The sequence below is a fragment of the Sulfitobacter aestuariivivens genome, from assembly GCF_014763045.1.
GTDB lineage: Bacteria > Pseudomonadota > Alphaproteobacteria > Rhodobacterales > Rhodobacteraceae > Sulfitobacter > Sulfitobacter aestuariivivens.
Genome location: NZ_JACTAG010000006.1, coordinates 1 through 56,475, shown reverse-complemented (window position 1 = coordinate 56,475; position 56,475 = coordinate 1). Strand labels below are relative to the sequence as shown.

Below are 56,475 nucleotides of genomic sequence, written 5' to 3'. Positions count from 1 at the left end.
CGCTCAACAACCTGCGCTACAGCGTCCTGCTTAAACTCATCCGTAAACCGTATTCCCTTGTTCATATCCGTCTCTCCTTGGTCCCAAAATTACCAAGCAAAGCGTCTACAAATCTAGGGGCACCTCAAAGCTCTCCATCGCAGCATTGTCCCAGACCTGCTCATTGAACAGGTGATGCCGTGATCGGCCATCAGTCGCTGGAACGGCTCACTGGTATATTGGCTGCCCTGATCGGAATGGTGCAGCAACTCGTCGGGCCGTCCTCTGCGCCAGATTGCCATGATCAAGGCGTCCGTGACCATCTGAGCCGTCATCTGTTCGCTCATTGACCAGCCGACGACACGCCGCGAGAACAGATTGATAACGGCCGCAACGTAAAGCCACCCTTCCGCTGTCCAGATGTAGGTGAAGTCCGCCACCCATTTCTGGTTCGGACCATCCGCTTCAAACTCTCGTTCAAGCACGTTGGCAGCTATGATCGACCTCGTGCCCTCGTCTTTCGGCGGCTTTCGACGCTTGGGACGGGCTTTAAAGGCTGCTTGTCGCATCAATCGCTCAACGCAATGCAAGCCGCAGGAATAACCTTGTTCGAGAAGATCATGCCAGACACGTCGGTCACCATAGGTTCGGTCCGATCGCAGAAAGCTTGCACGGATCGCCGCTAACAGCTCTTCGTCACGGATCGGCCTGTCGCTGCTCGGGCGCGTCAGCCAGGCATGGAAGCCGCTTCGTGACACACCGAGCGCGTCACACATCCAACTCACCATTGCCCGGCAGGCGATTTGGCAAAGCCAAATCTGCCGAGAGGGGGCCAAATCCCTCGGTGCTTCATCTCTTTCGGCAGATTTGCGATGCAAATCGCCTGCCGGGCAATGCACAAACCCAAACATCACAGCTGGTCCTTGGCGAAGTAGGCGGCGAAGTGGGCGGCCGCCTTTTTTAAGATATCGCGCTCCGCCTTCAGCTTGGACACCTCGCGTCGCAAATTCCGAAGCTCTTCCTTTTATGGAGTTAGCTTGCCGTGACCGGGGAACGCAGCAGACCCATCTCTCTCAGATGCCCGCACCCACCGGCGCAGCACAGTCGTGTGTATTCCAAGATCCCTTCAAGCCTGCGCCGTGATGACGCCACGCTTCATTATCAACTCCACCGCTTCCTGCTTGAACTCGCGGCTGAACATCCTTCTCGTCATATAGATTCCCCAGTTTTATAAACACTTTACCTCGGTGTCCACGAAACCGGCAGCAGGCCATCGAACCTCAGACAAGATTGCCTCCTTCTCGGTACTAGGCTTTAGCAAGCGTGCGGAACGGGCCAACGCTGCTGTACAATCAACATGTCGATGCTGCATTGCGGTTTCACAGAAGTGGGCATTGATCTGGGGGTGCGCCAAAATACTTGATCCACCCAATTACATGCGCATCTCCGTTTCTTGGGCGCGTTCGCTACATCCAAAACTGATCTTCTAAAAACGCGTTTGCCGTGCGGAAAACCTGTGGGCCAAGGCGTTCAGCGCTGGCAAAATGCGCGCCGTTGGCTAGCTCAACATAGCGTTTCACTGGCGCTGCAAGCACGTCGAACAGAGCGAGCGCATCCGACCGGGTTGACGTTGTGTCCGCACCGCCTCGGATCAACAGGGTCGGGCAGGTGATACGGGACGGATCAAACAGCGGTCGTCCATTGAATGCCTCCCACAAATCCAGGAGCGTGCCATTCGGAGCCAGAAAGGCCGGGGGGTCACGAAGCGCAGCCTGTGGGTCATCGCCGAGGCTGGATTGAACAAGGGCTTGGAACACTGACTCGTTACGCCAGTTCTTTCCGGGGGGAATTTCCGCGTCCCAACGCGCGCGGGTCGACGTTTCGCACACAGGCCGGGCGCCTTTGAAGGCTGGGTTGAATTGGTTGGGATCGGACGGATCAGAAAGGAAGGACAGCCAGCCTTGATTTGTTGCCCCAAAGATCGGGGCATAGAGCACCAGCGCCGCGATCTTGGATTTCAGTGCGCCAGATGAAAACATGGCGGCAGTGATCGAGCCCCATGAGCCACCGACCAAACCGATCTTGTCGCGGTTGTGACGCACACACAGCCAATTGACGGCGTCAGCGATGTCTTTGATCGCATCTGTCGCGCGGGCATATGGTTTTGCTTTATCAACAAGTCCCGGAACACCAGATTTGCCATATCCGCGAATGTCGAGGGCATAGGCTGCATACCCCGCCATAGTCGTGGCTTTGAGCCAGCTGGCCCCCGGATGGGGCACATCATAAAGGCGGCTGGCATATGTTGCCCCATGCACAAACAAGACGGGCGGACGGCTCGGTTCATCAGCGTGCGCCCGCACATGCAAACGCAGCTTAGACTCATCCGACGAGGGGATGTAATGCGAGGTTGCGGTGTCATGCTGTTGCCAGGTCAATGCAAAAGACCGGGGATCAGTGTGACGATGCCTGGCACGGCCCATAGAACAGCCATCCCTGTGATGAATATGCCGACGATAGGCCAGGCCGCGCTAAACACATCTGCGGTTGTCAGCCGGTCATTGGCTCCCTTCAACGCAAAGAGCGTATAGCCGAATGGCGGTGTCAGACTGCCGACTGTCAGATTGACCATGAACAACGTCCAGAACCAGATCGGATCAAAACCCATCGCCGCGACAATGGGTTGGTAGATCGGGATTGCCAGCAGCATAAAGGCGATCTGGTCGATGAACATGCACAGCACAAACGGGATCATCATCATCATCAGAAATGTCATGTCCGGTCCAAGGCCCAGATCGGAGACCAGTGCGACCAGACCGCGCGTGGCTCCGGCAAACGACAAAAGCTGACTGAACAGTTTGGCCGAGGCAACGATGATCAGGATCACCACAGAGATCGTCAAGGCAGAGGTCACGGTTTCGCGCAACATCTGCATATCCAGACGCCCGAACAGCCCCGCGACGATGAGTGCGCCGACCACCCCTGTCGCCGCCGATTCCGATGGTGTGGCAATTCCCAGGATGATGAGGCCCATCACAGCAAAGATCACCAGCAGGAAGGGCAGCATATCCAACACGGCACGTAGGGCCGAGCCTTCGGGTTGTGGCTGCTCAGGCATGGCGCTGCCGCGTTCTGTGATAAACACATAAGCCAGCGTGAGACTTGCAAACAGCAGCCCCGGCAACAGCCCCGCCACCAACAGCCCCGCGATCGAGACATCCGCAAGCGAACCCACAATAATCGCAAGAAGGCTGGGCGGGATGATGGGCGCAAGGCTGGCCCCTGCCAGAATGGTGCCTGCGGACCGCCGTGTGTCATAGCCGCGGTCCTGCATCAGTGGCATCACCGACCGGCCCAGCATGGCCGCCACTGCCACGGCTGATCCAGACAGCGCACCGAACACGGTAGAAAGCGCGATCGTGATCACATAAAGCCGCCCTCTGAGCCGTCCGATCAACCGGTCGACGCTGCGAAACAGGATATCGACTGTACCCGATCGGAACAGAACCTCGCCCATCAGCACGAATAGGGCAACGGTGACCAGGGTGGGCGATGTCGCGGTCTCAAAGATCGAATTGGTGAACAACCCAAAGCCGCGCGGCCCAATCAGGACCATGACACCCACAAGGTTCAGCACCAGAAATCCGACGAAAATCTTGACGCCCGAAAACAGCAGGACCAGTAGCAGCCCGATTGCCAGACACAAAAAGGCAAGCCAACTCATCCGCGCCGCCCGATCATATGGCGCAAGAAATGTAGCGCCGCGCTGGCCAGACCCAAGGCTATGAACGCAGTGATCCACCACCGCGGGATTGGGTTGGCGGCGTTGGTCATCAGGCCCTTTTCGAATTGGCGCAGGCTTTCGCCCGCGACGATCCACGCGGCCAATCCAGTCGCCAGTGCCGCCACCAGCGCATTGATCCGGGCGAGAATTCGGCGCGCGTTTTCTGGTAGAGACTCCGGCACGATGTCGATGGCCACATGCGCCGAGCGGCGCGTCACATCGGGCAGTGCGCAAAAGATCAGGATGGCCAGCGAATATTGAACCGCCTCTCCGGACCAAGTGGTGGGCATATCAAATAAATATCGCGCGATCACCTCAAACGCATAAAGCGCGACGGCCAGCAACAGCGCCGCCCCCGCCAGCCGAAACAGCCAGCGGGAGCTTTCGTCATGCCATTGACCCAATACCGTCATTCTGGATTAGTCCGACAGACCCGCTTCGCGCGCAAGCGTGCGCAGCCCGGCGACCGTGTCGGGATCCCCTTTTTCCGCAATGGACCAGACACCGCCTGACCACAGCTCTTCAAACTGTTCGGCTTCTGCATCCGAGAAGGCAGTCATTTTCATGCCAAGCTCCAACAGGTCTTCTTTCTCCTGCGCGGCCAAACTATCAAAACGGGCGATACTGTCGGTTTCCAACCGCAAGGCGGCCCGTTCTATACCGGCCTGTTCTTCGGCTGAGAGCGCGTTCCAGGCATCAAGATTCATGAAGATCATCAACCCGACCTGCCCAAACACGGGATCGGCCATGTAATTGGCCACCTCATACCATTTGAAATCCCTGGCACCTGTCAGGCCCCAGGCTGCGCCATCCACGACGCCTGTTTGCAAAGCGGAATACACATCCCCTCCGCCCATAACGACGCCAGAACCGCCCAATGCTTCGATCATCGGATGATAAGACACCGTGCCCCGGATCTTACGACCTTCGAAACCCGGCTCGCCCGTGATCGGCTCCTTCAGGAAATAACGAAATCCCTTCGATCCCGTGGCAGGGGCGGTGATCAGCTTCATGCCCAGCGTTTGATAGTGCGCATCGATGTAGTTGATGATCCCTCCCTCGCGCCGTTTGCTCGGATCGGCAGCAATGGCGTCAATAGCGAGGCCCACAGGCGTGGTGCCCGCGTGATAGGCAGGGTGCGTGAAAAGCGCGTCGAACACGCCAGCCTGCACCGGTTCAAGCTGCTCCAACGGTGGTACGGCGTCAGGTCCGGTGAGAGCAAAGCTGACCTCACCGCCGGTTTCTTCTTCGACAAGTGCCATGAATGGTTTCACAATTTCTTCGGTGAACACAAAACCTTCGGGAAACGCGCCAATCATGCGCAGGTCATCCGCAGATGCTGTCCATGCCGACAAGCCAAGCGCAGCAGCGCCCGCCAAAGCGGTTATCTTTTTCATATTGTCCTCCCTTATGTGGCAATCAATTGCCTGACTGCATAAAGTACCAAATGGAACCTTTTGTAAAGTTCCATTTTGAACTAATCTCCCGTAAGAGGGGTGCATGACCCACCAAGACAAGAGCTTAGCCGCCACAGAGGACATGGCCGATACATTCGGGGCTTTGTCGCTTGTGATGCTTGACGACACTGACCTGCGCCATGCGTGGCGCATCAACTTTCTCGCTAACTTCTTTACAGGACCCGTTTATCGCCATCTGGGCGAAAAGTTCGGGATTACACGGCCAGAATTCGTCATTCTCTATTGCCTGGAACACATGCCTGGGCTGGTCGCTCAGGATATCTGCCGCGTGACGGGTCAGCCCAAAAACTCGATCAGCCGCGCGGTGTCAGACCTTTTAGAAAAGGGATATGTCAGGCGCGGCACTGACCCAGAAGACAAGCGCGCAAAACCGTTGACCCTGACAGAAGTGGGTTGGTCAATCCTGGAGCATGTGAGCCCCATCGTCAAAGCCCGTCAGGACGCAATGCGCGCCGCGCTCACCGATGAGGAATTGGCGCAGTTCGACTGCCTGTTGAGGAAAATGGTCTTTGCGATGCCAGACTGGGTTACACCAGAATAGTGTTCGTGGACACGGGCCTAAGCCGTCTCTCGACCTTCTCCGGTCGCAGTCCACATTGCCGCCATTCGCTGCAAAGGCAGCAGCTCAAGCACATTGAGCTTACAGCGTGCGGACAAATCTTCTTTAGCCACTGCACTGCCAACGGCCACTTCGTCGCGATGATCAGCCGGTTGGTTCAGCACAACTCTTTGCCTAACCTTAATGGTTGTCATGTTTGGGCAAAGAGATGAGGCTCAGGCTGCAGTTGTTCAATTTTGTGTGGCGGTCGCCGTCGATCTTCATATCATCATGCGCAAATCCCATAGTTGCGTAGTATAGGACAGGTCTTCATAGTCCAGGACAGCTAACCTGGAGAGGAAGCGTTTATGCCTGCCCGCAACCGATTTGCCGAACTCCTTGCCGAGATCAAGGAATGGCGGCATGACATTCACGCCCACCCAGAACTGCGCTTTAAGGAACACCGCACCGCACAAAAAGTAACCGACTTGCTCCTTAGTTTTGGGTGCGATGAAGTTGTTACCGGGTTTGGCCAGACTGGAGTTGTGGGCGTCATACATGGGCAAGCGAAGGGCTCCGGCAAGGTGATCGGGTTTCGCGCGGATATGGACGCGTTACCCATCCCGGAAGCAACCGGACTGCCGCACGCATCAACCCATCCCGGCATTATGCATGCCTGCGGACATGACGGACATACAGCAATGCTATTGGGGGCGGCAAAGTATCTAGCTGAAACACGCAATTTCGACGGCTCTGTGGTGCTGATCTTTCAGCCTGCCGAAGAAGGCAGCGGCGGCGCGCGGGCAATGCTTGACGACGGGCTGATTTCGCAATGGGGCATTCAGGAGTTCTATGGCATGCACAACTGGCCGGGCATCCCCGCAGGTCAGTTTGCAGTGCGTGACGGACCACAGATGGCTGCCACCGCATTCTTTGAACTTACCATCAAAGGACAAGGCGGACACGCAGCGATGCCGCACAAAGCCGTAGATACGACTGTCGCTGCTGCCCACGTCATTACGGCGCTGCAAACGATCGCGGCGCGCAATGTTGACCCTTTGAAAACTGTGGTCGTCTCGACTTGCGGCCTGCGCAGCGACAGCAATACCTACAATGTCATCCCGGATGAAATAACATTACTCGGAACCGTGCGCTACTTTGACCCTAACGTGCATGATCTGGTCCAAAAACGTCTTCGCGACATTTCGACACTGACGGCGCAAGCCCACGGCGCCGAGGCGCATTTGAACTATACACCTCGCGTGCCGCCCACGATTAACGACCCGGAAGCTGCAAGCCGGGCGGCAGAGGTTGCAAGGACGGTGGCCGGAGATGTCATCCGCGATTTCGACCCCGTAATGCCAGGAGAAGATTTTGCAGAAATGCTGGCGGAGCGCCCTGGCGCCTATCTCTTCATTGGCAATGGCGACAGCGCGGACTTGCATAACCCGTCCTACGAGTTCAACGACGAACTGATCCCGTTCGGATGTAGCTGGTACGCTGAAATGGCGGAGCAGCGCATGCCGTTGAAATAAGCTCATGTAGGTATGTACAGACTCTCGGGGCACTTCCTGTAACTACCCGACTTGATGTGGAGGAAGTTTTCACAACGATTAGCTGTCTTGCAGGTTCGGGCATCGCCATTGAAATCTTCCGTTGGCTACTCACAGAGCCGAATTCCTGAAAAGCTCTTCGATAGACCGACTAACGTGAACCTCGGAGCCCGTTTTGTGTTATTGCCAATGGTGCCGACCCAAATTCGATCCAGGAGACAGAGATATGCGGTGCAACCGACAGGAACGTCTGGTACCGGATACCTTTCCGCGTGCCGTTAGTGTCAGGTGATACGATCGGCTCTGTTTGGATGGGCTGATCTGCCTTCACTCGGAACACGCCTGACTTCAATTCAAATTGCCAACCGGCAGCGTTATTCGGACCAAAGTCCCTTTCCGGGGTGTTCCAACTTCTAGCGAACCGCCATGATTTTCGGCGACTTTTGTTGCAATCGGCAGGCCCAGCCCGCTACCACCTGCATTTCCCGCCTGGCCAAAGCGGCTTTTGGCCTGATCATGTTTATGCACCGGAATGCCAACGCCGTCGTCTTCCACGGTGATGACTGCATTTTCGGGGCATGCCTCTATGGACAGCGTTATATGTCGGAGTTGCTTGCCGCCGTGGAGGAGCGCGTTGGTCAGAAGGTTCAACACGGCTTCCCTTAGCATAACACGATCTGCGAAAACCATGACCCGAGCGTCCGGCCGCGCAAATGAAAGTTCGACCGCGCGGTCTTTGGCGCGATGCGAAACGCTGTCAATGACATCCGCGCCTAATGCACAGATATCGAGCTGCTCGCCTGTGGATGAAACGTCGGCGCCCCGCGCCCGTTCGAACGACAAGAGTTGATTGGCCAATTGACTGGTTTCCCGCGCGGCTTGCAGCAATTCGCTGCTGCGGCGCTTTGCGGCGTCCTCGTTTGGTGCCGATTGCACGGCTTCGGCCAACGCCAGAACCCCTGCGATCGGATTGCGCAGCTGATGCGCCGCGTTGGAAATGAATGCGTCCTTGCTACTGATACGGCGCGATACTTGATCAAAGAGCCGGTTGAGTGTTTGCACCAGTCCTTTTGTTTCAAGCGGAACCGAACGGCGGATCGGCTCCAGATCGGTCGAAGACCGGCGCGCGATGGCCTGTTCAAGCTCCATCAAGGGCCGCAGCCCCAATCGGATCCCGAACCAGACGATCAACGCGACGCAGGCGACCAAAAAAGCAATGACGGCGAAGGATCGCGAGACCACTTCACGCACGAAACTGCGCCGCACATCGGCACTTTGCCAAACGGTGATATTAAACGTGCCGGAGACATTGTCGACTGTCGTGACGTCCTGGAAGCGCAGCACGCGCACGTCTTCCTGTTGGTAGACGGCATCGTAGTAGAGTGGCTCAGCCGTATGCGGTTTTCCCAAATCCGGTGGCACCGGCGGTGTGGAATATCCTGTTACAAATACACCATCCGGTGCGAAGACATGGTAGAAAAGCTCTCCACCGGATGTGTCGTTGACAAGGCTACGGGTCTCTGGCGACAGCGCGTCACCACCGGAAATGGCCACGTCTCTCGATATGGCAAGTGCGGCGGATAGCAAACCTCTGTCAAATATGTACTCGGCGCGGGCTGCTGTTGTCCTGAATTGCCAGGCGCCCGCAACAAGTGAGACAGCGAGAAGCGGTAAAAGAATGATGAGGATCAGTCGGCTTCGAAGGGATTGTGGGGGTGTCACGATTGCTTTTCCGTGATCTTGTAACCTAATCCCCTGCGTGTAACGATCTGGATGCCGTGCGCGCTCAGCTTGCTCCGTAATCGCGAAACATAGACCTCCATAACCTTTTCATCGATATCCGCGCCGGTGCCGTACACATGGTCCAGAAGTGCGGATTTTGACACCAGCCGGCCTTCCGCTTCCAACAGGCATTCGAAGACCGACATCTCCCGACGGGGCAGATCGATTTCCGTCTTGTTGGCAAAAAGCTGACGGGTCGCGGGGTCATAGTTCAGTGCGCCGATCTTCCGAAATTGCTGCTGGGGGACATCGCGCCTGCGCAAGAGGGCCCGAATGCGGGCTTCGAGCTCGGCCATCTCGAACGGTTTTATCAGATAGTCGTCTGCACCGGCGTCCAGACCGATCACCCGGTCCTGTGTTTCGGCCCGTGCCGTCAACAATATGACGGGACGGGCATCTCCGCGCCGACGCAGATCTTTGAGCAGGGTTAGCCCGTCCACTCCCGGCAGGTTGATATCCAGAATAATCAAATCGGCTGTATCCGACTTCAGGAACTGCTCAGCGTCATTGCCGTCCGTCAGCACGTCCACCGCATGACCGGAATCTTCAAGCCGGTAGCTGATGCCTTTGGCAAGGCTGCTGTTGTCTTCGACCAACACGATCCGCATCGAAGAATTTTCCTGACATGCAAGTCTCATGCAAGGTTCGCAGGTCATAACCAGTATCGCAACAGGGGGAGGACACCCCCGTGTCATTCGTTTTCCCCGCAATAACGCGGGGTAGCTCTGGGAGGAACTTATGTCTATCTTCAAAACCACGCGTCGCGTGGCTGTAGGCCTTGTGGCCGCTGCCGCTGCTACATTTGCAATCAAAGCTGAGGCGGCCGGCCACGGCATTGATCTGGAAGGCAAAACCGTCGAATGGATCATTCCGTTCTCGGAAACCGGCGGTTCAGCCAAATGGGCCAATTTTTACGCGCCATTGCTGTCCGAGGCCCTGCCGGGTCAGCCCACGGTTGTCGTAAAGTTCATGCCGGGTGCGGGCTCGACCAAGGGTGCCAACTTCTTTCAAGAGCAGCAGTACAACGACGGCACATTGATCTTCGGATCTTCCGGTTCCACGCAGTTTCCGTTCCTGCTGGGCGACCCCCGCGTGCGATACAACTATAGTGACTGGAACGTGGTTTTGGCCTCCGGCACCGGGGGCGTGGCCTACCTGACGCCTGAACTGGCAGCAAAGATGGATGGGATGAATGCCGCCCCGCTTCAGGGCGAGGACTTCATCTACGGCAACCAGGGCGCCACGCGTCTGGACCTTGTCCCGACACTGGCGTGGGAAATGCTTGGCCTGAACGTCGAGAGCGTCATGGGCATCAAGGGTCGCGGTGACGGCCGCCTGATGTTTGAGCGCGGAGAAGCGAACATCGACTACCAGACTTCGTCGTCTTATCTCTCCGGCGTGACACCGCTGGTCGAAGCAGGCACCGCTGTGCCGATGATGACTTGGGGTGCGTTGGATGACGCGGGCAACATCGTGCGCGATCCCACATTCCCCGACATCCCGACTTTCAAGGAAGTCTGCGAAGCGACAGAAGGGTGTGAGACATCCGGCGAAAAGTGGGATGCTTGGAAAGCCTTCTTCATCGCGGGCTTCCCGGCACAAAAGATGGTGTTCCTGCCAGCAGGTGCTTCCAACGACGCGATCGTGACCTACACCAAGGCCTTCGAAGACGTCAAAGCCCGCGCGGACTTTGCAGAAATCTCCGGCAAGCGACTGGGCAAATACCCCCAGATGACCGGTGACGCCGCGAAGACGGCGATGGAGAGTGCCACGAACGTTTCAGCGGAAGCCAAGGACTTTATCGTCAACTGGCTGCAGGAAAAGTACGGCGTTTCGCTGAACTAAACCTTGCTTTCCGAGCGCCTCGCCTTCGACTGGCGGGGCGTTTGATCAAGCAAGGGGGAAGACCATGGAAACTCTCATGGAAGCGTTGCCGGCACTGGGCGATGCATGGACGTTGATCTTGCAACCGATGGTGCTTGGCTACTTGGTTCTAGGCGTCGTGATGGGCCTGTGCATTGGCGTATTCCCCGGGTTGGGCGGCATTGCTGGCCTGTCGCTGCTGCTGCCTTTCATGTTCGGTATGGACCCGATCCTTGGGCTGGCACTGATGGTGGGCATGGTCGCAGTCGTGCCGACGTCTGACACTTTTGCCTCGGTGCTTATGGGCATCCCCGGCTCTTCGGCGTCGCAGGCCACAGTGCTGGACGGCTTTCCCATGGCCAAAAAGGGGATGGCGGCGCGGGCGCTGTCGGCCGCATTCGCATCATCCCTGTTTGGTGGGCTGGTGGGGGCCGCATTCCTGACTGTTTTCATCCTGATTGCCCGTCCCATTGTGTTGGAATTCCGCACGCCTGAGCTTTTGATGATCACCATATTCGGGCTTTCGATGGTGGGCATCCTGGCAGGCCGGGTAGCCATCAAGGGGATCGTGGCGGCAGGTCTGGGCATGTTGATCGGCACCATCGGCGAGGGCGCATCTTCGGGCGATTTGCGCATGTCCTCCTACGATTACCCCTACCTGACCGACGGTCTGAAACTGGTGATCGTGGGCTTGGGCATCTTCGCGATCCCTGAAATCATCTCGCTTTTACGCCAAGACCGCGCAATCAGCCGCGAGACGCAACTGGGCGGCGGCTGGCTTGATGGTGTGCGCGACTGGTTTGCCAACATCTGGCTGTCCGTGCGTTGCTCGATCATTGGGGTCGTGGTTGGCGTGATCCCCGGTCTTGGCGGCTCGGTCGTGGACTGGATCGCGTATGGCCACGCAGTGCAGACAACCAAAGATAAGTCCAAGTTCGGCAACGGCGAAGTGCGTGGCGTGATCGGGCCGGAAAGCTCAAACAATGCCAAAGAAGGTGGCGGGCTGGTGCCAACGCTGCTGTTTGGTATTCCAGGCTCGGGCTCCATGGCGATTTTTGTAGGCGCGATCGCCCTGCTTGGATCAGGCCAGATCGAAGTCGGGCCGGCGATGCTGCAAAACAACCTCGACATTACCTATTCAATCGTCTGGCTGCTGGCGCTGGCAAATGTCGTTGGCACCGTCATTTGCATTGCCGCCTCAGGCGGGATTGCGAAACTTACCACGATCCGCTTTGCGCTCCTCGCGCCCTTTCTCTTCATGATCATCAGCTTTGCCGCCTTCCAGTCCGGCCAGAACCTGATGGACCTTGTGGCGCTCTTTGCCATCGGTCTGCTGGGCATTCTGATGCGCCGGTTTGATTGGTCGCGGCCTGCGTTCCTGATTGGCTTTGTGCTGTCCAGCCCGGCCGAGACCTATGCCAACCAGGCAATTCAAATCGCGCAGTCGCGGTTCCGCAAGAGCATGGGCGAGGGTCTGGAGTACATCTTTTCCCCCATCGTGATCGTCCTGCTGGTCATCACCGTTATCTCAGTGGTGCTGGGGCTGCGGCAGGCCAAGAACATCCTGGCCGAAGGCGATGTCCAATCTGGCTCAAAACGCGCGCCGATCGTCTTTATGTTGGCCGTTACGGCCTACATCGCCTACGCTTTCTACGACGCTGCCTCAATCCCCAGCTACAGCCGGGACCGGGTATTTCCGATGTTCGTTGGGGGTGTTTGCCTATTGGGGTGTGCCGTGTTGATCATCCGAATGATGCTCAAACCGGAAACGGATACTATATTTGCTGACCGGGAACGTCACGGCGACGACGCCGACGCGACGCACAGCCTGTGGTCTACGCTTGCATGGTTTGCGGGGCTTTTGGTCCTGACATCGCTTTTTGGCTTCATTATCGCGCTTGGGGTTTTCCTCTTTGCCTTCATGCGCATGCGGGCAGGGGTCAGGACCGCTTTTGCGGCGATCTACACGGGTGCCGGCATTGCCTTCATGCTGGGCATGGCCTGGCTCCTGAACCGTGACTTCCCGCCGGGCCTTCTGCAGGAATACGTCGATCTGCCATGGCCGCTGACATGACGCAGACCGCCATCCCCTTTCTCTTCATGCGCGGTGGCACATCACGCGGGCCCTACATGAACCGGGCCGATTTGCCAGACGATTTGGACACTCTGGCCGAGGTGCTGATCGCCATCACGGGCTCCGGCCATCCGCTGAACATCGACGGGATCGGCGGCGGGGCGGCGGTCACGACCAAGGTGGCGATGCTTTCGGCGTCCGAGGACGACTGGGCAGATGTTGACTACTTCTTTGCGCAAGTCAGCGTGGAGGACCGACTGGTCGACTTCAAACCGACCTGCGGCAACATCCTGTCAGGGGTCGGGCCCGCGGCGATCGAGATGGGACTGGTGCCCGCGCAAGACGGCCAGACGCCGGTGAATATTCATGCGGTAAACACCGGTGCCCGGGTTGCTGCGATTGTGCAGACGCCCGGTGGCGCGGTGGACTATGAAGGTACCGCGCAGATCGACGGCGTGCCCGGCACCGCCGCGCCCATCGCGCTGCAATTCATGGAGACCGTGGGCGGCGTGACGGGCGCGTTCCTGCCCACAGGCAACCTCAAAGACACTATCGACGGGATCGAAGTCACCTGCATGGACGTGGCCATGCCCATGGTCATCGCCCGCGCCGACAGCTTTGGACTGACGGGCTACGAGAGTGCTGCCGAACTGGACGACAATGCGGCATTCAACAAGCGGATGCAAGCGATCCGCATTGAGGCCGGCAAGCACATGGGAATGGGCGATGTCAGCCAGTCGGTCACACCGAAATTTGGACTGCTGGCCCCGGCTCGTGACGGCGGCACCATCGCCACACGCTATTTCATGCCATGGAAGTGCCACCCCACAATGGCCGTGACCGGCGCGCAGTGCCTTGCCTCTTGCGTTCTCACGCCGGGCTCCGTGGCCGACGGAATGGCCGCACGGCCTAATGAAACGCCCGCAACAATCACGCTGGAACATGCCTCAGGTCAGATCGACGTGGTTGTAGACTACGATCTTGGTGCGTCGGGGTTTGCCGTCAAATCCGCGGGGCTTGTGCGCACCGCGCGCAAATTGGCGGCCGGGTCGGTCTTTGTTCCCGCATCCCTGTGGCGAGGGGATTGACGCCATTCCATTTCGGTATACTATGGTATACAAACAAGGAGGCTGACATGCTTGATCCCATCGAAGAATGCCTTTTGCTGGCCCGCTCGGAACTGGCTGCGGCCAAGCGACTGCTGGATGCCGAGATCCGTTCATACCCAACACCCATCGCGGGTTGCGATGTCCAGTTCAACCACCTGCTGGCCGACCGGCAAAGGGTGCGCGCCGCGATGGTGGCCTTGGGCAGCGACGTCTTCGTACCGACCCCGCGCAGCCCGACACCGCAGGCCGGGGTCGAAAGCCGTTGAAGGTTCATATCCTCGACGACTGGTTTGACACGCTGCGCGGTCTGCCCTGTTTTGAAAAGCTCAGCGCACATGATGTAACCGTCTGGACGGATCATGAACCCGATCCCGCGCAGTTGGCCAAGCGAGTGGAGGCGGCCGAAGCCCTAGTGCTTTTCCGCGAGCGGACGCGCATCGGCGCGCCGATTCTGGAACGTCTGCCAAATCTCAAATTGATCTCCCAGCGCAGCGTCTACCCTCACGTGGATGTCCCGGCCTGCACGGCCAACGGTGTCTTGTTGTGTTCGAACATGCATTCCGACACGCCGTCCTATGCGGCCGCTGAACACACCTTAGCGCTAATCCTTGCCAGCTATCGCCAGATTCCGCAGCAGGTCGCATCGCTGAAAGAGGGCAATTGGCAGGCGGGTGTTGGCCGCACGTTGCGAGGTCGGACGCTGGGCCTTTATGGCAATGGCCGCATCGCGGGCGCTGTGGCGGACTATGCCCGTGCCATCGGGATGAAGGTCCAGTTCTGGGGCTCTGAGGCAGGCCGGGAAAGGGCCGCTGCCGCCGGGCAGACGGTGCCGCCATCGCGCGAAAAATTCTTTGCCTCTTCTGATATCGTAAGCCTGCATGTGCGGCTGAAGCCGGACACACGCGGGATAATTACCGCTGAGGACCTCGCCGCGATGCAGCTGCGGTCCTTGCTGGTCAACACGTCCCGGTCTGGCCTGATCGCACCGGGTGTGCTGGAGGCGGAGATTGCGCGCGGACGCATCCACGCAGCCGTTGATGTCTTTGACCAAGAGCCCTTGGTCGATACGAGTAATCCGCTGCTGACCCATCCCAACGTGATCGCCACGCCCCATATTGGCTATGTCACTGAGGATGAGTTCGACTTGCAGTTCGCGGATATCTTCGATCAGATCAATGCCTATGCGGCAGGCGCGCCGATCCACGTGATTAACCCGGAAGTCTGGTCAGAGATGGGCGGCGACAAACCCGTCTGACACGGCGCGTGCCACAAAGTCGTCGAGCGCGGAGATTCGCGGGTCGTCATTTCTTGGCAGAACCATCGCTTGATGTACCGCAGTCAAGACACCGGACAAGATGCGCACGTCGCGGTCATCCCCGAAGAATCCTTCAAGCGAGGCCCGCACGCCCGCAACAGCGTCGCACCGCCCGGCGCGAAATTCGGCGAAGCTGGCCGGTGGCGTGCCGGAGCGTTCGAGACTGGCGTGTTGCAGCGTCTTGGTCAGATGCATGTCATAGGCCGACCCGGTTGATGTCAGCACCCGAACGCCGGGGCGGTCCACCTGCTCTACATTTTGCAGGGCCGAACTGGCGCGAACGGCAAAGGTTGCCTCGATCGTATGATAGGGCCGCGTAAACGCAACCTTTTCGGCGCGCATCGCATCCACAGCCAAAAAAGCCACATCCCAGACATCCCCATGCGCGTCGGCAAAGACCTTGCCCGCGCCATCGTAGATTACCGGGTGCAGGTCGGCCCCGATCTCTTGCGCAAAACGAAGGGCCAGGGCGGGGCTGACGCCGGACAGGTGGTCGCCCTCCCGCTGCACCAGCGCGCGATTGCCGGTATTGATCGCCGCGCGCAGGATGCCATCGTTGGCCAGACTGTGCAGATCATCGCTCATGTCGCATCTCCTTTATCAAATAGACGCGCGAACAACGGCGCGCCAAGAATAACCACAAAAATGCGCAGCACATGATGTGCCACGACAAAGGCCATGTCTGCCCCCACGATCAAGGCCAGCACGGTTAACTCCGCCTGCCCACCGGGTGCAAAGGCGAGAATGGTCTCTCTCGGGGGTGCCAGATTGGCGAGATGTATCGCTTCTGCAAAAATCACCGTCAGGATGAGCAGCAGGACGCAAAATCCAAGGCCAGCGGTGACATCCCGGCGGACCTCCGCCATGGTCACACCAACGTATTTGCAACCGACGCTCATGCCGATGAAAAACTGTGCGGCCCAGATCGCTTCGGCGGGCGGGCGGTGCTGCAGCACGCCGCTCAAGGCAAGGGCCGCCGCCAGCAGCAAAGGCCCGAGGATCGTCGCCCCGAACATGCCGACGCGCTTGGCGATGCGCCAGCCAGCCAAGCCACAAAAGGCCATCAGGGCAAGCTGGCCCAAGCCCAGCGTCGCAGCGGGCGCGCCCGGCGGATTGGATAGGTCAGCATCCCACACCCAGACCAGCAGGAATGGCAAGACCACCACAATGACCATGACCCGCGTGGCGTGGATCAGGGACAGGGTGCGCGGGTTGCCACCTGCTTCCTCGCCAAAAACCAGCATATCCTGCAGCCCACCTGGCATGGCGGAATAATAGCTGGTCGCAAAGTCAAAACCCCACAGCTTCCGGAAATATACAAGGCCGACCACTCCGATGCAGGCCGTCATCAGCGGGATCATCAATAGTGTCGGCCACATGCCCACCATCGAGGCGAGCAGGGCGGTTGTGAAGGTCGCGCCGACCGCAACACCCAAAACCGTCCTCATCGCTTCATTCACCACCTTGATGCCGTGCATCGGCACGCCTGCCAACGCAGCGGCCAGGCAGGCAATGATCGGTCCCAGCAGCCATGGCAAAGGCAGACCAAGCAGATGAAAAACAAGAACACCTGTTCCCGCCACGACATAGGCCAAAGCGTGAGGCATCATGCCTGCATCACCTTCAGCCTGTGCCTGAGCGACGTTTCCAGATGCACCGCAGCCGCCTCTCCGGCCTTTTGGGGGTCAGCGGCGCGCAATGCCGCGATAATCTCGCGGTGTTGATCGTAGACGACTGTGATCCGCACCTTGTCTGCCAGCGTCGTCGGACCCAGAAGCAGCAGGGCGTTGTTCAGCGCACGCGCGGATTCCAGCAAGAACCTGTTGCGCGTGGCAAGGTAGATCCCGCGATGGAATTGCTGGTTGAGCGCAGCGGCCCTTGCCGCATTGTCGGTTGCTGTTCCGATCTCTTCGTTCAATTCTTCCAGCGCGTCGATCTCGGCGGCGCTGGCGTGTTTGGCGGCCATTTCCGCAGCGGTGCGTTCCAGCACCAGCCGCATCTCATATAGCTCCACCACCTCCGCCTGCGACAACCTGCGGATCACAGCGCCGATCCGAGGGCGATGTTCGACGATCCCGTCGCTTTCCAGCTTGCGCAGCGCTTCGCGCACTGGCGTGCGCGAAAGTGAAAGACTTGCGGCAACCTCGATCTCCCGAAGACGGTCGCCGGGCTGGAATTTACCGTACTGGATCGCGGCCAGAAGCCGCTCGTAGGCGGCTTCCCCCTGAGACATTTCTTGCTGTTCGGATCCTGTCACGGTAAGAGATCCCTAATTGTATCCGCGTGGATACAATATCAGGAGCGTGGGGAATAGCCTATGTCAAAATCCGTCATCGTCGTTGGAACCGGAAACGCCGCCCTGTGCGCTGCCATCGCCGCGCTGGAAAAGGGCGCAAGCGTAACTTTGTTGGAGAAAGCCGACGAGGCTCTGGCAGGCGGAAACACCAAGTACACAGCCGGGGCCATGCGGTTTGCGTATGATGGGGCGGAGGACTTGCTTGCCCTGTTGTGCGACCCGGCAGATCCCCGCATCGCAAAGACCGATTTCGGAAGTTACACGGCCGAGAAATTCGGCGCTGACCTTTTGGGGTTCAACGATGGCCGTCCCTTGTCTTTGGAACAACAGGATCTGATCGCCCAGTCCGGCGAGACGATGCGCTGGTTGGCGTCGCACGATGTGACGTTTGAGCCGATCTACAGCCGACAGAGCTTTAAAAAAGCCGGGCGGCATGTGTTCTGGGGCGGGCTGACGTTGGCCGCGCGGAACGAGGGTGTCGGACTTTTCGAGATGGAACTGGCTGCCGTGCGCCGTCTTGGCGGGACCGTGCGCTACAATTCCGGTGTGACCGGGCTGATCACACAAGGTGACAGCGTGGTCGGCGTGCAGATTGGAAACGAAGAAATCCGTGCGGATGCGGTGATCCTTGCCTCTGGGGGCTTCGAGGCGAACGAGGAGATGCGCGTGCGCCACATGGGCCCCCAGTGGCAAGCCGCCAAGGTGCGAGGCACGCCGCATAACACAGGCGACGGTCTGCGCATGGCGTTGGACATTGGGGCAGCCCCGCATGGGTTCTACGCTGGCGGGCATGCCACGCCGATGGATCTGCACATGGCGGACTTTGGCGGATTGCACTTGCCGCCCGGCGAGCGCAAGAACTATCGCAAGATTTCCTATTTTCTGGGTGTCATGCTGAATGCACAAGGGCGTCGTTTTGTCGATGAAGGCGCGAATTTCCGCAACTACACCTACGCTCAATATGGTGCCGCGATCCTGGAACAACCCGGTCAGTTCGCCTGGCAAGTCTTCGATAGCAAGGTCTTTGACCTTCTTTATGCCGAGTACCGGTTTCACGACGCGCATTTTATCGAAGCGAACACGCTGGAAGAACTGGTCAACCGGATGGATGGAGTGGATGCTGAGGCAGCGATGCAAACGCTGATGGACTACAACAACAGCGTGAACGATGAGATGGAGTTTGACCCGACAACGTTGGATGGTAAGGCCACGCAGGGCATTACCCCGCCGAAAACCAACTGGGCGCAAAAAATTGATCAGGGGCCTTTCCGCGCCTTCCCGGTAACCGGCGGAATCACGTTCACCTATGGTGGCCTCAGGGTCGACGATGCGGGGAACGTGATGGGGGATCAGGACAAACCCATCCCAGGCCTCTTTGCGTGTGGAGAGCTTGTGGGCGGCGTATTCTTTGCCGGCTACCCGGGCGGCTCCGGTCTGACTTCAGGAGCGGTCTTCGGCCGGCGGGCCGGATATGGTGCTGCACGATAGTCAGAGATCACGCTCGATCTGTTCAGATTGGTAAGGGGAGACAGGTACCGTTACTCGCTGAAACCGGCGCGGTCCTAAGTGTAGATATGTACGGACTCCCGGGGCTTTGTTGCACAAATCGGTTGAGGGATTCACTGTGTGAATTCAGCGTGATAGCTGTAGTTCATGAGCAGTTGGGCACCCACGAAATACAAGACCAGGAATTGGTCATCTTACAATGATGCGTTGAGACGGCGAGGGTCGCTGTCGATTTGGTTTGACCCTGGAATGGTCTGGGTTCCGCCACCGAGCGGCAAGCGCGGTCGACGACACAGCTTTAGCGATGCCGCGATCCAAACCTGCCTGACGATCAAGGTGCTGTTTGGCCTGCCGCTCCGACAGACCACAGGCTTTGTGGAAAGCTTGTTGCAGTTGGTCGGGCTGGACTGGGCAGTTCCCGATTTCAGTACACTGTGCCGCCGCCAGAGGACGCTGAACGTGGACTTGCCGTATCGTGGCGGCACCGGCCCGCTGAACCTTTTGGTTGATAGCACAGCCATCAAAGCCGAGGGTGAAGGCGAATGGAACGCCCGCAAGCATGGCGGTCCCAAGCGACGGATCTGGCGCAAGATACACATAGGGATCGATGAGGAAACGTTGGAGGTTCGAGCGGTCGAGGTTTCCACCAGCAACATCGGTGACGCGCCCATGTTGCCTGAGTTGCTGAACCAAATCCCCAACGACCAAGACATCGGATCAGTAACCGGCGATGGGGCCTATGATACGCGCAAATGCCATGACGCGATTGCCGCCCGGAATGCCCGCGCTATCATTCCGCCGCGTAAGAACGCCAAGCCGTGGAAACCCACCAGCGCCGGAGCCATCGCCCGAAACGAAGCGGTCAACGCTACACGATACTTGGGCCGAGCCATTTGGCGACAATGGAGCGGATACCACTGAAGAAGCCGTGTCGAGACCAAGATGCACTGTGTGAAGCTGATGGGGAAAAGCCTTATGGCGAGAGACTTTGATCGGCAGGTTGCAGAGATCCAAATCCGTATCGCAGTCCTTAGCCGCTATACCGCCCTTGGCATTCCCATCACGGAAGCCGTGGGCTAAATCCGTCCGGGGAAAGGGGAAGTCCGATCCTCACAGGTTTTGTGCAACAAAGCCCAGGGAATGGCATTTGGCCGAGACTTACCTGCTGATCAATCGCGAACTACATTACCTTTGGCGAGCCGTTGATCATGAAGGCGAAGTTCTCGCAAGTTTCTTCCCTGAGAGTCTGGATCGCAAAGCAGGGTTGAGTTTCTTCCAGAAATCAATCAAGCGCTGCGGTCGCCCATATACATTGCTGGCCGACAAGCTCCGAACGTGTGCCGCGGCATGGGCGACAAGCAGGAAAATGGCAGCTGGATGTGCAAACGGCCCGAAAACGAGCACCTGCCGTTTCGACGACGAGAACGGGCAATCCAACGAGTCAGCAGCGTGCGAAGCTTACTGAAACTCCTTGTTGTTCATGCATCCGTTCACAACCATTCCAACCTGAAACGCACGCTCTTCCCCCGGACCGAATTCAGGCTAGAACGAACCGCTGTTCTTGCTAAGTGATGCGGTCCCGGCACGGCATAAAGAACAGCTTCATTGCCCTGGCAGGCAATGGTTCGCATCTGTCTGACATCACTAACGAGAAAGCAGACCCTCAATTGACCCCAGTTACCTAAATTTGGTGCGTTGCCCGACGGTAATCTGCCATTCCTATGGGTTGTGATATTTGGTTGGGTTCGCGCTGCGGCGTGTGCATTGGGCTATTTCCCAGACATTCTCGAGTTCACGGCCAGCAAGATCAAGGCCAAGCCCGATGGAACCATCTGAAAAATCCCTGGTCGCAAAGACACGGTCATCGCGGCCGCGACGCCGGCAATGAATACAAATCCAAGAAAGCAAAAGGCAATGCGCCGTTGCCACACAGTGTCCCTGATCAGCAAAGACCAAATCAAACCGATTGCCAAGAATGCGTTGTAGACGCCTTGGTTCGCCGCAAGCTGCCATGTCGGCTCAAACAATTCAGCAGGCAAGGTATCAAAAACGACTGGGCCGCGACTTGTCCACGCAAAGATTTCGAACCAGGCAATGTAGAGGTGCAAGACAGCGGTCAAAGCAACAAGAGCCAAAAACAAGAGGCGCATCACAGGGTCCTATTCGTCGAAGTACGCTTGATGGGTTGTGTAGATCGCGTCGATCGTTGGTGTCAGGCGGTCAAGATGGATCCGCAGGACGGCATCTGCGGCTTGTTCGTCGCCACGCATCAAGGCCTCAAGAAGCTGCTCGTGATCCTTGTATAAGACATTCATCGCGTCTTTGCTGGTCAAGGCAAGCATGCAAAGGCGGTCTACCTGCGCCTTGTTTTCAGCAATGATTGCGAAGGCGAATGATTGTTTTGCTGACGCACACAACAGCCTGTGAAATTCGTAATCGAGCTGATGAAACTGCTCTGTCTTGCCAGCCCCAATTGCATCGGATTGTTTTCTTAGGTTGGCCTTGAGCGGCCCATCCAGCGACAGGTCGCGATCCCGTGCGGCGGCGCGCACGACCTCAAGCTCAATTGCCGCGCGCACAAACCGCGCGTTGGCAATCAGTTTGCGTGAAAAGGGACGGACAACAGTCGCCCGCTGCGGACGTATCAACAAAAGGTTGAGCTTGGCCAACCTTGTAAATGCCTCGCGGACGGGTTGGCGCGAATATCCGAAAGTCTTGGCAATTTCCGTCTCGGAAATCTTAGTCCCCGGTAGCAACTCGAGCTGCGTGATCTGTTCATAGAGCTTGTCAAAAACAACGTCGCTGCCCGTCGTGCGTTCGAGTGTTTCTTGTACGGCCATCATCGAGCTTCCAGTTCTAAGTTGAGAGGACTTTGCCAGAAATCGATCAATAATGACAGTCAAATTTTGGCTACTAGACGACAGATTCGGAAAAGAAGCGTGGACTATCTACATAATACTATATCGAAAAATATTAATTGTTGACTAGTATCCAAGTTTATGTGTTGAGTTAGCGCCAGACCCGAAGCAGTGATCTGAAAGCTGGCCGCGCTGACACGCCCGCCCACCGGTGGTGGTGCCAGGCTTAGGCAGGCAAGCATTTGAAGGGGCTTGGGCAAAAGGTCGGCCAAACAAGGCTGTCACAAAATTTGAACCTGATCTGGGAGGATATAATGTTCAATTTTTCGATTAAGACTATGGCCGCTACGGCCGTCTTGCTGGGAAGTGTTTCCTTTGCGAGTGCAGATGTCACACTGCGTGGTGCAAGCATGTTCGATGAGGAGCACTCCTTCACAAAGACTCTGCGAGAGTTTGAACGCCTGGTGGCTGAAAACTACGACGGCGAAGTCTCCTTTGACCTTCGTTTGAACGGGGAACTCGGTGTCGAATCCGATTACGTCACCTATCTGAACCAAGGTGTCGCCGTTGACTATACGATCCTCGCGCCATCCAACATGGCTGTGTTTTCCGAGAGCATCCCGTTGATGGATATGCCGTTTCTGTTCCGTGATCTGGATCACTGGAATGCGGTGCTAAGCTCTGACGCGTTTGCACCGCTCGAGGCGGATCTGCGCGAAGCGGCAGGGATTGTGATTGTTGGCTACCACGGCGGCGGTGTACGCAACCTTGCCTCCGCTGAGCCGATTACAAACATGGAAGAACTGGCAGACCACCGCATGCGTGTCATGGGGGCACCCATTCAGGCCCAGACATTTGATGCAGTTGGTGCGGCACCTGCCGCAATTGCATACAACGAGGTCTATAATGCGATCCAGACGGGTGTGATTGCTGGGTTCGAGAACGAAGCCGCCTCTATTCAGAACCTCAAGTTCTATGAAGTCGCGCCTCACATTTCCCTGACGCAGCACACTATCACGGTCCGCCCGATCGTGATGTCGGCTGCGATCTTTGATGAACTGGATGCCGATTTGCAGGCCGCAATCATGACTGCGGGTGCTGAGGCTGGCGCCTTTGGTCGTGCCCTTGAAAGCGGTGCTGACGGTGAAATCCTTCAGGAAATGGCAGACGCAGGCCAGATCGTGATCCATGAGTTTGATGGTCGTGAGAAGATGCTTGAGCTGGTTCAGCCAGTTCAGGATGCCTACGCCGAAGAGCTTGGGGCGACCGAGCTTTTGGAAAACGTGCGCGGCATGTAAGCTTTCAGCAGGTGGGCGGGGCGCAAAGCGCTTTGCTCACCTGCTTCAATCGTGACGCACATTTTTGGCAACTTAGGGCGCCCCATGCTTGGAAAACTCCTTGATCAATTCTGCTTTGGGCTGCGCATTTTGCTGGGCGTCCTGATGGGCGCTTTGTTCATCCCCGTCGCGATGCAGGTCTTGTCGCGTTACACTGGCATCATTCCCTCATTCCTGTGGACCGAAGAGTTGGCCACGTTTCTGTTCATCTGGATCGTCATGATCGGATCGATCGTTGCTGTCTGGGACGGCACGCATTTTGATGTCCGCATCACGCGTGATTTCAAATCTCCGCTTTCGGTCCTTATGCAGAACGGCGTGGTTCATTTGGCCATCATGATTTTTGGTGCATTGTTCCTGTTTTATGGAATTGAATACGCCGAATTTGGTGGCAAGCAGAGGTCGGTGATGATGCGTGCCAACCTGATGATCACCCATATCTCTGTCCCGATCGCAGGTGGCCTTTGGCTGTTGTTGTCAGGCTACCGTTTATCTCAGGAAATTTCGGTATTTCTTGGCCACAAGAACGCGAACGCATGATCCTTGAAACGGCCACCGCCGCAACATTGCTTATCGTCGGGTTTTTGGTGCTGATCTTCATTCGCATTCCCGTCGCCTTTGCCTTGGGTCTTGCTACCATTCCTGTTGTGCTGCTCGAAGTGCGCCTGACGCCGTTCATCGTGCTCGACAGGATGTTCCAATCCTATAACTCATTCATCCTATTGGCTGTGCCGTTTTTTCTATTGGCAGCCAATCTGATGAATTCCGGCAAGGTCACGGACCGCTTGATTGAACTCGCGCGGGTGTTGACCGGATGGATGCCCGGTGGCCTTGGTCATGTGAACGTGGCGGTATCCATGTTGTTTGCCGGTATTTCCGGATCGTCCACGGCGGATGCTGCTGGCATCGGCAAGATCCTGATCCCCGCGATGGAAAAAGAAGGCTACGACACGCGGTTTGCTGTCGCGATCACGGCGTGTTCTTCGGTTATGGGTGTAATCATTCCGCCTTCGATCCTGATGATCGTTTGGGGGGGCGTGATGCAGGTATCCGTTGGTGCGCTATTCCTCGGCGGAGCGCTGCCAGGTCTGATGATTGGCCTTGCCCTAATGGCCACCGTGTATGGCTTTGCAAAAGCCCGCAACTATCCAGTGACCGCCACGCCCAACTGGACGGATTTCTGGGCCGCCTGGAAAGGCGCAGCCCTTGCCCTTTTGACGCCTGTTTTTGTGATCGGCGGGATCGTAGGCGGCCTCGTTACACCGACCGAAAGCGCAATCATCGCCGCCGCATATGCACTTGTTCTTGGCATGTTCGTGTACAGAACGGTTACGCCCAAAGACCTCGGCGGTATCCTTTACGATACCGCCCGGTTTGCTGCGATTTCTTTATTCGCCATCGGCACGGCCTCCGCATTTGGGTGGCTCTTGTCCTTTTACAACGCGCCGCGCCTCATCGTAAGCATGTTGACCGCTTGGGAATTCGGCCCCTTCGGAACAGCCCTTTTGATCGCGGCTTTGTTCCTGATTTTTGGCCTCTTCATCGACGCCATCCCAACGATCATCATTCTGGGCACGGTCTTGATGCCTGTTGCTGCTGCGGGTGGTGTTGACCCGATAGCATTCGCGATCATCGGGATCGTCTCGTTGGCATTTGGCCTGGTAACACCGCCCTATGGATTATGCCTTTTGATCTCGGCGGCGATAGGCGGGCTCAACGTGGTGCAAGTCCTGCGCGAGGTCATCATCATCCTTGCTCCGATGCTGGTCATCCTGGTTTTGCTGGCGGCCTACCCCGAACTCATTCTCTGGCTCCCCAAACAACTGATGCCGGGAGCATTTCCTTAGATGCGGCGTGTTTACACACCGTCCGCATACAACACACCAAACGCGACATCGAAGTCTCGCATTTAGGAAGGTTCGACATGAAACTTGCAGGTAAAACGGCCATCGTCACCGGTGGGGGGCGCGATATCGGTCGGGCCGTGGCGATCAAACTGGCCTCTGAAGGTGCGAAAGTCGCAATAAACTATTTCTCAAGTTCGACCGGTGCAGACCAAGCCGTTGCTGAAATCGATGCAATGGGTGGCAAGGCGATCGCAGTGCAGGGCGATCTAAACAACCAGGCGGATGTGGAGACCCTTGTCGCTGCAGCGGTCTCAGAGTTTGGCGGTGTGGATATTCTTGTCAACAACGCAGGCGGCCTCATTGCTCGCAAAACCATCGCCGAGATGAAGCTTGAGCATTGGAACGCCGTGATGACACTGAACCTGACAAGCACGTTTTTGATGACAAAAGCCTGCCTTGAGCACATGACCTCTGGTGCAATCGTTAACCTCGCCAGTCAGGCAGGCCGTGATGGTGGAGGACCAGGCGCGGTGGCCTATGCAACATCCAAAGGCGCTGTGATGACCATGACGCGGGGATTGGCCAAAGAAGTCGGCCCGCACATTCGCGTCAATGCATTGTGCCCGGGCATGATCGACACGGATTTTCATAATGTGCATACTCCGGACGCAGGTCGGCGTGGGTTTGAGGCGAACGCCCCGCTCAAACGTCAGGGGCACGTGGATGACGCGGCCAATCTTGTGCTGTTTTTGGCCAGCGATGACAGCGCATTTCTGACCGGCACAAACATCGACATTAACGGCGGCATGTTATTCTCTTGAGAGCAAAAGGAGGCGAATGTGTCTGATTATCCAATCGTGCCAGCAGCGACGCATGTCACTCGGCAGGTATTGTCCTGGCATCCAACATGACAGTCGGCTGCATCAGTCTTGATGCTGGTAAACGCGTTGATTGCGGCACGCCGCGCCGTGACAATTTCGTATTGCTGTCATGAGAGTTCTTTCTATCGGCGAATGCATGGCAGAGCTGTCTCCGACCAAGACGCCGGGAGAATTCAGGCTGGGATTTGCGGGCGACACATTTAACACGGCGTGGTATCTCGCCAAAATAGCCCCGGGAATTCAGGTCAGTTACATGACCGCCGTGGGTGACGATGACAACTCAGAACGCATGCGGCACTTTATGCGAAAAAGCGGAATTTGCGACAAACATGTCCGGGTCATTCGGGACAGGACAATTGGCCTTTACCAAATCCATATCCACAACGGCGAGCGCAGCTTTACCTACTGGCGGGGTCAATCTGCCGCGCGGCAACTGGCACAAGATCCTGCGGCGTTGAAGCGCGCAATGGATAGTGCGGATCTGATCTATTTTTCGGGTATCACGCTGGCTATTCTGGATGAGCAATCGCGCAAGTCCCTTTTTTCTAGCCTGCGCCGCATGCGCCAAAAGGGCAGGGTCATTGCCTTCGACACAAACCTGCGGCCCCGGTTGTGGACCAATTCGCAGGACATGATCGACACAATCATGCACGCGGCGGGCTTTGCAGACATCATCATGCCCTCTTTTGAAGACGAAGCCGAATGGTTTGGGGATGCGAGCCCGCGTGCGACTCTTGATCGTTACAAGCAGGCAGGCGCAGATCGCATCATCGTTAAGAACAGCGATCAGTCGGTGACGTATTTTGATCACGGAACCTATGGTGAGGTCGCAGTAGAAGCGGCCGATGATGCGATAGATACAACGGCCGCGGGGGATAGTTTCAACGCAGGTGTGTTGGCAGAGATCCTGGGGCAAAACGATTTGGAGCAAGGCATTTTGCAAGGATGCGCATTGGCCAGACAAGTCGTACGCCAATCGGGGGCCCTTGTGGATGTGCGTCGCACCGTGCGCGGATGCGACACGCTATGAAAGAGACATGAGAAGACTTTGGAGGACCGGTTAATTGGGACAAGCCACGCGACCCGCAAAACCCTACCTCTCGGTTACGCGAACGCTTTAAAGATAATGGGATCCCCCTCAGCAACTTGATCGTTGTAATCGCCGTAGATCTCAGTTCCTTGAACACGCTTATGGTGGCTCTCAGTGGTGGTTACGGCATCGGGCTTGGGGGCGTTTTTCGCTGAGTTAATGGCAGTTTCCGACCTGGTCAGCATTTCATGCGAACGTTTTCAGGATCATAGACGTGGGGGTTGTGACGAATCGCGGTGCGGTCTTTGCCCAGCACTCGCACCGCACAGCTCTCGGCCTCGCGTAGAGTGCCGCTTTCCACATAGCCTAGCACGAGGTTCTTTCCCGTTCGGTAACCATGGCTGGCCGAGGTTACGTAGCCAATTACAGTGTTATTTTTCACGATCGGGACCGATGGCATCGGCTCAGGTGCGGTGTCCGTTATTTCAAGCCCCACCCATTCCCACGCGGCACTGGTCTGAGATTGTGCCAGCACCGAGTCTCGCCCCACAAAATTACCTTTCTTCATATTGGCGAAACGGTCCAAACCCGCATCAAAAAGCGTGTACTCCGTCCCGAAATCAGCACCCCAGCCGTGATAACCCTTTTCGATCCGCATCGCGTTCAGTGCAAATGACCCGAACTGGCAACCTTCGACTTTCCCGACATTGGTCATGATCGCCTCATAGACATCGACAAGATGATCTGAGGGTAGATGAAGTTCCCACCCCAACTCACCCACATAGGACACCCGCATCGCGATAAGGGGCACACCGGCCAGCGTGATTTCAGCGACCGAGAGCCAGGGAGCCGCTTCTGCGGACAGATCGGCATTGGTCAGCGGTTGCAAAACGTCACGGGATTTCGGGCCCATGACCATCAAAGCCGCATCATGAGTGTGGCCGCGGCGCAGGCTAACGCCATCCTTTGGAAGATGGGCCTTCAGCCAGTCGAAATCCCTCAGATCGGCCAATGTTGGGCCGCAAAGTAGGAACCGATCCTCCGCCAGTCGTGCGACTGTGGCCTCGGACCGGATATGCCCCTTTGGGGTCAGCATGTAGCTAAGGCGCACCCGACCCGTTTTCGGGATGCCGCCGCAGACGAGTTTGGACAGAAAAGCCTCAGCGCGCGGGCCCTGCAGATCGTACTTCGTGAAGCCGCCGTGATCCATCACGCCGACGCTGTTCGCGATCGTCTTACATTCCAGCGCCACAGCGTCCTGCCAGGGTTCGTGATGGAACGACAAATCTGCATCACCGCCGTCTTTGATAGTCTCAGTCTGGAACCAGAAGGCGCGTTCCCACCCGCCGATCTGGCCCATGACCGCGCCGTCCGCTTTCAGGCGCTCGTAAAGTGGCGTTGTTTGTACCGGGCGTCCGCGCTGCATGTTCCGGTGTGGATAGGGAATAGCGTATTGCAGATCGTAGTGTTGCGACGCGCGTGCATGGGCATAATCCTGCGTGGCCCAATCGCCAAAACGGCGCGGGTCCCAGGCCGCGAGATCCCATTCAGTTTCGCCCTCGGTGATCCATTCAGCCATCGCTTTGCCAATCGCCGCAGAATGGGTGATGCCGACCTGTACGCCGGTGGCGTGATAGAAATTCGGCGCGCCCGCCGCCGGACCAACCAATGGCAGCGCGTCAGGCGCATATGCGATGGGGCCGTTCACAAATCGCTGCGCACCTGCCTCGCCCAACAGCGGGACATGGGCCATCGTCGCTTCCAACACGTCGAGAATATCCTCCACACTGTCGGGGAAAAGCTGATGCGCAAAGTCATCGGGCGGCCCATCTTTTTGCCAGGCGGGACGCCCGTCATGCGCGTATGAGCCGACAAGAAACGCGTTGCGTTCGCGGCGCAGGTAAAACCGGATGTCGGGGTCGCGCACCAACGGGAAAAGGTCGGGATGCTTTTCAAGCGCCTGGAGCGGCTCGGTCACGAGATACTGGTGCTCTAGCGTTATGACGGGGGCATAGAGACCGGCCATCTCGGCAATTTTGCCCCCATAAAAACCACCTGCGTTGATCACGATCTCGGCCCGGACGCTCCCCTTGGCGCAGGTCACGTTCCACTCGCCCGAGGTAAGGCGTTCGATCCCTGACACCGGGGCAAAGCGCTCGATTTGCGCGCCCAGATCGCGTGCGCCCTTTGCAAGAGCCAAGGTCAGTTGGCTGGGGTCTATATCGCCCTCGTAAGGATCAAGAATGCCGCCCAGCACAGTGTCATCCGGATGCCAGAACGGGTGCATGTCATTCATCTCGGATGGGGTCAGCATCGCCAGATCGAACCCCGCACTGGCTGACACGCCGCACAGGTGACGAAACAAATCCATCCGCGCCTCTGAATGAGCGGGCCAGAACGCTTGCGTATGGCGGTAGGTAATGGCGCTATCTACCTTTTCGGCCAGATCCTTGTAGAGCGACCAGCCATAATTGCCAGCGCGCATCCCCAGCCAGGAAGTTGCATATGTCGGGATGTTGCCTGCTGCATGCCAGGTTGAACCAGAGGTAAGCTCATCTCGTTCCAGCAGCAGCGTATCGGTCACCCCGGCCAAGGCCAGATGGTACAGGATCGAAGTGCCAACGGCCCCTCCGCCGATCACAACAACGCGAGCAGTGTCTTTCATCGTCTCAACTTTCTTCAGGCAGGCGAATATCAAAAGCGGCGCGGATTGCCGCTTCCCGCGCGGCGGGCAGGTGGCTTGGCTGTTCGGCCAGCAATGCCGCGGTACGGTCCTTGGCGACATCCCAGACCGTGCGCGACCCGGCGTCCATCCAGTCAGAAATGCTTTGCCGGTTGCCGATGCTTGGGTATACGTATTCGGTTTTCATCAATTCCAGCGTTTGCGCCTCGCCCAGGTAATGGCCCGCGCCCGTTGCGACCGCTTCGATCCGATCAAGGTCAATCGCGGTGTTGGTCATCTCCACCCCGCGGACAGTGCGCAGAATGGCACCACACATGTCGTCGTCGATGACCAGTGCTTCGCGTGATGCAGCCATGATCGAACCAAGCATGCCAACGCTTAGGTTAATCATATCCGCTCCCGCCTGAGCCGAAAGAGCAACGGTGTAGCCCTTTTCATATCCCGCCTGGGCATCGGGTGTCTTGGCATCGGTCATCCCGGCAGAGGCGGTCGATGGCAGACCAAGGTGCAGCAGCAGTTGGGCGGCAGCGGCGGCGGCGACGGCCGCCTCTCCCGATCCGCCAGTCATGGCACCGGTGCGAAGGTCCGAGATGAACGGCATGAAGGCAAAGATGCAAGGATATCCCGACTCAATCACATCCACGACCATCAGACCGGCGAGTGTCTCAGCGAGGCCCTGGGCCAATGCTCCTGCCAGGGTGACCGGGCTTGTGGCGCCCGCCTGCGCGGCTGTGCAGATTTGCAAAGGCATGCGATGTGCCATCGCGCGTTGCATGATCTCAAGCCCTTCAGGCGCATAGCGCAGCGGAGACACAGCATGCACGATCACGCCAAAGCAGAAAGGCTGTGCGCGAAAACCGCCCTCGCGACCGAGTGCCAAGTCGAACATAGACACGACCGGATCCATATGAGCGGCACTGTCAAAGCTGATGCCGATGGGTTTGTCGCAGGCCTTGAGACAGGCAAATCCGGTGTTCATGTCCAGCAAAAACGGTTGGTCCATGTCACGCGCGATCACCGGGCGCAGGCCGTAATGTATATTGGGCAGCTGTCCGACAAGGCGCATCAGATCATAGAGGTCACCAAGCTGCGCTCCGCGAAAACTGCCCGTCGAGCTGTCGAGAATCTCGGTAGCGGCCCCGCCTGTACCGATGTGGACAGAGCCTCCGCCAATCGTCAGCCCCCGGTCTTCGACATATCCCGGCAGGTTGACACGTTGCGCCGCACGCGCGATGGCGGTTTCAACCATGGCTTGGGGAAAGCAAATACGGCCATCGGCGCGCCGGGAGGCGCCCGCTTCGACCATACGCCGGGCGAGGTCCGCCGGGCATTCTCCGATCCCTGTATTCGCTAGAATGTCAATTGCAGCCTGAATGATCCGGATCACGCCACCCGTGTCCAAAGGACGGAAACGGCCCCCTTGCGGGGGGACGGCAACAGACGCCGTTGCCACGGTGGTCCGGTTTCTTGTTCTGCGTGCCATCATGCGTCTTTCAAGGGGCGCGTTCCCCGCCAGACTGCACAAGCCAATTTGATGAAGGCAATTCAAAAATTCGACGTTCCGGATGAGAGATTTTCACTCACACACGGGTTCCTCTATGACTTTCTTTAGGTGTAGCGTGAACAAGTCCTACCCGTGAAAGCTGGCCATGACGCTTGATACCCCCTTCGATGAAGGCGACTTATGTGCAGTGCGCGCGCGGATTCGCAGCGGTGAATTTACCGCGCCCACGTCACGCTGTGCGCCAGGGCGGATGCAGGTGAACATGGTCATTCTTCCGTCCGAACAAGCGGAGACCTTCAGAGCGTTTTGTGATGCCAATCCGCGTCCATGCCCGTTGTTGGCCGTGTCCGCACCTGGCGACCCGAGACTTCCGGTTCTGGGGCCAGATATAGATGTGCGCACAGATTTGCCCGGCTACCGGGTTTGGGAAAACGGCGCAATCACCGATGAACCGATCAATATCACGACCCTTTGGCGCGACGATCTTGTTGCTTTTGCCCTTGGTTGTTCGTTTGGTTTTGATGCGGCGGTGGCGGCAGCAGGCATCGAGGTGCCGCATGTTACGCAAGGGCGAAACGTCCCCATGTATGATAGCACTATAGCCCTGACCCGCGCTGGCGTTTTTGGCGGGACCATGGTTGTTTCCTTGCGGCGATTTCTGCAGGACCGTCTGAATGAAGTTGTTGAGATTTCACGCCGATTTCCGCAATGCCATGGAGCGCCTGTCCATGTGGGTGATCCTGCTGAAATTGGAATTTTGGATATTGAGCAACCAGACTACGGCGATCCGCCGGTTGGAACGGGCGTTCCAGTTTTCTGGGCATGTGGGGTCACGCCTCAGGCGGCGCTGAGGCGCGCACGTCTGCCCTTTGCGATTACTCATAGTCCGGGCAAGATGCTCGTTTGTGATGTGCCTGCGACGTACGGCGAAATTCTGAATATCGCGTCATGAAGCGGATCACGCTCGAAACCTTTATCGCACTGGCGCATCTGCGGCACTTTGGAAAAGTTGCCAGCCAACTGAACACGACGCAATCCACCGTGTCGGCCCGGATTGCCGGGCTTGAGCGTGATCTGGGCGCAGAATTATTCGCGCGGAGTTCAAATTCCGTTGCGCTTACCCCAAAGGGGCGCGAACTGCTGACCCACGCCACCGAAGTGATCGCGAGCATGGATCGCATGTCGCGGGCTGTTGGTGTTGACCCCTACCGTGAAGGCACCTTACGTCTGGGCGTTTCCGAAACGCTCGCCTCGACCATCCTGCCCGGGTTCATCGGCGCATTTTCCGCGCAATACCCTAACTCAAGCGTAGAGATCATCGTCAACAACACCGGCTTTCAACGGGATCAACTGGTGGAACGGGGACTTGATTTGGCACTCTTGATGGGGCCTGTCTCGCATGCGCTGATTGCCAATGTGCCATTGCTGGAATTACCAATGATTTGGGCCGTTGCACCCGATCACCCACTTGCCGCTTTGAGCGAGGTGACGGTTGAGGCACTGGCTGCTCATCCAATCCTCAGCTATGCGACGAATTCGCGCCCCTATATCGAGCTAGTGGAGAGCCTGCGTCTTGCGGGTATTCGGACCCCCCGACTGTTTTCGTCCAATGCCTTGGGGGCCAGTGTTGCGATTGCGCGGGCGAGGCTGGCGGTTTGTACAGCGCCGCGGATTTATGCGGACGACTTTATCAAGGCTGGGAAACTAGCTGAAATCCAAACCCCCATCGGTCTCAGTCCGCTCTTCTTCACGGCCTCCTATCGCACTGAACCGGGCAACGAACTGGCACGCGAAGCAGCGGAAATTGCTGCCCGGATCGCGCAGGAATGGGTGCCATAAGGATCGAAAAAAACGATTGTGATTGAGTAAAAACGACAATTGGATTCGATTGCGTGGATTTCATAGCCTTGGACTATGTCTTCTCAAGGAGTGAATGAAATGAAACTGCCAAGTCTATCTGCACTCGCCCTTGTTCTGACCGCGGCCCCACTGGTCGCCCAGGACTTGCCCGAAACCAAACTGAATGTTGTCGGCTCTTGGGGTATGGTGTCGATGTATACCGACTTCACACAACCGTTTTTCACAAAGACGCTGCCCGAACTCTCGGGTGGTGCGATTACGGCCGAAATCCGCCCGTTCAACGAATTGGGAATGGATGGCTCGGAAATCATTCGTCTTGTTGAGCAGGGCACACTTCAGTTTGCCGAGACGCCGATGGGCTATCTGATCGGTGACAATGCACTGAACGGTGGCAACGATCTGCCTGGCCTTGCTTCGGATATTGCGACTGCGCGCGCCATTTCCGACGCTTGGAAACCGGTGATGGCCGAAGAGTATCGCACAGCTTATGGCGTTGAGTTGCTGGGCGTATATCCTTATTCGGCCCAGGTGGTTTATTGCCGCGACGCATTGTCGGGTCTGTCGGATCTGGACGGGCGCAAGATCCGCGCATCTGGCTCTGCCATTGGGGATTTCGTCGATGCACTTGGTGCAACGGCCGTTTCCATGAGCTTCGGCGAAGTGGTGCAAGGGTTGCAAACTGGGGTTATTGACTGTGCAATCACCGGATCAATGTCGGGTTTCAACGCCCGTTGGAACGAGGTCGCCACGCATATTTATGAGTTGCCTATCGCTTGGTCGCCCGTGGTTCTGGTCGCCAATGGTGCGCTCTGGGATAGTCTGGATGACAGCGTTCGTAGTTTCCTGACCGAACAATTCACGGCCTTTGAAAACGAGGTATGGGAAGGCGCGGGTCGCGAAACTGCAGAAGGCTTTGCCTGCAATGCAGGTGAAGCGGCGTGCACCCGTGACAATCCCGGCAGCATGACCCGTGTCGCGGTTAGCGAGGCTGATATCGCGTTGCGAGACAAAATCCTGCGCGATGTGGTGCTTGCGAATTGGGGCGAACAGTGCGGCGCGGAATGTGTCGCGACCTGGAACGCATCCGTCGGATCGGTTGCGGGTATGTCAATTGAATAGGGTCGGTGCCTGACTTGAACACCGGCTGCGCGGTCCGTGCTGCGCAGTCGACCCTCAAGCCAATGTGGGGCATCTGGATACACCGTGTATAAGTTTGCTGAACGTGTTTCCACATGGATGGCGCGCATCTGCGGTGTGGCGCTTTTGGTGTCGGTTGCCATGATTGCGATCGAAGTGGTCAGTCGCAAGCTGTTGGGGATCAGTGTTGTGAATGCCGACGAGGTGGCTGGCTACGTCCTGGCGATTACGGTCACGTGGGGGTGCTCTTTGGCGATTGTTCGACGCGCTCACGTGCGTATTGACATCCTGCACGCGCAATTGCCGCGGGCGGGACAGGCAGCCCTTGATCTACTCGCGCTGGTTTCTTTGTTCGCTTTTGCTGTTTTCCTTGCTTGGTTTGCGACAGGTCTGTTTGGGAATTCCTGGCGCACAGGTGCTGTTTCAAACAGTCAGATGCAGATCCCGCGTTGGATCCCCCATGGGTTTTGGGCGGCGGGTCTTTGGATATTCGGGGCAGTAACGGCAATTCTGATCGCAGAAAACATCCGCGCGTTGCTGCGCCGCGACTTGACGGCGGCACATGAGATTGCCGGTGTGCGCGGTGCGCAGGAAGAAACCGACGCCGAAATCCGTGACGCACAGGAGCGCAGATAACCCATGTTGATGACTGCGCTTCTTCTCTTGATCGTCTTGATCGCGCTCAGCCTGCCGATTGCGGCGGCCTTGGGAGTTATGGCAGTCACGTTGGACCGTACGTTTGGATTTTTGCCGCTCTATCAGGCGTCGGGCGAGGTTGCATGGACAGCCTCATCCGGCTTCCTTCTTATGGCGATCCCACTGTTCGTGCTGCTTGGTGAGATCATGCTGCGCTCTGGCGTAGCGGACGCGATGTATGACGCGTTAGCCAAATGGCTGGGTTGGCTTCCGGGTGGGGTGATGCATGCCAACATTGGAGCCTGTGCTCTTTTTTCGGCTACCTCCGGGTCGTCAGTGGCAACGGCGGCCACGATTGGCACGGTGGCTGTGCCGCAAATTGACCGGCACGGATATGGACCCAGGCTGTTCCTGGGCACGCTTGCAGCTGGCGGTACACTCGGCATTCTGATCCCGCCATCGGTGAACCTGATTATCTACGGCATTTTGACCAATACGTCGGTCCCGCAACTTTACATTGCAGGGATCATTCCCGGGCTCATGCTGGCCTGGCTGTTTATGGCGGCGATCATTGCCATTGTGCTCTTGCGACCCGAGATGGCAGGTCACCGCGCGCGCTATACCTTGGCTGAGCGGTTCGCAGGCACAATCGGCGTTCTGCCTCCTATTCTGGTTTTTGTGGTGGTGATCGGGTCGATTTATGCCGGGTTCGCCACGCCGACCGAAGCTGCCGCCTTGGGTGTCGTCGCCGCATTGATCATCGCGGCCGGGCGCGGACGGTTGAACTGGAAAATGCTGAACGAGGCACTGGAGGGCACGGTCGTGACCACGGCGATGATCGTGCTGATCATCATAGCGGCCTACATCCTTAACATGATTCTATCCGGCATCGGCCTGACGTCCCAGTTAAACCAGTTTGTGACGGGGCTTGGGTTGACGCCTATGCAGATGTTGCTTGCGGTTGTGATCTTTTACGTCGTGCTTGGGTGTTTCATGGAAACCTTGTCCATGATGATCACGACGATACCTATTATCGCGCCATTGATGTTCAGCCTTGGTTTCGATCCTGTCTGGTACGGGATCGTCATGATGATCCTGATTGAAACCGCCTTGATTACCCCGCCCATCGGGTTGAACCTCTATGTGGTACAAGGCGTGCGCGGGCGCGGCCCAATGACAGATGTAATGCTGGGGGCCTTGCCTTTCGTCGCTGCCATGGCCGCGATGATTGCGCTGCTCGCCCTGTTTCCGAACCTGGCATTGTGGCTGCCAGATATGTTGATGCGCTGACTATGGAAAGTGAGGATTGATGGCAATTATTGCATTTGTCGGACTAGGTACCATGGGTCAGCCCATGGCGCAGGTGTTGCGGGCGGCGGGTCATGATGTTTTGGGTGTGGATGTCTCCCCTCAGATGCGTGCCCGGTTTAGCGGCGCGGTAGAGCCAAGCGCCGAAGCCATTGCTCAGGCTGAAATCATCGTCACCATGCTGCCCGAAGGGCGCCATGTGACCCAAGTCCATACTGACATCATCCTAAAAGGAGCGGCGGCGGGCGCGTTGCTGATTGATTGCTCCACCATAGATGTCGACACTGCGCGCGACCTGGCAGCACAAGCCGAGGCAAAAGGGCTGGTGATGCTGGACGCGCCCGTATCGGGAGGGCCGGCAGGGGCCGAGACAGGTAGCCTCAGCTTTATGGTCGGCGGCTCGAACGAGGCCTTTGCTAAAGCCAGACCTGTGCTTGAAGCAATGGGGGCGAAGATCACGCATTTTGGACCAGCGGGCTCGGGGCAGGCGGCCAAAGCGTGCCATAACATGATCTGTGGCATCACTGCGATGGCAGTGATGGAAGGTTTTGCGCTGGCGGATGCGTTAGAGCTTGATCTGCATAAGTTCTATGCGCTTTGCGCTGGCGCTGCTGCACAAAGCTGGACCCTCGAAAACCGTTGCCCCATTCCGGGTGTTGTGCCTTTAGCACCGTCATCCAATGACTTTGCACCCGGTTTTGCATCTGCGCTTATGGCAAAGGATTTGCGATTGGCACAGGCCGCCGCCAGTTCCACCGGTCAGGCCACGCCTTTTGGGGCCGAAGCGGCGCGCGCCTTCACCGAATTCGCTGAAGCGGACGGTGGTCTGGATTTTTCTGCGATTTACAAAACGTTGCGGGCACTGCCCGATCAAAGACAGGACTGACACATGGCACTTCTTAACTACACCTTGCCCACCGAAGGGCTTGCCGGGTCTTTCATAGACGGTAAATGGCACTGGCCGGACAGCGGAGAAAAACTGGCGGTTGAAAACCCGTCGCGCCGCGAGGTGATCTGCGAGATAGGGCGTGGCACAAAAACCGAGATTGATCTGGCTGTTGCCGCCGCCGAACGCGCGCGCCGCGACTGGTCCGCGCGACCGGCGTCTGAACGGGGTGCAATGTTGACGGAATTGGGCAATCGGCTGAGCACCCACGCCGAGGAGATTGCGCGCGTACTTGCCGCGGAAAGCGGAAACGCGGTACGAACACAGTCGCGCGGCGAAGCCGCAGGTGCCGCTGGCGTACTAAAGTATTACGGCGGTGTTGCCGTTGAACAAAAGGGCGAGACACTGCCATTGGGGCCGGGGATTTTCTCCTACGCCACGCGTGAACCGCTGGGGGTCGTCGGGTCGATTATCCCGTGGAACTCGCCGCTGCAGTTGGGCGCGGTCAAGATCTCGATGGCGCTTGCAACCGGCAATTGCCTGGTGCTGAAGCCTGCCGAAGACGCGCCCCTGGCAGTCCTCAGGCTAGTGGAACTTGCTGCCGACATTTTTCCGCCTGGCGTTTTCAATGTGGTGACAGGGTTGGGTGAAGAAGCGGGTGCTGCCCTGGCCAGTCACCCTGGTATTGCCAAGGTTTCCTTCACAGGATCGTCCGAGGTCGGCAAGCTGGTCGCCCATTCAACCGCCGACAGGATCGCCAATGTGACGCTGGAACTGGGCGGCAAGAGCCCCTGCATCATCTTTCCCGATGCCTGTACGCCAGAGCGGATCGATGCCACGGCGCAGGGTGTTGTAAACGCCATGCGATTTGCACGTCAGGGGCAAAGCTGCACCGCCGGGTCGCGCTTGTTTGTGCATGCCTCGGTCTGGGATGATCTGATGCCCCGCGTTGCCGAGAAAGCTGCGGCCATGACGGTGGGCGATGCGCTGGACGAAGACAGCGACATTGGTGCGGTGGTCAACGCCGAGCGTTATGACGAGATATGCGCTTTTGTCGCCGAAGCCGAAGCCCAAGGCGCGACATTCCTGACTGGCGAGACACCCACAACCACTGACGCAGGATTTCATCCTATCCCGACGATCCTGACAGGGCTCGACAACTCATGGCGCATTGCGCGTGAAGAGGTTTTCGGGCCGGTTCTGATCGCCATACCGTGGAAGGATGAGGCCGACATGATCGCCCTGGCCAACGATACGCACTACGGGCTGGCGGCCTTTATCTTTACCCACGACATGAGCACAATCATCCGGATGACGCGTGCCATCGATGCAGGTTGGGTTCAGGTCAATCAGGGTGGTGGGCAGATCCCTGGCATGTCTTATGGCGGGATCAAGCAGTCGGGCATGGGCTCCGAATACTCCATCGAAGGCGCGCTTGAGGCCTATACCTTCCGCAAATGCGTGACCGTGGCGATCTGAGAATGGACAAGGACCGTTTTGGCAATGTCATTGACTCGTCTGTCGGCTTTGCCCGGGGGCGGCATCTGACAGACAGTGCGGCGGAAATCCGGCGCCTGCGCCACGCCCAAAGCGTCGCGGCGGGGGTGGTGAGCGTGAAGGGCATTGAAGCCATCGGCATCTTCACCGGCAACCCGCGCTATTTTCCTTTGAAACCCGAAGACCTCGACTCCTATTGCGAGGAATGGATCGGTCCGGGCCTCTTTGCCAGTGAACTGGCAGAGGTCGCGATTGCCCATTTCGGGGGGGGAGATACGGCGGCCGTGACCAACCGCACGAGTGCAGGGATTGTTGCGGCGATACTGGCCTTGTCGGACGGGCGACCTGTGGTGTCTGTCGTGCCCGACGGCGACCGAAGCCATGCGTCGGTTGTACGGGGCTGTAATTTGGCGCGGGTCGAACTGATCGAAATACCCGGCAGCGCGGTGCCTGCTGCAACCATTTATGAAAACCGCCCTGCTTTGATGGTGTTGACCACGGTAACCAGTACGCTGGCGCGGTTGCCGGACGACCAGACAGAGGTTGCCATATCCGCAGGCAAGGCTGCAGGTGTCACTGTTTTCATGGACGAGGCCTATGGCGCACGGCTCCGGCCCGTGCTGCATGGTGGCTCCAAAAGCCTTGCGATGGGCGCGGATTTCGCGATCACCAATGCCGACAAGGCTGGGCTGTCTGGGCCACGGGCTGGCATCCTCTGCGGGAGTGCACAGCCGGTTCTGGCGACACTGGCCAAGGCCTCAGAGCTGGGGCAGGAGGCCCGTGCGCCGATAGCAGCCGGGGCGATGCGGTCGCTGCAGGCTTTCGATCCACAGCATTTGCAGGATGAGGCGCGCGACGGTCAGTCCATTGCCGACGCACTGGCAGATGCCTGGGGCGAGGATGTGGTTCTGCGTTCGGACCTTGGCCCGATGCTGGATGAACAGGATGTTCTGACCCGGGTGCTTATGATGGCGGGGCGCGATACTGCAAACATCGTACCGGCCGAGGCAACCGCAGCCATGGGGATGATCCTGTTGCGTGACAATGGGGTGCTGACGGTTAACACACATGGTGCGCCGGGCGGACGTGTTTCGCTGCGCCTGAAGCCCACTGCCGGAGCGCTGGACGCAGTTGGCGGCGCGCCTGTTTTGGTGGAAGCACTTGACCGAGCCGCAGGGATTGTGGCCGAGCGTCTGGATGACGCAGCTTGGTTCGAGGAAACGCTATTTGGGGGCCCCGTATGAGCGACTTTGTCAAATACGACGAACGGCTGGATCGGCTGGTGAACCTCGATATCGGCAATCGCGGGATCGAACCGCTTTATGATGCCTCCCGTGCGCTGGCCGGTGGTCCGCTAGTGGGTGCGGCGGCAGACAGATTGTTGGCGATCCCAGAAGGCGGCACAGTGATCGTTACAACCGGATCTGTCTCGCGCGCATGGCTTTCGCCGGAACTGGGCGAAAATGATGGCCCATCTGGTGCAGCGGCGATCGTGCGGGCCTTGTGGCTGGCGCGCAAGGCGACCACTGTGGTTATGATCGAAGAGACGTTAATGGCGCCCATTGCAGCTGTCCTGCGGGCCTGCGGCCTTGCCGTGGTCGATCACGCGACGGCCCTGCAAGCCAGTGCTGACGGGTCGATGGCCTGCGTTGTTCTCGAACCCTATCCGGTGGAGGATGCAGCGGGGCAGGCGGCGGCAAGCGAGGTCTTGGATCGCTTTAGACCGGATCTGATGTTTTCAACGGAACGGGTCGGACGCAACGAGAACGGCATCTATTACAACATGCGCGGTCGAGACTATGGCATGGGGCGCGCGCGTATCGACATGCTGTTTGACGCAGGTCTGTCGCGGGGTATCCCGGTGGTCGGGGTAGGTGATGGCGGCAACGAAATAGGCATGGGTCTGGTTGCGGAAGCAGTCCGGGTATCCATTCCCTATGGTGATATAGGCGATTGCCGCTGCGGCGGCGGGATCGGTGCTGTCAGCGGTGCAGATGTCCTGGTGACGGCTGCCGTGTCGAACTGGGGATGCACCGCGATCTGCGCGGCAATGGCGCTTCGCGCTGGCGATGCCCGCCTGCTTCACACACCTGTGATGGAAGCACGTCTTCTGCAGGTGATGACGGTCAACGGTCTGATCAATTCCGCCGATGGGATCATCGATCCGCATGTCGACGGTATCCGGGACACAACCCACATTGCCTTGGCCGAAATGGTCGGGGCCATCGTTCACAAGGCACTGGCCTGAACCGAATTACGACAAACCCTTGGCGGTCTCAGAGAAGGCAGACACCAATGATTACCGAAAACCCCACCTTGATGTCCGAAATCCGCGCGCGTTTTGCCCATGTTGAGAGCTGCCCCGAGGCCGGACCCCGTATCTTCTTTGAGAACGCGGGCGGCGCTCTGACCCTGAAGAGCGTTGTGGCCACGTCTAACCATTTTGCGGCGATCCCCGACAACCAGGGGCGGGATAATGAAATGGCACATAAACTGGTGCGCGTGATTGATCAGGCCAAATCTGACATGCGCGAGTTTTTAAATGCGCCGAATGGTGACATTTTCGCCGGTGAAAGCGGGACGGAGCTGCTCTTTCGACTGGTCATGAATGCTGTCTTAGAGACGCAAAACGGTGGCGTTGTCCTCGGATCTACGCTTGAACACCCCGCGACCCGAAGCGCCTGCACACGCTGGGCGAAAGTGGCCGGAAAGCCCTACATTCAGGTGCCGCACAATGATTCAACAGGCTGTGTTACCGCCGACGACTACATCCCCCACCTGCGCCCTGACATTCGGGTGGCCACGATCCTGCACACCTCACCGGTGACGGGCATGGGCGTCGACGTGGCGGCGGTGGCAAAGGCAATCCGCGCCGTTGCACCAGATGCGATTATCATCGTTGACGGCATCCAACACGCCAGCCATGGGCTGATCGACATCAAAGGTTACGATATCGATGGTTATGTGATTTCTCCATACAAGGTGTTTTCGCGCCACGGCTATGGGATCGCGTGGACGTCACCCCGATTGAACGCGCTGCCGCATGACAGCCTGATCGGTGGGCCCGAGGGCAATTGGGAGCTTGGGACCCGCGACACAGGCGCCTATGCAACGATGTCCGATGTGGTCGACTACTTCGATTGGCTGGGCAGACAGGTAAGCGACGCGCAAGACAGGCGCGCGCGGATCGAGGCGGCGGGGGCTGCCATTCATGAACATGAACAGGCGCTGACAAATGCTATGATCTCTGGCACCGGGAACCTCGCCGGGTTGGCGGACTTGCCGGGCGTAGGTATTCTTGGCGGCGCGGATAATCCAACGCGTGAGGGTCTGGTCTCCATCACGCTGGATGGCATGGATGCCCCTGATCTGGTATCAGCCCTGCGGGCGCTTGGCATCCGCACCCATACCCGCAAAGCTGACCACTATTCAGGGAACATCCTGAACCCGCTGGGTCTGCCCGCTGCCGTTCGGGTATCGATGTGCCACTACAACACACTGGACGAGGTCTCTGCCTTTCTGACGGCGATGCGTGAAATTGTGGACAGGCAGGGCGTCTAAGGCGAAACGTTATCGGAGATACACTGGTGGGTTCCAGCCGAATGGCCGGTTGGAGCCCAAATCGACCAAGGCTGCGCCGTGCACCAATGTCGGACAACTGCCGTTAGCCGAAAGTTTCTTTGCACCCTATCAGCTGGGAAACTTTGCGAACCCGTTGACGCTATAAAGACTGGTAAAGAAATGCCACTCAGCTCCTGGAAATGGATCGCACAGCATGTTCGACAGCGGCTTTCGTCTGTTGCAGGTCGTTTTGGGTGATCGCAAGTGACGGATAGAGCTTACCCAGCGACTTGAATATTCCGTGCTCGCGCAGCGCCGTATTGTAGGTCGCATTACGTGCAGGGTCATCATGCCTGGCGGAGCGGTAGTCGCGACACTGGCTGGTCGTGAAGAAGATGTCGAACAATGTCTCATCCCCGCAGATTTGGTGGGGAATGCCTGCTGCATCGAGTGCGCCACTTTGCATGTCTTGCAACGTTCGACCGATACCGCGGAGACGATCGTAATTTCCTTCGCGCTTCAATACTTCCATCGTTTTTAGCCCCGCAGCAGCCGCAATCGGATTGCCCGATAGCGTGCCAAGCTGCATAAGCCACTTGTCACCGCCCACGATGGATTTGTCGAAGTGCTGCATGATCTCGGTACTGGCACCGAGTGCGGCGAGCGGGAATCCACCCCCAATGATCTTGCCCAGCGTGCATATATCTGGCGTCACGCCGTACCGTTCCTGTGCGCCGCCATAGGCCAGCCTGAAACCAGTGACGATTTCGTCAAAGATCAGCAGAACACTGTGTTTGTCGCACAGATCGCGCAGGCCTTGAAGATATCCGGGGACGGCAGGAATGATCCGTTGCAGGGGTTCCGCGATAATGGCGGCGATGTCGTCATGTTCGCTCAACAAAGCCTCGACAGCGGCTAGGTCATTATACGGCGCAATAAACATCTGATCGGCCACGCCCTGCGGGATGCCTGCGCTGTCAGGCACTGCTTGGGGGAAATTCACATGCTTGTCGGGGGCAAGGCTCATCTGTGCCTCGGCGCTCATGCCGTGGTAGCCGCCTTCAAACTTCAGGATCTTGTGTTTGCCGGTGTAAGCGCGCGCAAGGCGAATGGCATACATGTCCGCCTCGCCGCCCGACGCCACAAAGCGCACCTGTTCACAACAGGGTACCGCATCTACGATTGCTTCTGCTAGCTCAATGCCTTTGGCATTGTTGGCGAAAAAGGTCATGCCTTTGGGGAGTTGTTCCAAGACGGCTTCCATGACCTCGGGGTGGCCATGGCCAAGCAGCATTGGGCCGGAGCCGATCAGATAGTCGATGTATTCCTTGCCGTCCTCATCCCAGACGCGGCTGCCCTCGCCGCGTGCGATCACGATACCGGGGTCGAAATTGCCAAAGCCGCCGGCAGGCAAAACGGCGCGAGCGCGGGCGATCCAGTCAGATTGTGAGGTCAGTTTGTGCATGGTCAGGCCAGTTCAAGTATGGGGGTTCCAAGGGTGTCCATATCGGGTGTGACCCCAAGCCCCGGGCCGTCGGGCGGCGCGATGCGGCCATCTTTGCGTGTCGGGCAATCAGGTGCAATGCGCGGGCTGACGTAAGAGGACAGATCACAGGTGTTCAGTAATGCACCGTGCGGAGTCGACGCGGCAAAGTGCAACGAGGCGGCGGTCACGATGTCGGACCCCCAGGTGCATTCGGCGCAAATCTCTGCACCTAAGTGAACCGTGAGGTCGCGGGCGCGGCGCATAGCTGAAAGCCCGCCAAACTTTGACAGCTTCAGCGCGACCGCGTCCAAAACGCCAAGCTTATGGGCATGCATCAATGAGCCGAGGTCATATGCACCTTCGTCGATCTTCATAGGCAGACCAGTTGCTTGCCGAACGGCGGCGCAGTCCTCAAGGGTTTTGCACGGCTGTTCCAACATGACATCAAGATGGGCCACCGCACGGCCGGTACGTGTGGCATGCAGCTTGGTCGCGCCGCAATTCCAGTCGCCATAGACCAATGGTCCGTGACCCACCGCCTCGCGTACTTTGCTGAGACGTTCTGCATCAGCCTGCCAGTCTGCGTCGGCACCCAGCTTCACCTGAAACTGGCGGATACCAGACGCGTAGGCGTCACGTGCGATACGCGCCATGTCATCAGGCGCAATACAAGTGATCGAATGGTAAAGCGGCATATCCGCGCGTGTGCGCCCGCCAAGGAGGGTATAAAGAGGCTGTCCGGTTGCTTTGCCAAACAAATCCCAAAACGCCATATCCACGATAGATTTTGCGTGCAGGTGGCCTTGCAAATACCCGTCCAGTTTTCGCATCGGTGCATCGACGCCGAAGGGGGAAATGCAAAGGATTTTCGGGGCCATTTCGGCAATAGCACTCGGCACACCATCGGCGAAAGCGGGTAAATAATGTGGGATCGGGCAGACCTCACCCCAGCCTGTCAGACCCGTGTCTGTATCCAGGCACAGCACGTGAGATTTGACCGTATCGCAGGTCTTGCCCTCGGCCATGTAGTACGTCTCATGGCTGGTCAGATCGACGGACCAAAGAGATATGCCGGTGACCTTCATGAATAAACCGCCATGGGATCGCCAAGCGCATCCTCGTCTGGATGCACGCCAAGGCCCGCTTCCTCGGGCAAGTGGAGATGGCCATTAACATTACGCGGGCCACGTCCACCCGCGATATCGACGGTGAGCATATCCTGACAGGCCCAGACCGCGAGGCAGTTCGCGTCAGGAATTGTTGCTGCCAAATGCAACGCTTCGGTGTCGGCCAAAACAGACCCGCCCGTTGCCATAACGAACATGTCGATCCCGTGGGCCAGAGCGACATCCCGCATCCGCGCAGCCTTGGTCAATCCGCCGACGCGGTTGAGTTTGATACCAAACACCTCCGCCAGTCCGTCTCGTGCAATGCGGGTCGCGTCTTGTAACGTCACCAGTGCTTCATCGACCGAAACGGGGGCGGCATGTTTGCCTGCAATAGCCGCAATATCATCCAGCGTTTCGCAGGGTTGTTCGAACATCACGTTCAGGTCTTCGGTTGCCGACATGACCCGCAGTGCCTGCTGTCGTGTCCACCCTCGGTTCACATCGTAGAGCACAATCTCACCGCTCTGCCGGATGTCTTCAACATCGCGAACGCGGGCAATGTCACGCGCCACATCGCCGCCGATCTTAACCGAATGGGCGACATACCCGCGCTGTCGGTAACGGTCGATTACGGCGCGGGTTTCTTCCACAGTCTTCGCGCCAACGGACGAGGCGATAGCGCGCGGGGTGCGTGATCCGCCGCCCATGAGGTCGGCGATTGGCAGGCCAGCAGCTTGGCCAGCAATATCCCAACACGCCATATCAATAGGGCTTTTGGCATAAAGGTGGCCGGGCAGCGCGAGGTCCATCGCGCGTTCGACATCCAGCACCCGCCGTGGGTCGAGCCCAATGATAAATGGCGCCATCGTTTCAACACCTGCACGAATACCCGGTCCGTGGGCGGGAACGTAGGTGTGACCCCAAGGTGTGCCTTCCCCCCAACCAACTAACCCCGCGTCAGTTTCCACTTTGACCAATGTTGCGTCCAACATTTCGAACTTCAATCGACCGCCAGAGAGCCAGTAGGGATACTCCAGCGGCAGATCGACTTGGAAAACAGAAACACACTTGATTTTCATTCAGCGTACTCCGCAACTGGTGCACCAAGACTGTCATAATCAGGTGCCACGCCAAGCCCCGGCGCGTCGGGCGCATAGAGCTTTCCCCCCTCCGCCCAAGCGCCACCAACCCCGGTGGAACGCGTGTTATAGTTCATCAGATCGGTTGTGTTCTGCAGGAATTCAGAAGACGTTGACGCTGCGAAATGCGCCAACGTGGTGCTTGCGATTTCACCCCCCCAAGTATCTTCGGCGACGACTGGCATTCGGTTCTCCACCAAAAAGTCGCGGACGCGGTGGGCTTTCGACAAGCCGCCAAGATTTGAGATTTTCAGACAACATATCTCTGCCCCACGGTCTGCGACGATACGCTGTGCGGCGGCCATGCCCGTCACACATTCATCCAGCTTCATTGGTTGCTGCGCCACGCGGCGCACCTGCTGGCATTCCTTGTAGGTTCTGCACGGCTGCTCAAGAATGTAATCCAGCTCTGCCGTCGCCCTGGCAACGCGAATGGCGTTATCGACGCGCCAGCCCTGGTTGGCATCGGCCATGGCCTTTTCGCCCGATTGCAGCAGTGCAACACCCGCCTTTATCCGATCAATGTCCGCCTCCCAATCACCGCCGACCTTGATCTGGAATTGCCGATAACCGTCCGCCCGATAGCGTTTCATCTCAGCGAGGGTTTCCTCCGTCGCCTTTTGTGGCGCGACCCGGTACATCGGCGCGCCATCGGTGAGTTTGCCTCCCAGCAACATCCAAACGGGTTGGTTGCAGGCCTGTCCCAGAATGTCCCAGCACGCAGCGTCAAAGGGCGCTTTGGCGTAGCCGTGCCCTTGCATCGCGTGATCCATCAACTGTTCGATCCGCGCGACCTGTCGCGGGTCTTCGCCGATCAACCTCTGCGCCACGAGGCGTGCAAAGGCCTCTACGCCTTCGGAATGCGCAACCATATAGTTCTCACCACAGGGGGTGAACTCTCCACAGCCTTGCAGCCCCGCATCCGTGTCGATAACCACGACGCTCGCCTTTGCCGTTTCTAAGGCATTGCCCGCACCCCAGACATATGCTCCGCCCACATAAGGCAAATCAGTCTTGAAGATGCGGATGCGGGTGATCTTCATGGCGTCACCATACGTGGCAAGCCTTCGAGGCCATTGCCGCGCCACAGCACATAGGCCAGATAAGGCTGATCCAAGGTGATCATCAGATGCGGCTGGTCCGACTCATGCGCGCGCGCTTCACCGGGGCGCACCATGACATTGGTTGCGCCTTTCGCACTAAAGACGGCGCAGCCTGCCAGCGTGAAGTAGAGCTCTTCCGCCTCATGCGCGTGCCAGTCATAAGTCAGATCTGGTCCCCAATAGCCGATATAACCGCGCAATTTGGCTGACCTGAAATGCCCGGTTGGGCCGAAAAGTTCGATATAGCCATAGGTGTCAAGGAACCGAGCACCAACGTCTTCTTTGGAATAGGTCTGTCGCCATTCCAGTTCCGGTGCAGCTCGACGTAATGCCTTGATCACCGGCGCGGTAATCCGTGACCCGCGCAGGGGCAACGATCCGAGGGATCGGGTGATTGAACATGGTGTCGGTCGAATCTTGCGTGCCTGAACGTCGTCAGGCCAGGGCGCATAGCCTGTCAGTTCCGAAGAAACCAAATGAAGGCGCTGGACGGCGTGCAGGAGTCGGATCGCCTCGCTCACGGGATCACCACGATGTTTCCGGTGTGCTCTTTTGCGATGAAAGCGGTCTGGGCTTCTCGCAATTGATCAAGGTGGTAGGTCGCAGCCAAAGCAGGCTTGATTTCACCGTTCTCAATGTAGCGGATCAGGTTCGGCATGACCTCGGGCGTGATCACTGTAGAGCCTGTAAAGGTAAGATCGCGCAGATAGAATGTGCGCAGATCAAGCGCGACCATTGGCCCCGCGATCGCGCCTGAACAAGTATAGCGCCCACCGCGTTCCAGCACGTCAATCAACGCTGGCCAGTACGGGCCACCGACAACATCTGCCACGACGGTGATTTTCTCATCTCCCAAAGCAGTACGCAGCGCGTCAGGTGCGCGCGGCAGGATCATATCAGCACCAAGTGCGGCGACGTCTTTATGCTTCGCTTCAGACGCCATGGCGATCACCCGCGCACCGCGGCGTTTGGCCAGTTGGACAAGCGCCCCACCAACACCACCCGAGGCACCGGGGACTAATACCGAGTCACTTGCACCGACCCCGGCCCGCGTTAGCATGCCTTCGGCAGTGGAGTAGGAACAAGAAAAGGTTGCCAGTTCCGCATCGCTCAAATCCGACTGCACCGCGAGCGCATTGCGCGATGGCGTCGTCGTATACTCGGCAAAGCCGCCATTGCGTTCCGACCCGAAATATCCGGTCTTGTTCATGTCGTCGGGGTCGTCTGCGTCGCGCAACCAACCGTCGGTGATGACGCGTTCGCCGATACGTGCCGGATCGACGTTTTCGCCGACGGCGACAATCTCCCCGCAGACATCGGCACCCTGAATGCGTGGAAAGGTGATCGGCGCGCCGCCCCAGGTAGGGTCGTCTTGACCGACGTCTTCAAACGCGCCACCTGTCGTCGCATCTGTCACCGTCTTGGAATACCAGCCCGAACGAGTGTTCACATCCGTGTTGTTCAGCCCGCAGGCGCCGACACGGATCAGAATTTCGTCGGGCGCGGGGGTTGGGCATGGCCAATCTTCATGAAAGACCATTTGATCCAGATCGCCATGGCCCATCGTGACCATCGCACGCATTGTTTTTGGAAATGTCATGATGCGTCCCTTCGCGGCTTCAGGCTCTCGGGATCATAGGCCGGTTCACCCAAAACGCGGGCCGCGCGGGGTTGGCCGTGGATCACCACCTCAAGCGCGGTATCGGGCTTGCCCGCTTCGGGAGCGATATAGGCAAAGGCCAGAATTTTGCCGACGGTCGGCCCGTAAGCCACCGAGGCGGTGGAGCCGACAACTTTCCCGTTCAACATCACAGCCTCGCCGCCATGGCCGTCGGCCTTTTCATCAGGTTCGATTTCCAGATAAGCGCAGACCCACGGCAGATCGGTGTTCAGTGTCTTGTCACGACCAAGGTAGTCCTTGTCTGTGCGCGCAAATCTCAGAACATTTGCTTCGGCCAAAGTCACTTCGTTGGTCAGCTCGCCCGCACCTTTGAACCCCTTCTCCATGCGCATAACGTTCATCGCAAAGCTGCCGTAGTCCGCGATGCCATGCGCCTCGCCTGCCGCCCACAGCGCGTTGTAGACATCAAGGCACACCGCGTTTGGCATGTGGAATTCCCAGCCAAGCTCACCCGCATAGGACATGCGGAAAGCCCAGATACGATGCCCGGCAACAACAATTTCTTGAGCAGAGAGCCAGCGAAACCCTGCGTTTGTCAGGTCGGCATCCGTGCATTGCCGCAATACGTCGCGCGCCAGTGGCCCGTTTAAGGACAGCGCAGACCAGTCTGATGACAAAGCAGTGATCGTGACGTCTTCGCCCCCGCGGTTGTGGTTCAAGTGATCCAGCAAGCGCTGTTCAAAGAAAGCGGCACATACGAGGTAGAACCTGTCCTCAGCCATCCGCACGATGGTTGTCTCCAGCTCAATCCGGCCAGCGTGATTCAGCATATGGGTCAGCGTTATCGACCCTACCTTTTGCGGCATCCGGTTCGCGGTCAGACGATCAAGCAGCGCATAGGCGTCCGGCCCATCGACAATGACCTTAGTGAAAGCGGTGACGTCCATAATGCCCACGTTTTCGCGTACGGCTTTGACTTCTGCTGCGACCAGATCGTCAACGGGGGTGCGGTTGAAGGAATAATGATCCTGCTGCGGGATGCCTTTGGCAAAGAAGCGCGGACGCTCAAAACCATAAACCTCTTCGTGCACAGCCCCCTTGGCCTTAAGCAATTCATGCAGGGGCGACGGCTTGATCGGCCGCCCGGCGAGCCGGTTGAAATGCGGAAACGGGATCTCGTGACGCAGGCAATAGTCTTCCTCGGCCTTCACGACCTGCCAGTCTTTGGTGGCGTAGCTTCCGAAGCGGCGCGGATCATACTCGCGCATAGAGATATCGGCGGCGCCATGCACCATCCATCGGGCCAGTTCCCGCGTTAAACCGGGGCCCCAGCCGATGCCGATCTGCGTGCCACAGCAACACCAGTAGTTGCGCACGCCGGGCGCAGGTCCAATCAGCGGATTGCCATCCGGCGGGTGAGAGATCGCGCCATGGACTTCGCGTTGGATGCCAAGCTCTGCGAAGATCGGCATGCGGTTCAGGCTTTCTTCAAGGTACGGCATGACCCGGTCATAGTCGGCATCAAACAACCAGTTTTCATAATCCCACGGGCAATGATCGTGCCAGACTGAATTCGGGTTCTCTTTTTCGTAGATCCCGATCAGCCCGCGCTTTTGCTCCATGCGGATGTAGCCCGACACCTTCTTGTCATCGCGGATGACGGGCAGTTCGGTGTCCAACGCCTCGAATTCCGGTACCGGCTCCGTGACGAAATAGTGGTGCGTCATCGATGTCATCGGCAATTGCAGCCCTGACCATTCGCCCATTTGGCGCGCGTAGGTTCCGCCAGCGTTGACGACATGTTCACAGACGATTGTGCCCTTGTCAGTTTCGACCTGCCATTCACCGGAGGGTATCTGCGTGATATTCGTCGCCCTGCAATGACGGATGATGCGCACGCCCTTTTGCCGCGCACCCGCGGCCATAGCCATCGTCACGTTTGTTGGATCGACGTGGCCATCATCAGGCGTGTGCAGCGCGCCCAGCACTCCGTCCAGGTTATAGAATGGATGCAGGTCTGCAACTTTCTCCGGTCCGACCAGCTCGATATTGAAACCAAGGGAACGCCCAACCGACAGGGTATGACGCAGCCAGTCCATTTCATCTGTCGTATAGGCCAAGCGAAACGAGCCGCAGCCATGCCACGTAACAGGCTGACCAGTCTCAGCCTCCAATCCTCCAGAATACAGCCCGATGTTGTAATCGACGCATTTGCCCAGCCCGAAACTTGAGGTCGAGTGCGTAATCTGCCCTGCTGCGTGCCATGTGCTGCCAGACGTCAGCTCTGCCTTCTCTAGCAGAACGGTGTCCGCACCCCATCCTTCGTGGCCAAGGTGATAGGCAATGCCAACGCCCATGACGCCGCCACCGACAATGACGACGCGTGCGTGGCTGGGGAAATCATCAACCAAGGGAAAGTCCTTTTATGAGTCGTTTTTCTCTCGACAGGCTAATCGGACAAAAGTACCATCGTCAATCATGAATGGGACAAATGTATCAAGAACGGTTCTGGAACGTCTGGCTGGCGAATTGCCCGAGCTGACACCAGAGGCGCGCAAGGCCGCAACTTATGTGTTGGAGAACCCGCGTGATGTGGGGGTCTCCACAGTGCGTGAAATTGCTCAGGCCGCGAAGGTTAAGCCAAACACCGTCGTGCGCATGGCGCGGCAGGTTGGCTTTGAAGGTTACGAGGATTTCCGCGCCCCGTTCCGCGAGGCGATCAGACGCGGGGCCGCCGACTTTCCTGACCGGGCACGCTGGCTGCAAGACATTCGCAAGTCGGGCGACCTTGGCGGGCTTTACGCCGATATGGTGCGTGACGTTCTCGACAACATCGAAGAGACCTTTGCCGGCATTTCGACCGAGGACCTGAAAGCGGCAGCCGAAGCGATCTGGGCCGCGCGCCGGGTTTTCACGCTTGGGGTTGGCGTCAACAATTCTGTTGCGCGGAACTTTACCTATCTTGCGTCAACCGGCATGACCGAATTTCACGCAATCCCACGCCCTGGTTCGACGCCGGTGGATGATTTGGCATGGGCCGATGGCCAAGATGTTTTGATTGCGATTACCTGCAAACCCTATCGGTCCGAAGTGGTTGAGGCTGTGCGTATCGCGCATGAGCAAGGTATGACCATCGTCGCCCTGTCCGACAGCCCCGCCAGCCCCATCATTCGGCTGACAAACCATGGGTTTGTCGTTTCCGTCGACACGCCGCAATTCTTCCCGTCTTCGGTCAGCATCATCGCGTTGCTCGAAACGCTGCTGTCCTTTGTCATTGCTGTTGCCAGCGATGAGATCCCCGAACGCGTGGCGACATTCCACGCGCGCCGTCACGAACTCGGGCTTTATCACGCGGAGGACAAATGATGGCCTCAAGCAGCGAAGCGGTAGGCATGAAACAAGGTCCGATCCGATCATTGGCCGCGCGCTACTACACCGACCCACAGGTCTTTCAGATTGAGACCGCAGGGCTGCTGGCGCAGACATGGCAATTCGGGTGCCACGCGTCTGACCTGACAAACACCGGCGACTACGCCACCTTTGAGATCGCTGGAGAGAGCCTGTTTGCAATCCGGGGGCGCGACGCCAAGATCCGCGTGTTCTACAATGTTTGCCAGCACCGCGCGCATCAATTGGTCAAAGGGACCGGCACCACACGCGTTGTCGTCTGCCCTTATCACGCATGGACATATGAGCTCACGGGCGAATTGCGCGCCGGACCCAATATCAAGGCCGTGGAGGGGTTTGATAAATCCGATGTGTGCCTGACGGAGGTGCGTGCAGAGGAATTCCTCGGCTTCGTTTTTGTCAATCTCGATCCGAACACAGAGCCGATGGAAGACTGGTTCCCCGGTGCGCGCGCCGAGCTTGAGGAATGGGTGCCGAATTGGGCCGACCTCAAGCCGCTGGATTGGGTCGAGATTCCAGAAAACTGCAACTGGAAGGTCTCGGTCGAGAATTACTCGGAGTGCTATCACTGCTCGTTAAACCACCCGACCTTTGCCAATGGTGTGGTCAAGCCCGAAACCTACGACATTCAGCCCCAAGGCAAATGTCTGCGCCACACGACCGAATGTCAGGCGCTGGATCAGATGACCTATGACATCAACTCCGGTTTTGCGCATTCGCATGAATATTCCAGTTGGTTCCTATGGCCGATGTTTTCGTTTCAGGTCTATCCGGGCAATGTCTTGAACACCTATCACTGGCGGGCAATGGATGCCGACCACGTGGTTGTTTGGCGCGGCTGGTATTCGGTCGGCGGCATTGATGATGAGAAGGTCCGAAAACTCGCGCAACAGGATCGCGCCACCACCGTCGAGGAAGACATCCACCTTGTCGAAAGCGTTCATCGCGGCCTGAAATCGCGCGGCTATGTGCCGGGGCCACTGGTGGTTGATCCTAAGGGCGGCGTGAATTCCGAACACCCCGTCATGCACCTGCAGGCTTGGATGCGGGAGGCGATTGACGGCTGACTTTGCTATGCCTGAAAAATGGAGTGCCCAGCAAAAGCTGTTCCCGCATCAGGTTGGCTTCACGTGCCCTCCGTTTGACTACGATGCCGAGCCTTCCGACTTTCTGCGCATGTCGCCTGAAACCGTGGGCGTGCACGGCTGGATGCTGCATGTGCCGGACTACGCCCACGGGCTGGACCAGCGCAAAGCGAATTTCGGCATGATGGACGATTTCGTGCATTGCATGGCGCGAAACAGTGTTGTTGTCTGCGGCCTGGTTGGATCGAACTAGGTCCGTGCCAGCGGTCTGGGCGTCGAAGGGATACGCCAGCACTGCGCCGACTTGTCGGACAGATACGAGACCCATTTTCACATGGCAGGCAACTTTGTGGATCGTGGCTGTTTCCCCGATCAAGCCACCGTCAATGCCAAACGTTGGACTTTCGATGGGGACCTGTTTGAACCCAGTTTTACCTATGTGGCAGAGCAAGCCCCAGACGCAGACGCCTACCTGATCAACGGCATCTGCAATTTCCGCTCTGGTCCGAAAGGATTATCACAACACCCCCTGCATCTTGCCCGCGCGGTGGAGGCCAAGCTTGGCAAGCCAGTGATTGGGCATGATACGGCCCTTTACTGGCGGATCATGAAGGATCTTGGCATCGCGCCGACCACGCCGCAAAGCCAGCTGTTGGAGAGCCTCCATGGATACGATTGTAGCACTCTGGGCGATCCCCCACTCCACCTCGACCGCCTTTGAATGAATGATGCGTCAGCGCGGTGACCTTGATTGCCTGCACGAACCCTTTGGGGAGGCTTGGTACCAAGGCGAGGACCCACCCTGGCCCCGTTTCAAGAACGACGAGAAAACCACATCATGTGCATGTGTCCGGTGTGTTTTCCGATCTGCGGCCTGTAGAACGCGGACGCATGGTGCAAGCGATGGAGCGCTACCTGCTCGATCATATCGATGAGATCGCGAAAGTTCTGACATTGGAGCAGGGAAAACCACTGTGTGAAGCGCGGATCGAGATTGCAGGCGCTGCACGGTATTTCGAATACTATGGCAATCAGGCCGAAACGGTAGAGGGTCGCTCGATCCCGCTGGGCAAAGGCTATTTCGAGTTCACAACTTATGAGCCATTCGGCGTTTCCGCGCAGATCATTCCGTGGAACTTCCCCGTTGAGATGACAGCGCGGTCGCTGTCGGCGGCTTTGGCCACCGGCAATGCCTGCGTGATCAAAACGGCGGAACTCACTCCGCTTGGCAATGCGTGGTTCGCCCATGCAGCCAACGCAGTAGGCCTGCCCAAAGGCGCCATCAATATCCTATGCGGGCTTGGGGTGACGCGGGCGCGGCCCTATCGGCTCACCCGCTCGTAAACCAAATCGTGTTGACAGGATCTGTCCCAACCGGCGTCGCCATCGCAACCGCTGCAGCCAAAAATGTCGTGCCTTGCGTGATAGAATTGGGCGGAAAATCCGCGGCAATCGTTCGTGACGATGCCGATCTGGGAGCGTTTGAAAGCGACGTCCGCTGGGGCATCGATCAACCCGAATTCGGCCCGACAATGTGTGCAATGGTCTCTGAGCTGCAAAGCGATCGCGCCGCCGACATGGTCGTGGCGCGCAAGGCGAAGGGGCACAGCTTGCCACGGGTGGCCGCAAAATGAACATCCCTGGGGCGTTTCTTGAGCCAGCGATCGAGACGAACGTCACCCCCAATATGAAGATCGCAAATGGGGAAGTCTCTGGGCCCGTTCTGTCCGTCCTGAAATTCTCTTCCGATGAAGATGCCATCAAAATGCCAATGGAACACCCTATGGTCTTGTCGGCGGCGTTTTCACCCGCGACCTCGCCCGCGCGACCACAGCTGCTCGCCAGTTGCGAGCCGGTCAAGTGTTCGTCAATGAATGGTATGCTGGCGGGGTTGAGACGCCCTTCGGCGGTTATGGCAAATAGTCTACGGCCGTGAAAAACGCCGTGAAGCCCTCTGAAACTATGTGCAGACGAAAAACGTCGCCATCAAATTGAAAGGCTAACCTATGAGTACCTTCGACGAAATTTTTTTCTGAAAGGCTTGGAGTAACGCAAAGCCACCCTAGGTGTGAGCTTTCAATAGGTTGTCCATTCGATCCCTTTGAAGTTGGTTGGAGTTACCAGACCACAACCTTTTTCGGAGAGATCGAATGAACGTGCATCAGAATGCCAGACTTACGCCTCTGGGTCGAGAACGGCTTGTCGGGTTGATCCAGTCCGGCGTTTCTTTTGCGGCAGCCGGACGGGCCTGTGGCTGTTCGCCAAAGACGGCTGCGAAGTGGTGGTGGCGCTTTAAGGCTGAGGGCCCAGACGGATTGCACGACCGATGTTCGCGTCCGCATTCTGTGCGCAACTCGACATCTGCGGCTGTGAGCGCACAGATCATTGCTTTGCGCCGCCAGCGCCTGACAGGAGCCCATATCGCTGCAAAGACGGGTGTTTCGCCCACCATCGTCAGCCGGGTTTCAGGCGCGCGGGGCTCAGCCGGATGCGCGATCTGGAGCGCGCCGAATCGGTCCGCCGCTATGAACGCGAGGCTCCCGGCGACCTGGTCCATTTAGATATCAAACGTCTGGGAAAGTTCAAAAAAACCGGAAAGCGCATCACCGGAGACCCCAAGTAGGGTAAGTCCGCAAGTGCCGGCTGGGAGTTCGTGCATGTCTGCATTGATGACCACTCCCGGCTGTCCTTCACCCAAATCCATGCAAATGAACGCGGGCCGAGCGCGGTCAAACACCTCAAGGCCGCCGTGGCATGGTATGCCTCAATGGGGATCACGGTGCGGCGGGTCATGACGGATAACGGCGCGTGCGACATCAGTCACGTCTTCAAAACGGCATGTGCAGAACTTGGCCTCCGCCACATCCGCACCAAACCCTACACGCCAAGGACCAACGGAAAGGCCGAGCGCTTCATCTAGACCGCGCTCCGCGAATGGGCCTACGCCCGCGCCTATGACACGTCAGATCAACGCGGCGCTGACCTGCGTCGATGGAAACATCTCTACAATTGGCACAGACCGCATTCCGCCATAGGATCAAAACCGCCAATCAGCAGAGCGGGCTTAAATCGGAACAACCTCTTGACGCTCCACATCTAGGCGCTGCTGAACGCGTTCCAGAACGTCTTCGTGTTCCCATCTGCGAATGCGCCGCTCCTTGCTGTTGGTGCATTTGTCCTTGAGCACGCAACCTTCGCAATGGCTGGACCAGTAGGTCCGGA

50 protein-coding genes and 4 pseudogenes are annotated in these 56,475 nt (G+C 58.0%); 33 read left to right on the top strand and 21 right to left on the bottom strand.

All coding sequences use genetic code 11. The features are described 5' to 3' along the window. Window positions 1-126: 126 nt before the first annotated feature. The 5 genes and pseudogenes from H9Q16_RS20960 to dctP all read right to left on the bottom strand — a co-directional run. A pseudogene (locus tag H9Q16_RS20960) lies at window positions 127-1,192 on the bottom strand (IS3 family transposase); the annotation flags it as partial. A 253-nt stretch (window positions 1,193-1,445) separates the two neighbouring features. Beyond that, window positions 1,446-2,417, bottom strand: a complete 972-nt coding sequence (locus H9Q16_RS20335) for an alpha/beta hydrolase (RefSeq protein ID WP_216859535.1) — start codon at window positions 2,415-2,417, stop codon at window positions 1,446-1,448. Then, window positions 2,414-3,703 carry a TRAP transporter large permease gene (locus H9Q16_RS20330; protein ID WP_191077314.1) on the bottom strand — a complete coding sequence of 430 codons (1,290 nt, stop codon included), beginning with the start codon at window positions 3,701-3,703 and terminating at the stop codon, window positions 2,414-2,416. The genes H9Q16_RS20335 and H9Q16_RS20330 overlap by 4 nt, the downstream gene beginning before the upstream one ends. Beyond that, window positions 3,700-4,176 (bottom strand): TRAP transporter small permease, encoded by a 477-nt coding sequence (locus H9Q16_RS20325; protein WP_191077313.1) that lies wholly within the window; start codon window positions 4,174-4,176, stop codon window positions 3,700-3,702. Before H9Q16_RS20325 ends, H9Q16_RS20330 begins: the two co-directional genes overlap by 4 nt. Window positions 4,177-4,182: 6 nt before the next feature. Further along, window positions 4,183-5,160, bottom strand: coding sequence for a TRAP transporter substrate-binding protein DctP (gene dctP, locus H9Q16_RS20320; protein ID WP_191077312.1), 978 nt, complete (start codon window positions 5,158-5,160; stop codon window positions 4,183-4,185). A 103-nt stretch (window positions 5,161-5,263) separates the two neighbouring features. Between dctP and H9Q16_RS20315 the strand changes: the two genes are divergently transcribed. Together H9Q16_RS20315 and H9Q16_RS20310 are read left to right on the top strand one after the other, a co-directional pair. Continuing rightward, complete coding sequence (locus H9Q16_RS20315) at window positions 5,264-5,782, top strand: MarR family winged helix-turn-helix transcriptional regulator (protein WP_191077311.1); 519 nt, start codon at window positions 5,264-5,266, stop codon at window positions 5,780-5,782. A 365-nt stretch (window positions 5,783-6,147) separates the two neighbouring features. Further along, the gene (locus tag H9Q16_RS20310; protein WP_191077310.1) at window positions 6,148-7,314 is read left to right on the top strand and encodes a M20 aminoacylase family protein; all 1,167 of its coding nucleotides are present in this window, start codon (window positions 6,148-6,150) and stop codon (window positions 7,312-7,314) included. 366 nt (window positions 7,315-7,680) lie between these two features. Here H9Q16_RS20310 and H9Q16_RS20305 read toward each other — a convergent pair whose 3' ends face one another. Together H9Q16_RS20305 and H9Q16_RS20300 are read right to left on the bottom strand one after the other, a co-directional pair. Next, entirely contained in the window at window positions 7,681-9,054 is a 1,374-nt protein-coding gene (locus H9Q16_RS20305; protein ID WP_191077309.1) for a sensor histidine kinase N-terminal domain-containing protein, read from the bottom strand. After that, the gene (locus H9Q16_RS20300; RefSeq protein WP_343067902.1) at window positions 9,051-9,752 is read right to left on the bottom strand and encodes a response regulator transcription factor; all 702 of its coding nucleotides are present in this window, start codon (window positions 9,750-9,752) and stop codon (window positions 9,051-9,053) included. Before H9Q16_RS20300 ends, H9Q16_RS20305 begins: the two co-directional genes overlap by 4 nt. A gap of 100 nt (window positions 9,753-9,852) precedes the next feature. On the opposite strand from H9Q16_RS20300, the gene H9Q16_RS20295 reads away from it, so the two are divergent. The 5 genes from H9Q16_RS20295 (at window position 9,853) to H9Q16_RS20275 (ending at window position 15,415) form a co-directional block, all read left to right on the top strand. Beyond that, window positions 9,853-10,959 (top strand): tricarboxylate transporter, encoded by a 1,107-nt coding sequence (locus H9Q16_RS20295; protein WP_191077307.1) that lies wholly within the window; start codon window positions 9,853-9,855, stop codon window positions 10,957-10,959. A gap of 64 nt (window positions 10,960-11,023) precedes the next feature. Next, the gene (locus tag H9Q16_RS20290) at window positions 11,024-13,051 is read left to right on the top strand and encodes a tripartite tricarboxylate transporter permease (protein WP_191077306.1); all 2,028 of its coding nucleotides are present in this window, start codon (window positions 11,024-11,026) and stop codon (window positions 13,049-13,051) included. Then, the gene (locus H9Q16_RS20285; protein WP_191077305.1) at window positions 13,048-14,139 is read left to right on the top strand and encodes a 4-oxalomesaconate tautomerase; all 1,092 of its coding nucleotides are present in this window, start codon (window positions 13,048-13,050) and stop codon (window positions 14,137-14,139) included. The genes H9Q16_RS20290 and H9Q16_RS20285 overlap by 4 nt, the downstream gene beginning before the upstream one ends. Before the next feature lie 47 nt (window positions 14,140-14,186). Further along, a complete protein-coding gene (locus tag H9Q16_RS20280; protein WP_191077304.1) occupies window positions 14,187-14,426 on the top strand; it encodes a hypothetical protein in 240 nt (79 codons plus the stop codon). After that, complete coding sequence (locus H9Q16_RS20275; protein WP_191077303.1) at window positions 14,423-15,415, top strand: D-2-hydroxyacid dehydrogenase family protein; 993 nt, start codon at window positions 14,423-14,425, stop codon at window positions 15,413-15,415. Before H9Q16_RS20280 ends, H9Q16_RS20275 begins: the two co-directional genes overlap by 4 nt. Here the strand turns inward: H9Q16_RS20275 and H9Q16_RS20270 are convergent. The 3 genes from H9Q16_RS20270 to H9Q16_RS20260 are packed head-to-tail and all read right to left on the bottom strand — an operon-like array spanning window position 15,386 to window position 17,732. Further along, on the bottom strand, window positions 15,386-16,060 hold the full coding sequence (locus H9Q16_RS20270; protein ID WP_191077302.1) for a transporter substrate-binding domain-containing protein: 675 nt from the start codon (window positions 16,058-16,060) through the stop codon (window positions 15,386-15,388). The two genes, H9Q16_RS20275 and H9Q16_RS20270, sit on opposite strands and share 30 nt — an antisense overlap. Then, window positions 16,057-17,085, bottom strand: a complete 1,029-nt coding sequence (locus tag H9Q16_RS20265) for an AbrB family transcriptional regulator (protein ID WP_191077301.1) — start codon at window positions 17,083-17,085, stop codon at window positions 16,057-16,059. The genes H9Q16_RS20270 and H9Q16_RS20265 overlap by 4 nt, the downstream gene beginning before the upstream one ends. Further along, window positions 17,082-17,732, bottom strand: a complete 651-nt coding sequence (locus H9Q16_RS20260; RefSeq protein WP_343067901.1) for a GntR family transcriptional regulator — start codon at window positions 17,730-17,732, stop codon at window positions 17,082-17,084. The genes H9Q16_RS20265 and H9Q16_RS20260 overlap by 4 nt, the downstream gene beginning before the upstream one ends. A gap of 60 nt (window positions 17,733-17,792) precedes the next feature. Here H9Q16_RS20260 and tcuA point away from each other — a divergent pair, with 60 nt between their 5' ends. The 3 genes and pseudogenes from tcuA to H9Q16_RS20245 all read left to right on the top strand — a co-directional run bounded on the left by tcuA (window position 17,793) and on the right by H9Q16_RS20245 (window position 20,742). Next, window positions 17,793-19,259 carry an FAD-dependent tricarballylate dehydrogenase TcuA gene (gene tcuA, locus H9Q16_RS20255; protein ID WP_191077300.1) on the top strand — a complete coding sequence of 489 codons (1,467 nt, stop codon included), beginning with the start codon at window positions 17,793-17,795 and terminating at the stop codon, window positions 19,257-19,259. A 165-nt stretch (window positions 19,260-19,424) separates the two neighbouring features. Then, window positions 19,425-20,357, top strand: a pseudogene (locus tag H9Q16_RS20250) (IS5 family transposase). Window positions 20,358-20,424: 67 nt separating this feature from the next. After that, window positions 20,425-20,742 carry a DDE-type integrase/transposase/recombinase gene (locus H9Q16_RS20245; protein ID WP_191077299.1) on the top strand — a complete coding sequence of 106 codons (318 nt, stop codon included), beginning with the start codon at window positions 20,425-20,427 and terminating at the stop codon, window positions 20,740-20,742. A gap of 304 nt (window positions 20,743-21,046) precedes the next feature. Here the strand turns inward: H9Q16_RS20245 and H9Q16_RS20240 are convergent, their stop codons facing one another. Next, window positions 21,047-21,427 (bottom strand): DUF1304 domain-containing protein, encoded by a 381-nt coding sequence (locus H9Q16_RS20240; protein ID WP_191077298.1) that lies wholly within the window; start codon window positions 21,425-21,427, stop codon window positions 21,047-21,049. A 9-nt stretch (window positions 21,428-21,436) separates the two neighbouring features. Next, window positions 21,437-22,120, bottom strand: a complete 684-nt coding sequence (locus H9Q16_RS20235; RefSeq protein ID WP_191077297.1) for a GntR family transcriptional regulator — start codon at window positions 22,118-22,120, stop codon at window positions 21,437-21,439. 425 nt (window positions 22,121-22,545) lie between these two features. Here H9Q16_RS20235 and H9Q16_RS20230 point away from each other — a divergent pair, with 425 nt between their 5' ends. From H9Q16_RS20230 to H9Q16_RS20210, 5 genes are all read left to right on the top strand, one after another. After that, window positions 22,546-23,433, top strand: a complete 888-nt coding sequence (locus H9Q16_RS20230; protein ID WP_246455901.1) for a TRAP transporter substrate-binding protein — start codon at window positions 22,546-22,548, stop codon at window positions 23,431-23,433. 84 nt (window positions 23,434-23,517) lie between these two features. Next, window positions 23,518-24,012 (top strand): TRAP transporter small permease, encoded by a 495-nt coding sequence (locus H9Q16_RS20225; protein WP_191077295.1) that lies wholly within the window; start codon window positions 23,518-23,520, stop codon window positions 24,010-24,012. Further along, window positions 24,009-25,319 (top strand): TRAP transporter large permease, encoded by a 1,311-nt coding sequence (locus tag H9Q16_RS20220; protein WP_191077294.1) that lies wholly within the window; start codon window positions 24,009-24,011, stop codon window positions 25,317-25,319. The genes H9Q16_RS20225 and H9Q16_RS20220 overlap by 4 nt, the downstream gene beginning before the upstream one ends. Before the next feature lie 77 nt (window positions 25,320-25,396). Beyond that, window positions 25,397-26,140, top strand: a complete 744-nt coding sequence (locus H9Q16_RS20215; RefSeq protein WP_191077293.1) for a 3-oxoacyl-ACP reductase family protein — start codon at window positions 25,397-25,399, stop codon at window positions 26,138-26,140. Window positions 26,141-26,309: 169 nt separating this feature from the next. Then, entirely contained in the window at window positions 26,310-27,230 is a 921-nt protein-coding gene (locus H9Q16_RS20210; RefSeq protein ID WP_191077292.1) for a sugar kinase, read from the top strand. Between the two features lie 238 nt (window positions 27,231-27,468). On the opposite strand, the gene H9Q16_RS20205 is transcribed toward H9Q16_RS20210, so the two are convergent. Both H9Q16_RS20205 and H9Q16_RS20200 read right to left on the bottom strand, forming a co-directional pair. After that, window positions 27,469-29,895 (bottom strand): GcvT family protein, encoded by a 2,427-nt coding sequence (locus H9Q16_RS20205; protein ID WP_191077291.1) that lies wholly within the window; start codon window positions 29,893-29,895, stop codon window positions 27,469-27,471. 4 nt (window positions 29,896-29,899) lie between these two features. Continuing rightward, the gene (locus tag H9Q16_RS20200) at window positions 29,900-31,396 is read right to left on the bottom strand and encodes a trimethylamine methyltransferase family protein (RefSeq protein WP_191077290.1); all 1,497 of its coding nucleotides are present in this window, start codon (window positions 31,394-31,396) and stop codon (window positions 29,900-29,902) included. Window positions 31,397-31,562: 166 nt separating this feature from the next. Between H9Q16_RS20200 and H9Q16_RS20195 the strand changes: the two genes are divergently transcribed. The 10 genes from H9Q16_RS20195 to H9Q16_RS20150 all read left to right on the top strand — a co-directional run bounded on the left by H9Q16_RS20195 (window position 31,563) and on the right by H9Q16_RS20150 (window position 42,302). Then, a complete protein-coding gene (locus H9Q16_RS20195) occupies window positions 31,563-32,369 on the top strand; it encodes a putative hydro-lyase (RefSeq protein WP_191077289.1) in 807 nt (268 codons plus the stop codon). Then, window positions 32,366-33,256: a LysR family transcriptional regulator gene (locus H9Q16_RS20190; protein WP_191077288.1), complete on the top strand. Its 891-nt coding sequence runs from the start codon at window positions 32,366-32,368 to the stop codon at window positions 33,254-33,256. Before H9Q16_RS20195 ends, H9Q16_RS20190 begins: the two co-directional genes overlap by 4 nt. A gap of 99 nt (window positions 33,257-33,355) precedes the next feature. After that, window positions 33,356-34,396, top strand: a complete 1,041-nt coding sequence (locus H9Q16_RS20185) for a TRAP transporter substrate-binding protein (RefSeq protein ID WP_191077287.1) — start codon at window positions 33,356-33,358, stop codon at window positions 34,394-34,396. Between the two features lie 84 nt (window positions 34,397-34,480). Further along, window positions 34,481-35,050, top strand: a complete 570-nt coding sequence (locus H9Q16_RS20180; protein WP_191077286.1) for a TRAP transporter small permease subunit — start codon at window positions 34,481-34,483, stop codon at window positions 35,048-35,050. A 3-nt stretch (window positions 35,051-35,053) separates the two neighbouring features. After that, the gene (locus tag H9Q16_RS20175; protein WP_191077285.1) at window positions 35,054-36,340 is read left to right on the top strand and encodes a TRAP transporter large permease; all 1,287 of its coding nucleotides are present in this window, start codon (window positions 35,054-35,056) and stop codon (window positions 36,338-36,340) included. Window positions 36,341-36,359: 19 nt separating this feature from the next. Continuing rightward, window positions 36,360-37,244 carry a 3-hydroxyisobutyrate dehydrogenase gene (mmsB, locus tag H9Q16_RS20170; protein WP_191077284.1) on the top strand — a complete coding sequence of 295 codons (885 nt, stop codon included), beginning with the start codon at window positions 36,360-36,362 and terminating at the stop codon, window positions 37,242-37,244. Window positions 37,245-37,247: 3 nt separating this feature from the next. Continuing rightward, window positions 37,248-38,723, top strand: coding sequence for an aldehyde dehydrogenase family protein (locus H9Q16_RS20165; protein ID WP_191077283.1), 1,476 nt, complete (start codon window positions 37,248-37,250; stop codon window positions 38,721-38,723). 2 nt (window positions 38,724-38,725) lie between these two features. Continuing rightward, window positions 38,726-39,985, top strand: a complete 1,260-nt coding sequence (locus H9Q16_RS20160) for an aminotransferase class I/II-fold pyridoxal phosphate-dependent enzyme (RefSeq protein WP_216859534.1) — start codon at window positions 38,726-38,728, stop codon at window positions 39,983-39,985. After that, window positions 39,982-40,989: a glutamate cyclase domain-containing protein gene (locus tag H9Q16_RS20155; protein WP_191077281.1), complete on the top strand. Its 1,008-nt coding sequence runs from the start codon at window positions 39,982-39,984 to the stop codon at window positions 40,987-40,989. The genes H9Q16_RS20160 and H9Q16_RS20155 overlap by 4 nt, the downstream gene beginning before the upstream one ends. A 47-nt stretch (window positions 40,990-41,036) precedes the next feature. Then, window positions 41,037-42,302, top strand: coding sequence for an aminotransferase class V-fold PLP-dependent enzyme (locus H9Q16_RS20150; protein ID WP_191077280.1), 1,266 nt, complete (start codon window positions 41,037-41,039; stop codon window positions 42,300-42,302). Window positions 42,303-42,489: 187 nt separating this feature from the next. Here the strand turns inward: H9Q16_RS20150 and H9Q16_RS20145 are convergent, their stop codons facing one another. Genes H9Q16_RS20145 through H9Q16_RS20115 form a run of 7 tightly spaced genes read right to left on the bottom strand, consistent with a single transcriptional unit; the run spans window position 42,490 to window position 51,171 of the window. After that, the gene (locus tag H9Q16_RS20145) at window positions 42,490-43,767 is read right to left on the bottom strand and encodes an aspartate aminotransferase family protein (protein WP_191077279.1); all 1,278 of its coding nucleotides are present in this window, start codon (window positions 43,765-43,767) and stop codon (window positions 42,490-42,492) included. A gap of 2 nt (window positions 43,768-43,769) precedes the next feature. Then, window positions 43,770-44,873: a mandelate racemase/muconate lactonizing enzyme family protein gene (locus tag H9Q16_RS20140; RefSeq protein WP_191077278.1), complete on the bottom strand. Its 1,104-nt coding sequence runs from the start codon at window positions 44,871-44,873 to the stop codon at window positions 43,770-43,772. After that, a complete protein-coding gene (locus H9Q16_RS20135) occupies window positions 44,870-45,976 on the bottom strand; it encodes a mandelate racemase/muconate lactonizing enzyme family protein (protein ID WP_191077277.1) in 1,107 nt (368 codons plus the stop codon). The genes H9Q16_RS20140 and H9Q16_RS20135 overlap by 4 nt, the downstream gene beginning before the upstream one ends. Then, on the bottom strand, window positions 45,973-47,079 hold the full coding sequence (locus H9Q16_RS20130) for a mandelate racemase/muconate lactonizing enzyme family protein (protein WP_191077276.1): 1,107 nt from the start codon (window positions 47,077-47,079) through the stop codon (window positions 45,973-45,975). The genes H9Q16_RS20135 and H9Q16_RS20130 overlap by 4 nt, the downstream gene beginning before the upstream one ends. Next, a complete protein-coding gene (locus H9Q16_RS20125) occupies window positions 47,076-47,660 on the bottom strand; it encodes a dimethylsulfonioproprionate lyase family protein (RefSeq protein ID WP_191077275.1) in 585 nt (194 codons plus the stop codon). The genes H9Q16_RS20130 and H9Q16_RS20125 overlap by 4 nt, the downstream gene beginning before the upstream one ends. Continuing rightward, a complete protein-coding gene (locus H9Q16_RS20120; protein WP_191077274.1) occupies window positions 47,657-48,739 on the bottom strand; it encodes an alcohol dehydrogenase family protein in 1,083 nt (360 codons plus the stop codon). The genes H9Q16_RS20125 and H9Q16_RS20120 overlap by 4 nt, the downstream gene beginning before the upstream one ends. Next, window positions 48,736-51,171: an FAD-dependent oxidoreductase gene (locus H9Q16_RS20115; RefSeq protein WP_191077273.1), complete on the bottom strand. Its 2,436-nt coding sequence runs from the start codon at window positions 51,169-51,171 to the stop codon at window positions 48,736-48,738. The genes H9Q16_RS20120 and H9Q16_RS20115 overlap by 4 nt, the downstream gene beginning before the upstream one ends. Before the next feature lie 67 nt (window positions 51,172-51,238). Here H9Q16_RS20115 and H9Q16_RS20110 point away from each other — a divergent pair, with 67 nt between their 5' ends. From H9Q16_RS20110 to H9Q16_RS20090, 8 genes and pseudogenes are all read left to right on the top strand, one after another. Continuing rightward, the gene (locus tag H9Q16_RS20110; RefSeq protein WP_191077272.1) at window positions 51,239-52,126 is read left to right on the top strand and encodes a MurR/RpiR family transcriptional regulator; all 888 of its coding nucleotides are present in this window, start codon (window positions 51,239-51,241) and stop codon (window positions 52,124-52,126) included. Next, the gene (locus tag H9Q16_RS20105; RefSeq protein WP_246455900.1) at window positions 52,126-53,235 is read left to right on the top strand and encodes an aromatic ring-hydroxylating oxygenase subunit alpha; all 1,110 of its coding nucleotides are present in this window, start codon (window positions 52,126-52,128) and stop codon (window positions 53,233-53,235) included. The genes H9Q16_RS20110 and H9Q16_RS20105 overlap by 1 nt, the downstream gene beginning before the upstream one ends. A gap of 7 nt (window positions 53,236-53,242) precedes the next feature. Further along, complete coding sequence (locus H9Q16_RS20545; RefSeq protein WP_216859533.1) at window positions 53,243-53,506, top strand: hypothetical protein; 264 nt, start codon at window positions 53,243-53,245, stop codon at window positions 53,504-53,506. Between the two features lie 81 nt (window positions 53,507-53,587). Then, window positions 53,588-53,974, top strand: a complete 387-nt coding sequence (locus H9Q16_RS20540) for a hypothetical protein (RefSeq protein WP_216859532.1) — start codon at window positions 53,588-53,590, stop codon at window positions 53,972-53,974. A gap of 125 nt (window positions 53,975-54,099) precedes the next feature. Then, window positions 54,100-54,597: an aldehyde dehydrogenase family protein gene (locus H9Q16_RS20835; protein WP_343067900.1), complete on the top strand. Its 498-nt coding sequence runs from the start codon at window positions 54,100-54,102 to the stop codon at window positions 54,595-54,597. Further along, window positions 54,546-54,887 carry an aldehyde dehydrogenase family protein gene (locus tag H9Q16_RS20830; RefSeq protein ID WP_281403176.1) on the top strand — a complete coding sequence of 114 codons (342 nt, stop codon included), beginning with the start codon at window positions 54,546-54,548 and terminating at the stop codon, window positions 54,885-54,887. Before H9Q16_RS20835 ends, H9Q16_RS20830 begins: the two co-directional genes overlap by 52 nt. After that, a pseudogene (locus tag H9Q16_RS20955) lies at window positions 54,884-55,176 on the top strand (aldehyde dehydrogenase family protein). Before H9Q16_RS20830 ends, H9Q16_RS20955 begins: the two are co-directional and overlap by 4 nt. Before the next feature lie 227 nt (window positions 55,177-55,403). Continuing rightward, window positions 55,404-56,353: pseudogene (locus H9Q16_RS20090) on the top strand (IS481 family transposase). Window positions 56,354-56,475 lie beyond the last annotated feature (122 nt).

What these genes read in the sequence shown, in the direction of transcription:
- H9Q16_RS20330 (WP_191077314.1), bottom strand. Translation starts at nt 3,703, where the DNA reads ATGAGTTGGCTTGCCTTTTTGTGTCTGGCAATCGGGCTGCTACTGGTC.
- H9Q16_RS20325 (WP_191077313.1), bottom strand. Translation starts at nt 4,176, where the DNA reads ATGACGGTATTGGGTCAATGGCATGACGAAAGCTCCCGCTGGCTGTTT.
- dctP (WP_191077312.1), bottom strand. Translation starts at nt 5,160, where the DNA reads ATGAAAAAGATAACCGCTTTGGCGGGCGCTGCTGCGCTTGGCTTGTCG.
- H9Q16_RS20315 (WP_191077311.1), top strand. Translation starts at nt 5,264, where the DNA reads ATGACCCACCAAGACAAGAGCTTAGCCGCCACAGAGGACATGGCCGAT.
- H9Q16_RS20310 (WP_191077310.1), top strand. Translation starts at nt 6,148, where the DNA reads ATGCCTGCCCGCAACCGATTTGCCGAACTCCTTGCCGAGATCAAGGAA.
- H9Q16_RS20300 (WP_343067902.1), bottom strand. Translation starts at nt 9,752, where the DNA reads ATGAGACTTGCATGTCAGGAAAATTCTTCGATGCGGATCGTGTTGGTC.
- H9Q16_RS20295 (WP_191077307.1), top strand. Translation starts at nt 9,853, where the DNA reads ATGTCTATCTTCAAAACCACGCGTCGCGTGGCTGTAGGCCTTGTGGCC.
- H9Q16_RS20290 (WP_191077306.1), top strand. Translation starts at nt 11,024, where the DNA reads ATGGAAACTCTCATGGAAGCGTTGCCGGCACTGGGCGATGCATGGACG.
- H9Q16_RS20285 (WP_191077305.1), top strand. Translation starts at nt 13,048, where the DNA reads ATGACGCAGACCGCCATCCCCTTTCTCTTCATGCGCGGTGGCACATCA.
- H9Q16_RS20280 (WP_191077304.1), top strand. Translation starts at nt 14,187, where the DNA reads ATGCTTGATCCCATCGAAGAATGCCTTTTGCTGGCCCGCTCGGAACTG.
- H9Q16_RS20270 (WP_191077302.1), bottom strand. Translation starts at nt 16,060, where the DNA reads ATGAGCGATGATCTGCACAGTCTGGCCAACGATGGCATCCTGCGCGCG.
- H9Q16_RS20265 (WP_191077301.1), bottom strand. Translation starts at nt 17,085, where the DNA reads ATGATGCCTCACGCTTTGGCCTATGTCGTGGCGGGAACAGGTGTTCTT.
- tcuA (WP_191077300.1), top strand. Translation starts at nt 17,793, where the DNA reads ATGTCAAAATCCGTCATCGTCGTTGGAACCGGAAACGCCGCCCTGTGC.
- H9Q16_RS20240 (WP_191077298.1), bottom strand. Translation starts at nt 21,427, where the DNA reads ATGCGCCTCTTGTTTTTGGCTCTTGTTGCTTTGACCGCTGTCTTGCAC.
- H9Q16_RS20235 (WP_191077297.1), bottom strand. Translation starts at nt 22,120, where the DNA reads ATGATGGCCGTACAAGAAACACTCGAACGCACGACGGGCAGCGACGTT.
- H9Q16_RS20230 (WP_246455901.1), top strand. Translation starts at nt 22,546, where the DNA reads ATGTTCGATGAGGAGCACTCCTTCACAAAGACTCTGCGAGAGTTTGAA.
- H9Q16_RS20225 (WP_191077295.1), top strand. Translation starts at nt 23,518, where the DNA reads ATGCTTGGAAAACTCCTTGATCAATTCTGCTTTGGGCTGCGCATTTTG.
- H9Q16_RS20220 (WP_191077294.1), top strand. Translation starts at nt 24,009, where the DNA reads ATGATCCTTGAAACGGCCACCGCCGCAACATTGCTTATCGTCGGGTTT.
- H9Q16_RS20215 (WP_191077293.1), top strand. Translation starts at nt 25,397, where the DNA reads ATGAAACTTGCAGGTAAAACGGCCATCGTCACCGGTGGGGGGCGCGAT.
- H9Q16_RS20210 (WP_191077292.1), top strand. Translation starts at nt 26,310, where the DNA reads ATGAGAGTTCTTTCTATCGGCGAATGCATGGCAGAGCTGTCTCCGACC.
- H9Q16_RS20205 (WP_191077291.1), bottom strand. Translation starts at nt 29,895, where the DNA reads ATGAAAGACACTGCTCGCGTTGTTGTGATCGGCGGAGGGGCCGTTGGC.
- H9Q16_RS20200 (WP_191077290.1), bottom strand. Translation starts at nt 31,396, where the DNA reads ATGGCACGCAGAACAAGAAACCGGACCACCGTGGCAACGGCGTCTGTT.
- H9Q16_RS20195 (WP_191077289.1), top strand. Translation starts at nt 31,563, where the DNA reads ATGACGCTTGATACCCCCTTCGATGAAGGCGACTTATGTGCAGTGCGC.
- H9Q16_RS20190 (WP_191077288.1), top strand. Translation starts at nt 32,366, where the DNA reads ATGAAGCGGATCACGCTCGAAACCTTTATCGCACTGGCGCATCTGCGG.
- H9Q16_RS20185 (WP_191077287.1), top strand. Translation starts at nt 33,356, where the DNA reads ATGAAACTGCCAAGTCTATCTGCACTCGCCCTTGTTCTGACCGCGGCC.
- H9Q16_RS20175 (WP_191077285.1), top strand. Translation starts at nt 35,054, where the DNA reads ATGTTGATGACTGCGCTTCTTCTCTTGATCGTCTTGATCGCGCTCAGC.
- mmsB (WP_191077284.1), top strand. Translation starts at nt 36,360, where the DNA reads ATGGCAATTATTGCATTTGTCGGACTAGGTACCATGGGTCAGCCCATG.
- H9Q16_RS20165 (WP_191077283.1), top strand. Translation starts at nt 37,248, where the DNA reads ATGGCACTTCTTAACTACACCTTGCCCACCGAAGGGCTTGCCGGGTCT.
- H9Q16_RS20160 (WP_216859534.1), top strand. Translation starts at nt 38,726, where the DNA reads ATGGACAAGGACCGTTTTGGCAATGTCATTGACTCGTCTGTCGGCTTT.
- H9Q16_RS20155 (WP_191077281.1), top strand. Translation starts at nt 39,982, where the DNA reads ATGAGCGACTTTGTCAAATACGACGAACGGCTGGATCGGCTGGTGAAC.
- H9Q16_RS20150 (WP_191077280.1), top strand. Translation starts at nt 41,037, where the DNA reads ATGATTACCGAAAACCCCACCTTGATGTCCGAAATCCGCGCGCGTTTT.
- H9Q16_RS20145 (WP_191077279.1), bottom strand. Translation starts at nt 43,767, where the DNA reads ATGCACAAACTGACCTCACAATCTGACTGGATCGCCCGCGCTCGCGCC.
- H9Q16_RS20140 (WP_191077278.1), bottom strand. Translation starts at nt 44,873, where the DNA reads ATGAAGGTCACCGGCATATCTCTTTGGTCCGTCGATCTGACCAGCCAT.
- H9Q16_RS20135 (WP_191077277.1), bottom strand. Translation starts at nt 45,976, where the DNA reads ATGAAAATCAAGTGTGTTTCTGTTTTCCAAGTCGATCTGCCGCTGGAG.
- H9Q16_RS20130 (WP_191077276.1), bottom strand. Translation starts at nt 47,079, where the DNA reads ATGAAGATCACCCGCATCCGCATCTTCAAGACTGATTTGCCTTATGTG.
- H9Q16_RS20120 (WP_191077274.1), bottom strand. Translation starts at nt 48,739, where the DNA reads ATGACATTTCCAAAAACAATGCGTGCGATGGTCACGATGGGCCATGGC.
- H9Q16_RS20110 (WP_191077272.1), top strand. Translation starts at nt 51,239, where the DNA reads ATGAATGGGACAAATGTATCAAGAACGGTTCTGGAACGTCTGGCTGGC.
- H9Q16_RS20105 (WP_246455900.1), top strand. Translation starts at nt 52,126, where the DNA reads ATGGCCTCAAGCAGCGAAGCGGTAGGCATGAAACAAGGTCCGATCCGA.
- H9Q16_RS20545 (WP_216859533.1), top strand. Translation starts at nt 53,243, where the DNA reads ATGCCTGAAAAATGGAGTGCCCAGCAAAAGCTGTTCCCGCATCAGGTT.
- H9Q16_RS20540 (WP_216859532.1), top strand. Translation starts at nt 53,588, where the DNA reads ATGGCAGGCAACTTTGTGGATCGTGGCTGTTTCCCCGATCAAGCCACC.
- H9Q16_RS20830 (WP_281403176.1), top strand. Translation starts at nt 54,546, where the DNA reads ATGCGGGCTTGGGGTGACGCGGGCGCGGCCCTATCGGCTCACCCGCTC.